The following is a 56,891-nucleotide window of genomic DNA, read 5'->3' as shown; positions in this document are numbered from 1 at the left end:
TTCCGCCGGGTCGATATCGACCATGATCTTGACCGCATTCGGCGCGAAGTTTTCCCAGTTATAGGAAATCTGCCTGATGTTCAGCCGGCAGCCGAGGATCAGTACGACATCCGCATTCTGCACGGCGAAATTCCCGGCGCGATCACCCACCGTGCCCGGACGACCGACATAAGCCGGATGATCATCCGGCAGCACATCATGCGCATTGAATGCGGTGGCAACAGGAAATCCCGTGCGCTCGACCAGCTTCAGGAAATCCGCGTACGCGCCTGAGATGCGCACGCCGGTTCCCGGCATGATCACCGGGCGCTTGGCGTTGCGCAGGATCGCCGTGACTTCGCTCACATCCGGCACCGCCGCTTCCGGTTCAGGCGTAAAACCGTGCAGCATATCCGGGTCGATCTGCGCGCCCTGGATATCCATCGGCACATCGATCCACACCGGCCCCGGACGGCCCGTTTGCGCGAGATGCAGCGCCTTCTCAACGACGTATCGGACGTCTTCCTTCTTGCGCAACACCACGGCGTATTTGGTGATGCCCTTGACCATGGCGACGATATCCGCCTCCTGGTCGCCAAGCTGGCGCAACGGCAGATCGTAGCTCGTCGCCATCGTCTCCTGCTTCACCTGCCCGGAGATGACGAGCATGCCGATCGAATCCGTCCACGCCCCGTGCACGCCATTGAGCGCGTTGATGCCGCCCGGCCCGGTGGTGACATTCAGCAGCGCCAAGCGCCCCGAGAGGCGGCAATACGCCTCCGCCGCCATCGCGCAGGCTTGCTCGTGGTGCAGGCACACGCCGTGCAGATCCTTGTTGCGGGAGAACGCATCGTTGAGATGCATCGCCCCGCCGCCCGTCACGGTGAAGAAATGTTTTACGCCATGCGCCGCCACCAGCGCGGCAATGTAATCCGCAACGCGCAAGGCTTCAGCCCAGCCGCGTGACGTTATTCGCCGCCGCCTCGGGCTGCGGGTCGATACCGCGCTGCTCGATCATCTTCGCCAGCGTGGAATTGGCACCATAGGGACTGTCGATATTCTTGAAGTTCAATGCAGCATCTTTCGTTACCGCGCCGATCAGTACCTCGCCCTTCATCATCTCACGGCACGAGATCTGCCCCTTCTGCAGTGGAATGGCGAGATAGACATCGTCATCGGAGAGGATATGCCCGGCGGGCAGATCGCGCTTGGCGTACACACCGCGCACCAACCCGTCGAGATAGCGCACTTCCTTCTCCGGCGGCACGCGCTTGGTGGCGGCAGACCCGCCGCACAGTTCCTCGGCCTTGTGGAAGGCCTTGAACCACGTATCAACCTGCTCCGGCAGCGAGCAATAGGGCGAGACGGGAATACCATCGGCATCGATATCGATATGCCGCTCGAAGGTCCGCGCGCCCTTCGCATATGCAACCAGCATGGAATTATGCCAATCGTGATATTCATGCGAGGAGAAGCCGACCACGTTATCCGGGTAACGCGCCTTGAGGAAGTCAATCTGGTTCATCTCCAATTCGTGATCCTCGGACGGATAGATCGACACGCAATGATTGATCGCCAGCGGGATGTTCCGCTTGGCAAAGAACGAGACCAGATCATCAAGATCACGAAGGGACGAACCGCCGGTGGAGATGATAACCGGCTTCTTGGTGGTGGCGATCTTCTCGATCAGGAACCAATCCTTGATGTCGGAACTGGCGATCTTGATGATCTGGATGCCAAGCTCCACGCATTTATCAACTGACGCCTCATCAAACGGCGTCGCCATCGAAATCATGCTCGAATTGCGCACGGCGCTGACCATTTTCTGGTAATCCGCCCAGGAGAGCTGCGTATCCAGCGTCTTCTTGATATAGCGGATATCGGTGCGGCTCCTGAAATCCTTGTGGATGAAGCTGTCAACGTCACGGAACTGAAACTTCATCGCGGCGCGCACATTGTTGTAGCGCACCACCTTGGCGTAATCCGCGATAATCTTCAGGCCACGATTCACATCGCCCCAGTGATTATTCGCCATCTCCAGCACAAAGAGATTGTCGAAAATCGAAGCACGCATTTTTCAGATTCCCCGGGGGCTTAAACAATTGTTTATTTATGGGATTCAGGCCAAACCGTCAATTTTTGACGCGGAACAAGCGTGGTGCCTGACGGGCAACGAAGGCAAATGACAAAGCCGTGAATTCCAACGCCACCCACCACCAAAGCCCCTCCCGCAGCAGCCAGAACCAGACCGCCGGCCCCGCTGGGAGATAAGGCTGCACCAGCCCCGAGATAAGGGCCCGGGGCACAGCCTCCCAAAGCAACAGCAGGATCGTCGCCAGCAACCGGCGCCGCCCCAGCAGCCACAATCCCGGCAAGGTGAGCAGCAGATACACCGCGCGGTACTCGATATTCTGCGCCGCCAAGAAGCAGAACAGCGTGACCACCGCGCCTGTGACGAGATAAAGCCGCCTCCCCTCGTCCAGCGCCGCCAGCGCCCGCGCCCAGCCCTTACGCAACGTCCAGCCGCCGCCCAGCATGCCTGCCGCCATTGCCCAGGAGACCGCCCCCGGCGGGAAATGCAGCAGATGCAGCATCGCCAACCCGCGCGGCAAATCGATACGCCCGAAGCTGGCGCGGAACGGCGTGCCGGAAGGGATGATCGCCAGCGCCGCCGCTACGCCATGCCCGTAGCGCCACGCCACGAAGGCCAGCCCCGCCAGCCCGGCACCAGCCAGGGCCAGCACCACGCGGCGCTTCTCACGCAAAGCCAAGACAAAGCAGGAAACGGGGTAGAACTTCGCCGCCGCGCCCAGGGCGAAGATTCCATAGGCGGCCAGCCTCAGCTTTGGCACCCGCCAGAGCAGCCAAACAGCCAAGGCAACGGCGGCAAACAGCCCGGCATCCAGATTGCCCTGCTCCAGCGCATAATAGCTGGCGGGCGAGAGGCTGGCAGCCAGACGCAGCCGGAACTCCCCGCCGCGCGCTGGCGCAGGCAGCAGCGCCAGCGCCGCGAGGAACGCCAGGCAGAGCAGCAGCCCCACCGCCAAAGTGTCATGCGGGCCGAGCCCCAGCAGCCCGATCCGCAGCAGCACGGGCGAGTAGTTGAACACCCCGCCATCCAGGCAGGCGCTGGGATGGTACACATCCACCCCAGCCCGCCAGCAGCCCCCGGCTTGCAGCACCGCCAGCGTGTCCACAAACGGATGCGCCTTGGCCACGCCGTCCTGCACGCGGGTAAAAAACTCGTAGAACCGCAGAGCAAGCGCATGCAGCGCGGCGAACACCGCCAGTGCCGCCAGCCCAATGGCGCTGATCCGGTAGCGATACGCCATGGCGCTAGAAGCCTATGCGTTCTTTCTCGATCACATAGGGGCGCTTCTGCACCTGGGTGTGGATCGCCCCTACATACTCACCAATGATCCCAAGTGAGACCAGCTGCACCGAGCCCAGGAAGAACAGCCCGATAACCAGCGGCGCCATGCCGACGGTGAAGCTCGACCAAAAGATGAGCTTGTAGAGCAAATACAGCAGCCCGGAGATGAAAGAGATACAGGCACAGAGGAACCCAAACGCCGTGACCAGCCGCAGCGGCACCTTGGAGAGGTTGGTGATGCCGAGCATCCCGATATCGTAAAGCGTGTAGAAATTATTCTTGGTGATGCCGCGCCGCCGCACGGGCTGATCGTAGGGGAGCTTGCAGATATTCAGGCCGATCTCGGCGATCATGCCGCGAAAGAACGGGTATGGATCGTCAAAGCCGCGCACCGCCTCCACCACCTTGCGGTCGTACAGCCCAAAGCCGGTGAAGTTCTGGATCGTCTCGATCGAGGCCATGCGCTCCACCATCGCGTAATAGGCCCGGCGCAGGAAGAACATGGCCGGCGTCTCCTCGGAGGAGCGCTTGATGCATAGCACGGTATCAAACCCCTCGCGCCATTTCTCCACCAGGGTGGGGATCATCTCCGGCGGGTCCTGCAAATCGGCGACGATGCTGATCACCGCCTCTCCCTTGGCCTGCATCAGCGCGTGCATCGGCGAGCGGATATGCCCGAAATTGCGCGCATTCACGATGACCTTCACCCGCGTATCCTTGGCGGCAATCTCCCTCAGCAGCGCCACGGTACGGTCGGTGGAGGCATTGTCGATGAAGATATGCTCGTAGGTGCAGTCCGCCAGCGTGGCCATGGCTGCCGCCACCCGCGCATGCAGCTCCACCACATTGGCTTCCTCGTTGTAACAGGGGGTGATGACGCTCAGGAACGACATGGTTGGGCTTTCATGAAACGGGGCGCCGCGACCTGGCGCCAAGCGAGCCAAGCATAGGCGGGACAGAGGACGAACAGGGCGGTTAGTGGCGTTGCGGCCAGCAGCCCGGCGGCGCCAAAAGCGGCGGCGAGGGCAGGTTTGAGCGCCAATGCCAGCGCCGTGGCGACGGCTTGGGCAATGAACTGCCCTTTATATCGCACGGTAGCGTTAAGCAGCAGCGCGGCCACGCGCGGCAATATGAGAACGACAATCCACCCCGCCATGGCGAGAAACAGTGTCAACGGCAAATGCAAATCCTGATGCAGCCAGAACACCAGCAGCTTATTGCCTGCGAGCACGATCAGCCCCGACCCGGCACAGGCCAACCCCACCACCGTTAGCGTGCCACGCAACAGCGTGCGCCCCACCCAGCGATGATCGTTCAGCGCCACGGCCTCGACAAAAGCAGGCCAAAGCGCCTGCGTCGCTACCGCCAGCAACCCGGTCACGGTGATGCACATACGCAGCACCACCGCCATTTGCGCCGCCACGACTGGGCCAAGCCAGTGCAGCGCCAGCACATTATCGAACACGTAGGCGCAAGCGCCAGCAATGGTGATAAGAGCCAGAAAACCTCCGCTCCGCAAAGCGTGGGCAAGCACTGTAGGCTTCGGCCGCAGGCTGGGACGCAAGCTAGGCTGGGTGAGCAGCACATGGGTCAAGCTCCCGGCATTAGCCACAACTCCAGCGCCGAACACACCCAGCGTCAGCACCGTTACCCCAGCCCCCGCCCAAGCTCCAACCATGACAAAGCCCAGCATCAGGGCTGTCTGCGCCATGTCCCACAGCCCGGAGACATGACCTTTCTGCAGTCCAAACCATAGCGAGGAGGCTAGCCCCAGCGGGATATTCAGAGCCAAACACAGCCCCGCCACTAAAAAGGGCGGCGAGGGCGTCAGGCGCGGACAAACCAACGCCAAGGCCCCACCACCCAACAGCAGCAGCAAACCGAACGCCACCGCCACACACAAACAGGCCGTCACGTAATCGCGCGGATCCTCGCCGCGGTGCCTTGCGGCAGGCAGCAACGTCACCAGCGCACCGCCGAGACCAAGATCGAGCATCCCCCCCGCCCAGCTCAGCGAGGTCGCCGCCCCCCATACGCCGAACCCGGCCACGCCCAGGCAATGCAGCGCCAGCGGCAGAATGATCAAGCTCGCCGCCAGCTGCGCCATACGCTGCAGCACGCCAGCCGCGCCACTGAGCAGGACGCGCCGGTTGCGCGGGGTTATAAAACGGAACATGCGCCCATGATGCCGGGTGCCAGGCAGCGCGCCAAGGGCAGGAGCCCGGGCAACCCCATCACAGCCTAGTGTTCAGGCCGCGCGGGCTTCCGCCATCAGCCGCTTCATCTCCGCGATTGCGGCGGGCAGCCCCATCAGCAGCGCCTCGCCGATCAGGAAATGCCCGATATTCAGTTCGCGGAGTTCCGGCAGCTTCGCTACCGGCTGCACATTGGCAAAGGTCAGCCCATGCCCAGCATGGCATTCCAGCCCAACCTCGGCCGTCAGCACCGCCGCCTGACGCAGCCGCTCCAGCTCACCCGGCTTGCCGTGGGCGTAAGCGCCGGTATGCAGTTCCACCACCTGGGCGCCGATCTCGGCGGAGGCCCGCACCTGATCCGGCTCCGGGTCGATGAACAGGGACACGACGATCCCCGCATCCTGCAACCGCTTGATCACCGGCTTCAGCGCAGCGCGCTGCTGCACCACGTTCAGCCCGCCTTCGGTCGTCACCTCGGCCCGGCGCTCGGGCACGATGCAGGCACCGTGCGGCTTCAGCCGGCTGGCGATGGCGGTCATCTCCTCGGTGGCCGCCATCTCGAAATTCACTGGCCGCGCCGCCCAGCGGCAGATCACCTCGGCATCCGCATCACGGATATGCCGCCTGTCCTCGCGCAGGTGGATGGTGATGCCATCCGCCCCCGCTTCGACACAGGCCTTCGCCACCGTGAAGGGGTCCGGGTGGCCGCCGCCGCGCGCGTTGCGCAGCGTGGCCACATGGTCGATATTGACGCCGAGGCGGATATAGTCAGCCATTTAGATGTGGAGCGCCCGTCCATCAGCGGCGAGAGCGGCTTCCTTCACCACTTCGCTCAGGGTCGGGTGCGCGTGGCAGACGCGCGCCACATCCTCTGCCGACGCGCCGAATTCCAGCGCCGTGGTCAACTCGGCGATCAGCGTGCCCGCATCCGCCCCGATGATATGCGCGCCAAGCAGCTTGTCGGTCCCCTTCTCGGAGAGGATCTTAGCGAAGCCCTCGGTCGCCCCCAAGGCGCGCGCGCGACCATTGGCCATGAACGGGAACTTGCCGACGACATACTGCACGCCCGCGGCCTTCAGCTCCTCCTCGGTGGCGCCCACCGAGGCCACTTCCGGCGAGGTGTACACAACGCTCGGGATCGCGCCGTAATTCACATGGCCAGCCTGGCCCGCGAGACGCTCGGCCAGGGCCACGCCCTCTTCCTCGGCCTTGTGCGCCAGCATCGGGCCGGCGATCACGTCGCCAATGGCATAGATGCCCGGCACGTTGGTGGCGTAGTGGCCGTCGGTCTTCACGCGGCCGCGCTCGTCGGTCTCAACGCCCGCTGCGGCGAGGTTCAGCCCCTCGGTATAGGCGTAGCGGCCAATGGCCAGCAGCACGATGTCGGCCTTGATCTGCTCGGCCGCGCCACCCTTGGCGGGCTCGATGGTCAGTGTCACTTGCTCGCCCTCGGTCTTGGCGCTGGTCACCTTGTGACCGAGCTTGAACTGGAAGCCCTGCTTGGTCAGCACCTGCTGGAAGGTCTTGGAGATCTCGCCATCCAGGCCCGGGGTGATGCGGTCGAGGAACTCGACGACGGTGACTTCAGCGCCCAGGCGGCGCCACACGCTGCCCAGCTCCAGCCCGATCACGCCGCCGCCGATAACCACGAGATGCCCCGGCACCTTGTCCAGCTCCAGCGCGCCAGTGGAAGTGACGATGCGCTTCTCATCGACCTCGACTCCCTTGAGCGGCACGGAGCCCGAACCGGTGGCGATGACGATATGCTTGGCGGTGTAGCCCTTCCCGGCAACCTCGACGGCGCCCGGCGCGGTGAACTTGGCCTCGCCCTTGAGCCAGGTGATCTTGTTCTTCTTGAACAGGAACTCGATGCCCTTGGTGTTGGCGCCCACGACCTCGGCCTTACGCGCCTGCATGCGAGCGATGTCGATCTTCACCTCGCCCACGGAGATGCCATGGTCCTGCAGGCCGTGCTTGGCGTGGTCGAAATCCTCGGAGGAAACCAGCAGAGCCTTGGAGGGGATGCAGCCAACGTTCAGGCAGGTGCCGCCCAGCGTCTCACGCTTCTCGGCGACGGCCACCTTGAGGCCGAGCTGCGCCGCGCGGATCGCGCAGACGTAACCGCCCGGACCAGCCCCGATCACGATGACGTCGAAATTTTCAGCCATGCTACGCTCCCCATGCGGACTGTTAAAAAACTGACGCGCCGGTCATAACCCCACCTCCCGCGCCTAGCAATCTGCCCAGGGCAGTGCAGCCCCGCCAAGCTTGCTTGCCCAAAACGAACCGCAGGCCTTAAACCCAAGGACATGACAAAATTCGCAGCACGGGTCGAACGAACCGAATTGGCGGCCACCATGGCCATGGCGGCGCGCGCGCGCGCTCTGCGCGCCGAGGGGCATGACGTGATCTCCCTCTCCCTGGGCGAGCCAGATTTCCCCACGCCCGAGCGTGTGGTTCAGGCGGCGCACGAGGCCGCCTTGCGTGGCGAGACCAAATACCCCCCGCTCGGCGGCACCGAGGCATTACGCAGCGCGGTGGCGGAAAAATTCCACCGCGAGCATGGCATGAAAATCCGCCCGGCGGATGTGCTGGTCACCAATGGCGGCAAGCAGGCCATCTTCAACGTGCTGATGTCGCTGACCGAGCGCGGCGACGAGGTCATCATCCCCGCTCCCGCCTGGGCTGGCTATGAACAGACAGTGAATTTCGCCGGGGCCAAACCGGTCTTCGTCCCCTGCCCGCAGGAGGACGGCTTCATGCTCCAGCCGCAGGCACTGGAGCGGGCCATCACCTCGCGCACCAAGCTGCTGCTGCTCAACTACCCCAACAACCCCTCGGGCGCAGCCTGCACCGAGGCGCAGCTCAAGGCCATCGCCGAGGTGCTGCGCGTGTATCCGCATGTCTGGGTGCTGTCCGACGATATCTACGAGCATCTGCTGTTCGACGGCCGCAAGCACGCCACCCTGCTCGCCGCCGCGCCGGACCTCGCGGATCGCATCGTCACCGTCTCCGGCGTCTCCAAAACCTATGCCATGACCGGCTGGCGCGTGGGCTGGTGCTTCGGCCCCGCCGAGATCATCAAGCCCTGCACCGTGGTGCAGGCCACGGCCACGTCCGGCGTGTCCTCGGTGGGCCAGGCCGCGGCGCTGGCGGCGCTCACCGGCCCACAGGATTTCCTGGCTGAGCGGGCAGCAGCCTATCAGACGCGGCGCGACATCGTCGTGGCGGCGCTGAACGCCGTGCCGGGCTTTGCTTGCCACCAGCCGGAAGGCGCGTTCTACGTGTTCCCCAGCATCAAGGGCTGCCTGGGCAAGACCACCCCGGGCGGGCGCAAGCTGGCAACGGATTCGGATTTCACCATGGCCCTGCTGGAGGAAACACATACCGGCGTGGTGCAGGGCTCGGCCTTTGCCATGCCCGGGCATATCCGCATCTCCACCGCCACCTCCGAGGCCGTGCTGGCCAAGGCCTGCGCCCGCATCGCGGAGTTCGCCGCCGCCTTGCGCTAAGCGCATCCAGCGCCACATCCTCCGGGTAACCAACCCGGAGGATCACCATGACTGACGTAAAATACACCGCCCATGGCCACGCGACTGGCGGCCGCGACGGCCAGGGCGCGAGCGATGATGGCCGCATCTCGGTTAAACTCTCCATCCCCACGGAACTGGGCGGCGATGGCGGCCCCGGCACCAACCCCGAACAGCTTTTCTCTGTTGGCTATTCGGCCTGTTTTCTCGGCGCGCTGAAATTCGTGGCGGGCAAGGAGCATGTGAAACTCTCGCCCGAGACCAAGGTGGCGGCGGATATCGGCATCGGCCCGCGTGAGGACGGCACCGGCTTCGGCATCACCGCCGCACTCACCATCACCTCCCCGGGGCTGGAGAAAGCCCAGCTCGAAGACCTGGTGCAGAAGGCCAACATCGTCTGCCCCTATTCCAACGCCATCCATAAAGTCGTGGACGTAAAGCTGACCGTAGCCTGAGCTACGCCAAAAACGCCTCGGCGCGCGCAAGCGCGCTGCGGCAGAGGCGTTGTTTAATGCTTGAATTTTTTAGGGAAAGTACGGTGGTGGAGCTAAGCGGAATCGAACCGCTGACCTTCTGCATGCCATGCAGACGCTCTACCAATTGAGCTATAGCCCCGTACCATGCCGGTGGACGGGCGTATAAATAACTCGGCGAAGGAGATCAAGTGGGGGGATGGAACTAAATGCAGATTATGTTAAGCCACCCTCCGTGCCGGGTTAGCACAGTGGTAGTGCAGCGGTTTTGTAAACCGAAGGCCGGGGGTTCAAATCCCTCACCCGGCACCAGTATGCTCCCTTCATGATCATCTCAGCTCCCCGCCTGTTCCTGGGCGACAACTTCACCCCTCCCGGCGCCGTGGAGGTGCACGATGGGCGCATCACCCGCATCATCCTCGGCAATGTCGATGCAGACATTCACCTGACGCATGGCTTCCTCGCCCCTGGGCTGATCGATCTGCACAATAACGGCGCCTTCGGGGTGGATTGCGCGACCGCCACGCCGGAGGAGTGGGATATCTTCGTCTCGGGCCTCATGACCTGTGGCGTCACCTCCGTGCTGCCCACCGCCATCACCGCCCCACTGGGCGATCTCGCCGCAGCCGCCCAGCGCACCGCAGCCGCCCAGGCGCGGCACGGCGCGATTCTGGGCCTGCATCTTGAAGGCCCGTTCCTCGCCCCCTCCAAACGTGGCGCGCATCTCGCCGAATTTCTGCACCTGCCGGACGACGTGGCCATCGCCGAGGTTCTGGCCATGGGCAAGGTGATCCGCCTCGTCACCTTGGCACCAGAACTGCCCGGCGCGCTGGCGGCCATCGCCCGGCTGCGCGAAGCCGGGATCACGGTCGCGCTCGGCCACACCGCTGCCGACGCCACCACCATGCGCAACGCCGCCGCGGCGGGAGCCACGCTGGTGACCCATGTCTTCAACGCACAATCGCCGCTGCACCACCGCGCGCCCGGCGCGCCGGGCGTGGCCCTCACCGATTCCCGCCTCTCCCCCTGCCTCATCGCCGATGGCGTGCATGTCGCGCCTGAGCTTCTGGCAATCTCCTTCGCCGCCTGCCCGCGCGCCATCGCGGTTACCGATTCCATCCTCATCGCCGGGCTGGAGCCGGGCACGGTGCGGGAGTTCGGCGGCGCGCCCGTTACGCTTGGACATCAGGGCGTGGGGCTTCGGGCGGACGGCACCATCGCCGGGGCTGGCATCACGCTGGACGAGGGCGTGCGCCGCCTCATCGCCGCCGGTGTAGCCCCCGAAACGGCCCTGGCCGCCACCACATCCCGCCCGGCCCACGCCCTGAACCTCGCCGACCGCGGCGCGCTCACCCCTGGCGCGCGGGCCGATCTCGTCTGGTTCAGCGACGATTTCCACCCACAGCGCGTCTGGACGGCTGGGACAGCACAAGCCCCCGCCCCCGCCAAGCAGCGCGGCACCGAAACCGCGCAGGCCGAGCTGATGGACCTCGACGAGCGGGACACGCTGGACATCGTGACCACCTTCCTCACCCAAGAACAAGCGGCCCAACGCGCCCTCACCGCCGCCGCCCCATCCCTGGCCCGGCTGGCCGATGCCGTCGCCGCCAAGCTGCAAGCGGGCGGGCGGCTCTTCTACGCCGGGGCGGGCACGTCCGGCCGGCTTGGCTTTCTCGACGCCGTGGAATGCGGCCCCACCTTCGGCATTGAGGACGGGCTGATCATCCCCCTGCTCGCCGGCGGTCCATCCGCCTTCATCAAGGCCGCCGAGGGCGCGGAGGACGATACCCAAGCCGCCATCACCGCACTCACCGCCCGCCACTTCACCTCCGCCGACGCACTGGTCGGCATCGCCGCCTCGGGCAGCACGCCCTTCACCCTCGCCGCCATCCGCCATGCCCGCGCGCTTGGCGGGCTTACCGGCGCCATCGTCAACAATGCCGCCTCCCCCATGGCCGAGGCCGCCGAAATTCCGGTGCAAATCGCCACAGGAGCGGAGGTGATCGCCGGGTCCACGAGGCTCTCCGCCGGGTCCAGCCAGAAGATCGCGCTCAACACCCTCTCCTCCACGGTGATGATCCGCCTCGGCAAAACCTATGGCCCCTACATGGTGGACATGCGCGCAACGAATGCCAAGCTCCGCCGCCGCGCCTTGGCAATGGTCCAGCAAATCACGGGCGCAAATGAACGTGACGCCACCCTTGCACTCACCGCCTGCGGGATGCATGTTAAGTGTGCGGCGTTAATGATTTTGCGCCGGTTGACCGCCGAGCAGGCACAAACCAGGCTGGCGGCGGCCTCCGGCTCATTACGGCGCGCGTTGCAAAACCACGTGGGACATACAGGACCAGCATAAGGTGGCGGAGAGGATCATCAGTTTCGCGCGATGCGTGGATGATTTCATCATCGACCGGCTCATGCAGCCAGCCGTCAATCTCGCCTGCTGGTATCTTGGTCTGCCGCTCTACACCCTGGCCCGCGCCTGCATCGTGCTGGGGGCAGGCATCGGGGCCATCTGGATCCACCGTTACGACACCATCCCCAGCGCCGATTTCTTGGAGGATATACTCTGCCTGCTGGTAATGGCGGGTACAGCCTTCATGCAAATCCGCACACATGAGCGCAGCGCCCCACGCCGCCCGGCCCTGGCCCCGGCGGTGCGGCTCACCGGGCTGATCTGGCGTACGCTCTGGCTGCTGGACCTCGCCCTCTTCCCCTCGCAATGGCCGGTGTTGAGCCACGCGGCACTGTTCGGCAGCTTCGCCTGGACGCTGTTGCTCGTGCTGCCCTACTGGCTCATCTGCTGCCGCCAGCCGCCTCCGCCCGAGCCGCTGGCACGCGGCGAATTCCGCCCGGCCACCATTCCGGTGCGATGAAAGACGCCGCCTTTTTTGCAAAAAAGGCGGCACCCAAAAAATTTTTGCAACTTATTCAGCGAGTTATTTTCAAACGTGAACCTGCGCGACAAACTCTCCTGGCTCAACGACCAGATCGCCATCCGTGCCAACGCGATTTTCGCGACAATGGGCTTCTTCTGGTTCTGCCTGGTTCTGACCCTGCTGCCGCTGAAATGGCCCGCGACCATGCCCTTCGTGCAATATGCCAGCTCGGGCGTATTGCAGCTGGTGGCGCTGCCCCTGCTGGGCGTCGGCACCATCCTCGCCGCCCGCTCCTCCGACCAGTTGGCCAAGGAACAGCACGACGCGGTGATGGAGACGGTGAACGATGTCCGCCAGATGCTGACCGAACTGCACCAGCTGCATCTGGAGCTTAACATCAGGGTGAACGAGGTTCTGGAAACGCCGCCCCTCGAGGAACCGCCCCCGGCGCCATAAAAAACCGGGGAGGCTGCCCTCCCCGGTCCTTATCCTCAGGCGGCCGCCTTGGCCTCGCGGCGGCGGCGGGTCAGCACGAACTCGGTATAGCCGTTCGCCTGATCGCGCCCCTCGAACACCAGTTCGCACGCGCCCTTGAAGGCCGGGCCATCAAAGCCGGGGGCCATCGGCTTATAGGCCGCATCGCCCGCATTCTGGCGGTCCACCACCACGGCCATGCGCTTCAGCGTCTCCAGCACCTGCTCCTTGGTGACAACGCCATGGTGCAGCCAGTTGGCCAGATGCTGCGAGGAAATACGCAGCGTCGCGCGGTCCTCCATCAGGCCGACATCGTGGATGTCCGGCACCTTGGAGCAGCCCACGCCCTGGTCCACCCAGCGCACCACGTAGCCCAGCAGGCCCTGGCAGTTATTGTCCAGCTCCTGCTGGATCTCCTCCGGGCTCCAGTTGATGCCGCCAGCCAGCGGGATGGTCAGCAGGTCGGAGAGCTTGGCCGGGGCGCGGCTCTTCAGCTCGTTCTGGCGGGCGAGCACGTCCACCTGATGGTAGTGCAGCGCGTGCAGCGTGGCGGCGGTGGGGGACGGCACCCAGGCCGTGTTGGCGCCGGCGCGCGGATGCGCGATCTTCTGCTCCAGCATCCCGGCCATCAAATCGGGTGCGGCCCACATGCCCTTGCCGATCTGCGCCTTGCCCTGCAACCCGCATTCCAGCCCGAAATCCACGTTCCGGTCCTCGTAGGACTTGATCCAGGGCTGGTTCTTGATGTCGTTCTTGCGGATGAACGCACCCGCCTCGAAGGAGGTGTGGATCTCATCGCCGGTACGGTCGAGGAAGCCGGTGTTGATGAACACCACGCGGGACTTCGCCGCCTGGATGCAGGCTTTCAGGTTGACGGAGGTGCGGCGCTCCTCGTCCATGATGCCCATCTTCAGCGTGTTGGCGGGCAGGCCGAGCAGTTCCTCCACCGCGCCGAACAGCGCGTTGGCGTTGGCCACCTCTTCCGGCCCATGCAGCTTGGGCTTCACGATATAGACCGAACCGGCACGCGAGTTGCGCTTGGCCTTGAGGTCGTTGATCGCAATCAGCGAGGTGATCACGGCGTCCATCACCGTCTCCGGTACTTCGGCACCGTCCAGGGTGATCGCGTCGGTGAGCATGTGGTGGCCGACATTGCGCACCAGCAGCAGCGAGCGGCCATGCAGGGTCAGGGTAGAGCCATCCGGCGCGGTATAGACGCGGTCCGGGTGCATATCGCGCAGGAAGGTCTTGCCCCCCTTCTCCACCGGCGCGGTCAGGGTGCCCTGCATCAGGCCCAGCCAGTTGCGGTACACGGCCACCTTGTCCTCGGCATCCACGGCGGCCACCGAGTCCTCGCAATCCATGATCGTGCTGATCGCGGATTCCAGAATGATGTCGGCGACATGCGCGGTGTCGTTCTTGCCGATCGGGTGCGTGGCGTCGATCAGAATATCGGCATGCAGGTTGTGGTTCTTCAGCAGCACGCTCTTGGGGCTGGCGGCCTCGCCGGTATAACCCGCGAACTGGGCGGCGTCGCGCAGCCCCACCTCGCCGGAATGCAGCACCACGGCCAGATGGCCATCGCGCACCTTATAGCCCAGCGCATCGGCATGGCTGCCGTCGGCCAGGGGGAAATGCGCGTCGAGAAAGGCGCGGCCACGGGCCACCACGGCGCTGGCGCGGGCGAGGTTGAAGCCCTTGCCGCGGGCGATCTCGCCCTCATCCGGCAGCGCGTCCGTGCCGTAGAGCGCATCGTACAGGCTGCCCCAGCGGGCATTGGCGGCGTTCAGCGCGTAGCGGGCGTTGGAGACGGGCACCACGAGCTGCGGCCCGGCGATGGTCGCGATCTCGGGATCGACATTCGCGGTGTCGATGGTGAATTCCGCCGGCTCGGGCAGCAGATAGCCGATCTCGCGCAGGAACGCCTCATAGGCGGGCTCGTCGATGGGCTTGCCCTTATGGGCGAGGTGCCAGGCGTCGATCTTGGCCTGGATGGCGTCGCGCTTGGCCAGCAGCTCGGCATTGGTGGCGGAGAAGCGCTTGAGGAGCGCCGTGAAGCCCGGCCAGAACTTGCCCTGCTCCACACCGGTGCCGGGCAGCGCCTCGTTATTGACGAAATCATACAGAACGGCGGCGATGTTCAGGCCGTCGATGGAAACCCGTGCTTCGGTCATGTTTCAAACTCCTCGTCGTTTTGCCTGCGTGATGCAGCATAGCATCGGCGCTGCACAAGCGCCCCAGGCCGCACAAGAGTTTTTCACGGTGGGGCTAAATGCCCCACCACCTCACACCAGCGCGGCGTGGCAGTCATACCATGTCGGCTTACCCTGCGCCTTGGCTGCGCGCCAGGCGGTACGGAACATCTCGAAATCCAGCCAGTCCGGCGGCAGCTCCGCGCCGAATGGCCCGGAGGTATGGTTCACATCCACCCCCTCCGCCTTACGCCCCTCGCGCGCCGGATCGGGCCAGGCATAGCCACCGGGCGGGTTCTGGTCGGAGAGCTGGAAACGCCGGTAGCCGAGCTTGTGCAACGCCTCGGCGGGGCCGAGATCATGGCATTCCACCGAGATATAAGCAGGCAGCGCCGCCCCTTCCGCGCCCGCCAGGAACGCCACCTCGGCGCCCTCGATGTCGATCTTGGCGTAATGCGGCACGCCATATTGGGCCACCAGCTCCGCCCAGCCGATGGTGACGACATGGTAGCTGGTATAGCCGCTGGCGAATTCCGGCCGGCCAGCGGAAAAGCCGGAAAGGCGCGGATGCTTGTCGTTATGGAAGAATTCTAGGATCTGCCCGGTCTCGCGCCCGGCGGCATAGTTCAGCACGGTCAGCCGCCCAGCCTTGATCTCGGCGACAAAGCGCTCGCACAGCCCGTAATAGGTCTTGGCCGAGGGCTCCAGCCCCACCACACGGAACCCCTTCGCCAGATACAGTGCCGTGTCATCGCCCTCGGCCATCCCAATGTCGAAGATCAGCCTGTTCTCCGGCGGCACGGCGTTGGGCACGAACCGCGGCGCGCGCAGCGCCTCGATCCCAGCGAGCAGCGGCCCCGCCAGCGCCTGGGGTGCGGTATCCTCCTCGTCGCGCACGTCATAGGCGGCCCAAAGGTTCGGCACCTCCTGGAATTGCGGTCGCTTCTTCAGCCGCTCGATGAAATGCTCCATGCTGCGGCATTGGTAGTGCATGATTTTGGCTACGGACCAGTCTGGCGTCCCGGCGACGATTCCCGGCGTCTCGCTCCATACCACAGGCTCGCCACTAGCTTGCACGGCGCTTTCCGGTGCAACGTCGAAGCAATGCACCGTCAGCCAATTAGGCCCACCTTACCGGGGCGAACAAAGCATTTCACATGCTTATTCACCTCCATCCGAGCGCCGCCATGCCATGTATAGGCCAACGGCGGCGGGGCTTTCGGCTTCAGCATATGGCCAGAACTACCATAATTACACCAGTTCACCGCCACCTCATTGGCATTGGGAAAGCGGGCCAAAAACGCCCCCACGCTCTTATCCTGGCGCAGTTGCAGGAACTCGTCCGCATCGAAGAAGGCGAGCCAAGCAAACTCGTTCTTGTAGGTAGAGAGAGCCTGGCAGTAGGAAGCCTGTTGCCGCTCCTGGTAGCAGATATTTCTATCCCCTATTGTACGGCTGAGGCGGATATCCCAATGCTGCGCCGCCTCCTGCACTAGCTCCCAAGTGCCATCGGTGGAATCGTCATCATAGACGATGGCGGCATCGAACCCGAGCAGCCGGTACCAAGCGAGCCATGCCAGGATGTCGCTCGCCTCATCCTTGACCACCAACACCACGGCCACGGTCTTACTCGGCGCAACCCAGCCCCCCTGGAATGCCTCCAACATCCGTTTAATCTCGGGGGCATGCCGCGCCGCGGCATCGTCAAGAACTTCGTTGCGATCATAGTCGCGGAATTCCTGCTCCGTCCGCTTTGCGCCGAAAGTTCCGCGTTCCGCCCTGGCCTGCCAGTGCGCCCAGGAGCGGGTGAAGTAATGGTGCAGTTTCACACCATCGTAATCCCGCCCCTCAGCTAGAACGCCGGGCAGCTGAAACGCCAGAGGCCTTCCCTTAAAATCCACACATTCACCTTCGATTTCAAAGGCATGCGGATTGAATGCCCGCTTCACCGCCCGGGGGCGGACAATACTCTTGATATGCGCATTCGGCGCAAAGGAGGCTGGAGCACGGCGGGTGAAAGCCTCGACAACCAGTTCCTTCGGGTATTCCAGATGGCCGGACGAGCCGAACAATGCCCATTGAATACCAATGGCGGCTTCCTGCCGCTGCCGTAGAATAGCCTTGAGATTGAGCCCCTCATCCAAAACCAGGAATTCATCGGCATCGAAAAAGGCCAGCCATTCAAATTCGTCCCGCAGCAGTTCAACCGCGCGCATGTACGCCCGCTCCTGCGTCCCCCCCTCCTGGGTGGGCCAATCCAGCACCCGCACGTCGTAGCGGGGCGCGAACCCCTCGGCGATGGCCTTGGTCTGGTCCGTGGACTCGTTATTAAAGAGGAAAACACAATCAAACCCGACGAGGAACTGCCAGGCGAGCCATTCCGCGATATGGCGTTCCTCATTCTTTACAATGGCGACGCAGCCGATCTTACTCACAAGCGCTCCGGTCCGGTTTAGCCTGGCCATGTTGCTGATAAACCTCCGGCTGAACAACCCCCTTGCGGGACAAGGGGTTTTCGGTCATCTACAATGACAGGCTTCCGGGCCTGGGTGGAGACTGGCCTTACGCGGCCGGTTCCGCGCTCCGGAGGCTTCGACAAAAAAATACCCATGGCCGTGGCGCACCGCCCCGGCGAGTTCAAGGACCGATGACCGCTCTGCCTACCGAAGTTTCTATTTTCTGCTCGGAAAAGGCGCGGTTCTGGTCTGCATCCCCATTTCTACCCTCATATCGCGCCCTGTCGGCTCTGAGCCTTTCTGCTCGGGCCGGCGATTGCCGCGCGCACCGGAGCTTCTATGACGAAAAGAATGTTAATCGACGCCAGCCACGCGGAAGAAACCCGCGTGGTGGTTCTGGACGGTAACCGGCTTGAAGATTTCGACGTCGAGACCGTCGGCCGCAAGCAGATAAAAGGCAATATCTACCTCGCCAAGGTGATCCGGGTCGAACCCAGCCTGCAGGCTGCCTTTGTTGAATATGGCGGCAACCGCCATGGCTTCCTCGCCTTTGGCGAGATCCACCCGGATTATTACCAGATCCCCATCGCCGACCGCGAGAAGCTGCTCGCCATGCAGGCCGAGGAAGAAGCCGCCCGCGTCGCCGAGGAAGAGGCCGAGGAAGCGGCGCCCGCCGCCACCCTGCCCGCCGAAACCGCCCAGGCGCTTGAAATCAAGCCGATCGAGATCGTCGCCGCCCCGCCGCCCGAGGACGCCGAGCCGCATGGCGAGTTGCTGGAGGAGCCCACCGGCATCGCCGAGGCGCTGAACGAACCCGCCACGGCGGAAGACATCGCCCCGGACGCGGAAGCCCCAGCCAGCGTGGAAACCCTGCCGGAGGAAAACACCCCGATCGAGGCAGCCCCCACCGAGGCCGCGCAGACCGAGGCCGAGTACGCGGAAGCCGCCGAGGGCGGTGCGCCGGAGGCCGTTGTGGAGACGGTCGAGACCACTGACACCGTGGAGACCATCGAGACCGAAACTGGCGCCGAGGCCTCCACCCCCGAGCAGATCGGCGGTGACGGCGACGACGCGGCGGAAGCCCGCGAGCGCCGCATGCGCCAGCGCTTCCTGCGCAACTACAAGATCCAGGACGTGATCCACCGCCGCCAGATCATGCTGGTGCAGGTGGTCAAGGAGGAGCGCGGCAATAAGGGTGCTGCCCTCACCACCTATCTCTCGCTCGCCGGGCGCTTCTCGGTGCTGATGCCCAACTCCCCCACGGGTGGCGGCGTCTCGCGCAAGATTACCTCGCAGGCCGACCGCCGCCGCCTGAAGGAGGCGATGTCCGAACTGGACGTGCCGCAGGGCATGGGGCTTATCGTGCGCACGGCAGGCGCCAACCGCCCGAAGCCCGAAATCAAGCGCGACTGCGAATACCTGCTGCGCCTGTGGGATGACATCCGCGACAAGACGATGGAATCCACCGCCCCGGCGCTGATCTACGAGGAAGCGAACCTCATCAAGCGCGCCATCCGCGACGTTTACACCCGCGATGTCGAGGACATCCTGGTGGACGGCGAGGAAGGCTTCCGCGCGGCGCGCGACTTCATGCGCATGCTGATGCCGAGCCACGCCCGCAAGGTGCAGCTCTGGACGGAAGGCCAGCCGCTCTTCGCCAAGTCCCAGGTCGAGGCGCAGCTGGATGCCATGCTGAACCCGATCGTGCAGCTCCGCTCGGGCGGCTACATCGTCATCAACCAGACGGAAGCGCTGGTCGCCATCGACGTGAACTCCGGTCGCTCCACGCGCGAACGCAGCATCGAGGACACAGCCCTGCGCACCAACCTGGAGGCCGCCGAGGAGGTGGCCAAGCAGCTGCGCATGCGCGACCTCGCCGGGCTGATCGTGATCGACTTCATCGACATGGAGTCCCGCAAGAATAATTCGGCCGTCGAGCGCAAGCTCAAGGACGCGCTGAAGCACGACCGCGCGCGCATCCAGGTGGGCAGCATCAGCCATTTCGGCCTGATGGAAATGTCCCGCCAGCGCCTGCGCCCCTCGCTCACCGAGGCCTCGCTGGTCACCTGCCCGCATTGCGCCGGCATGGGCCATGTGCGCAGCCCCGAGAGTGCGGCACTGCATATCCTGCGCGCCATCGAGGATGAGGGCGCCAAGTTCCGCGCCGCCGAAATCTCCGTTACCCTGCCGCCGGAGATCGCCTTCTACCTCTTCAACCACAAGCGCGAGCGCCTCACGGTCATCGAGGAACGCTACTCGATGCGCGTGATCTTCACGCCGGATTCCACTCTGACCGGCTCGAATTTCCGCATCGACCGGCTGAAGCCGCAGACGGCCCAGCCCCCCGCCCCGGCCCCGGTGCGCCCCGAGCGCCAAATCGCCGCCCCGGTGGAGGAGATCGCCGAGGAGGAAGAGACCGAAGCCGAGACCGAGGCCGACGAGACCAAGTCCGCCGAGAAGGGCGAGAACGGCGACCGCAAGCGCCGCCGCCGCCGCCGCGGCAAGCGCCGCGAGGACCGTGGCACGCTGGAAGAAGCTGGCGCCGAGGAGGAAGCCGCAGCCCCGGTGACCGAGGCTGCGCCGGAAGCAGCGCCGGTGGCCGAGGACCAGCCCACGGAACTGGATCTGGTGCTGGAAGCCGCCCTTGGCGCGCCGCAGGAGGAGCCTGAAGCCCCCGTCCTGGTGACCGAGGAAGCCCCCGCGACCGAGGAAGAGCCCGCGCCCAAGCGCCGCCGCAGCCGAGGCGGCCGCCGCCGCCGCACCGGCGAGGGTGAGGCCACGATCGAGGAAGCCGCTCCCGCGCCGGTCTATGCCGACATCGCGGACATCTTCGAGGCCGCCGAACGCGCCGAGGCGGAAGCCCGCCGTGCCGCCCGCGAGGCCGCCGAAGCCACGCAGCCGCTGCTGACCGAAGAACCGGCCGTGGTGACAGCCGTGGAAGAGGCGCCGAGCCCCGTGGCTGAGGACGCGCAGCGTACGGCGGAACCGGTGGTTGAAGCCCCCGCGCCCGTCCTGGCCGAACCCGCTGAAGCTGAAACTGCCCCGGAACCGGCGGTGAAGCCTATCATCGTGGGCAGCGAGGCCGCGCCGGCGGCGAAGAAAACCGGCTGGTGGCGCCGCTAAGCTTACCATTTGTAACGGGATTGGCGGCAGGAATGCCGCCAATTCACTTGAAAACCAGACGAAACGGAAGAAGTATGACCTTGAGGCCGCAAGGCCCATTCAAGGAGCGATTTCTTCCATGGCATTGAACCCCAATAATTCCTACCGCACGGCGCAGACCGGCTTTTCCGCCTATGGCAGCGCGGCGCTCGATGCCGGCCTGCGCGCCTATATGCTGCGCGTATATAACTGGATGGCTTCCGGCCTGGTGCTGACTGGCCTGGTTGCCTACGCCATCTTCGCCATCCCCGCCCTGCACGCGCTGTTCTACACCACGGCGCAAAACGCCCAGGGCTACACGGTCGAGGTGCCGACCATCCTCTCCTGGATCGCCGTCTTCGCCCCGCTTGCCTTCGTCATGGTGCTCAGCTTCGGGGTGAACAAGCTCTCCACCCAAGCGGCGCAGGCGCTGTTCTGGGTGTTCTGCGGCACCATGGGCGCCAGCCTGAACACCATTTTCATGGTCTATACCTCGACCTCCATTGCCGAGGTCTTCTTCATCACCGCTGGTACCTTCGCCGCCATGAGCCTGTACGGCTACACCACCGGCAAGGATCTCACGAGCTGGGGCAGCTTTTTCATGATGGGCCTGTTCGGCATCATCATCGCCTCCATCGTGAACATCTTCCTGCACTCGGCGGCGATGGCGTTTGTCATCTCGGTCATCGGCGTGCTCGTGTTCGTCGGCCTCATCGCCTACGACACCCAGCGCATCAAGGCCGACTACATCCAGTACGGCAGCGCCTATGGCGTGGAGATGGCCGGCAAGCGCAGCGTGTACGACGCGCTGACCCTGTACCTGAACTTCATCAACCTGTTCCTGTTCCTGCTGCAGCTCTTCGGCCAGCAGCGGGATAACCGCTAACCCCCAGCCCAGACCGGCGCGGAGAACGAGACCATGACCACATCACTCGTACTGACCTTCATCGGTTCCGACCGCCCCGGCTTGGTGAATGCCATTTCCGAGAGGATCGCGGCGGGCGGCGGCAGCTGGCTGGAGAGCCGGCTGGCGCAGCTCGCCGGGCAGTTCGCGGGCATCGTGCTGGTGCGCGTGCCCGCCAATGCCGCCTCCGGCCTCATCGCCGCGCTTTCAGAGCTACAGGCCGACGGGCTGAGCGTCACCGTCACCGAGGGCAGCGAAGCAGCCCCACCCCAGGATTACGAGGCGCTGACGCTGGAAGTGCTGGGGCATGACCGCCCCGGCATCGTCCGCGACGTCACCCAGACCCTGCGCAAGCTCGGCGTAAATATCGAGGAGCTGAGCAGTTCGATCGAAAGCGCGCCCTTCACCGGCGAGGAGATGTTCCGCGCCGTGATCAAGGTGAGTGTGCCCGCGCATGTCGCGGTAGAGGAAGTCCGCCGCAGCCTGGAACGACTGGCGGACGAAATTATGGTGGACCTGAAAGAGGCCGCCTGAGGTTTACTCCCGCCCCAGCGAGGACATGAACTCCGTCCATTCGCGCTTGGACAGGCCCGACGCCTCCTGCGTCACCGCCTCGCCGGTCAGCATCCGCTTCACCAGCTCCAGCATCTTGGCCGAGAAGGTCACCGCTCCCAACCGATAGTCGCGGAACGCGGCGAAGGAGAGCGGCACCCAGGCCTCCACGATCTTCAGCATCTCTTCCGCATAGACGCGGATCTCGTACTGGGCGTGGCTATCCGCGCGCAGGCGCAGGAAGTGGAAGAGATTGTGCAGATCCGTCTTCCAGTACCACTGCGTGTAGGTGTTGAGCGTCAGGTTCATGCGCGCCAGCTCGCGGGCCAGCCCCACATCGTCGCCCAGCATCTCCTCATAATGGCCGTAGGTCGCCTCCGCGTCCTCGCGCAGCAAGTTTAGCACGCGCTCGGCGGTGGCGGGGGCCAGCACCTCGCCCCGCCCCTGCCGGTTATCGGTGGACTGCTTGGCCAGCTTCTCCTGCGCGGGGAGGTAGAAATCCTTGTCCAGAATGGAATAGCGCGCCGAATACTCGTTCACATTGGCAGTGCGGTGGCGGATCCACTGGCGGGCCACGAAGATCGGCAGCTTCACATGGAACTTGATCTCGCACATCTCGAACGGGGTCGAGTGGTAATGGCGCATCAGGTAGCGGATCAGCCCGGCATCCTCCAGCGCCTTGCGCGTGCCGCGCCCGTAGGAGACACGCGCCGCCTGCACCACGGCGGAATCGTCGCCCATATAGTCCACCACGCGGATAAAACCGTGGTCGAGCACGGGAAAAGCGGTGAACAGCAATTCCTCCAACGCCGGTACGGTGGGGCGCAGCGTGCTGTGCGTCTGGGCGCGGGCGGTGGCGATTTCGGCGGTCTGCTCAGGTGTCAGTGTCATATCCGCTCAATAACACCGCCCCCCTTTCGCAGCCAGCGTCCCTCGCCTATATTAGCTCCGTCAGCTTGCTGACTATGGTGATAAACGGTGCGTGGAATAAGCGTTATGGACCCGGGGGCAGTACCCGGCGCCTCCACCATTCATGGGGGCGAAACAGACTCGACATGCGTGGTAAAGACCCATCTTTTGCCCGGCATTGTACCGCCGTCATCGGGCTAATTTTTAAATGCGAACGATAACAACGTTGCATTCGCCGTCGCTGCCTAAAAACAGCTAAGCGCGGTTCGGGGGGTACCGGGCAACAGAAACCCCCCACTTCATTCTCCTTGCACCGGTCAGAATCCACCGGATAGGCTCCCCCCGCCAATAAACCAAAAGGGGAGTTCCTGATGTCATCCACCGCCATTAGCGTCTTCGCCACGCTCACCGCAGCCCCCGGCAAGACCGACGCCCTGCGCGCCGTGCTCACTGCGCTGGTCGCGCCCAGCCGCGCCGAACCCGGCACGCTACAGTACACGCTGCACGAGGCCCTGGAGACTCCAGGCGTGTTCCATGTCTACGAAACCTATAAGGATCAAGCGGCGGTGGACGCGCACATGGCCTCCCCGCATCTGCAAAAGGCCCTGAGCGAGGCCGGACCGCTGCTCGGCGCAGCCCCTTCCATCACCACCGCCAAGCAAATCGCTTGAAAACAAAAAAAAAGGCGGTGCTATAAAGCACCGCCAAGTTTAGGGAGGAAACGTCCAAGAAAAAATAGGAGAGGTAACTCATCCTATGGCCGAGTATATACTTTAGGCCCGCTCACCTGAGGCAGATATGATCACGCAGTGCAGCAATGCCGTTTTGCAGGGCTCGTGTACTTTCGTTCACTAACCATTTCGGCACCGCTTTCAGCCATGCACGATGTTTCAGGGCACCAGCACAATCACGGCGGCCTGCGCCGCGATGCCCTCGCCACGCCCGGTAAAGCCCAGCTTCTCCGTTGTGGTCGCCTTCACCGAGATCAGCCCGACATCCACCCCCAGCAGCTCCGCGAGGCGCGCGCGCATGGCGGGGGCATGCGGGGTGATCTTGGGGCGTTCGCAGATGATGGTGATGTCGGCATTGGCCAACTGGCCGCCGCGCGCGGCGATGCGCTCGGCCGCATGGCGCAGGAACCGGGCGGAATCCGCGTCTTTCCAGTTCTCCTCGGAGGGCGGGAAGTGCCGGCCGATATCGCCTTCCGCCAGCGCGCCGTAAATCGCGTCGCACAGCGCATGGATACCGACATCGGCATCCGAGTGCCCGGCCAAGCCCTTCTCATGTGGCACTTCGATACCGCAAATGATCATCTTGCGGCCCTCCGCCATGGCGTGAACGTCGAAACCGGTGCCGATGCGGGGAATCATGCTGTACTGCTCCATGTTTTACCGGGCCGAGATGTACGGTCTGGCGCCGAACCGTCAACCTTTGTGCGACGTGGTCATTGCAAGTGGCAGCGCCGGACGGTAATTTGCACAAATCATGAGCATTTCCACGCAACCCCTGATCCAGCCGGTCACGCTCGGCACCGGGCCCCGGCAGGTCACGCTGCAACACCCGGTCATCCTGGCGCCGCTCTCCGGCGTTACGGACCTGCCCTTCCGCGCCCTGGTGAAAGAGATGGGTGCCGGGCTGGTGGTTTCGGAAATGATCGCCTCCTGGGCCATGGTACGGGAAAACCGCAATACATTACGCATGGCCGAGGTTGTGGCGGGCGGCGGCCCGTCCTCGGTGCAACTCGCGGGCTGCGAGCCAGAGGCCATGGCCGAAGCGGCGAAGATCGCCGTTGGGCTGGGAGCGGATCTCGTGGACATCAATTTCGGTTGCCCGGTGAAAAAAGTGGCGATCGGCCAGTCGGCCGGCTCCGCCCTGATGCGCGACGAGGTTCTCGCCGGCCGCATCCTGGAGGCCACCGCCCGCGCCGTGGACGTGCCGGTGACCCTGAAGATGCGCATGGGCTGGGACCATAACAGCCTGAACGCCCCCACTCTGGCGCGCATTGCCGAAGAATCCGGCATCACCCTCATCACCGTGCATGGCCGTACCCGCCAGCAATTCTACGAGGGCGTGGCCAACTGGGATTTCGTGCGCTCCGTGAAGGAGGCGGTGAAGCTGCCCGTCATCGTCAATGGCGACATCACCACCGAGGCCAAGGCCGAGGAGGCGCTGCGCCGCTCCGGGGCCGACGGCGTGATGATCGGGCGCGGCTCCTATGGCCGCCCCTGGTTCCTGCAACAGGTCATCGACTATCTCACCACCGGCCAGCTCACCGCCCCGCCGGACCTCGCCACGCAGAAGCAGATCCTGCTGCGCCACTACCGTTCCATCCGCGAGCATTTCGGTGAGAAGGGCGGCGTGCGCCTCGCGCGCAAGCATGTCGCCTGGTACAGCCACGGGCTGCGCGGCTCCGCCGCCTTCCGCGCCGCCATGAACCGGCTGGATAACGGCCCCGCCGTGGAAGCGCTGATCGACGAGTTCTACGACCCGCTGATCGAGCAGGGCTTCGTCCGCCAGGATGAAACCGCCCCCTCTGGCGAGGAAACAGCCGCCTACGCCCAGGCCTGCGCCGCATGAGCGGCCTGCGCAAGGCCTTTGGTCTGGGCAAGCGCGGCGCACAGCCCCGCCCGCCGCTGGACCCCTCGCAGATCCTGGAGACCCTGCCCATCGCCGTGGCGGTGCTGGACGAGCACGACATGTTCGCCGCCCTGAACTACGCGGCGGAGGAGTTCTTCGGCGCCTCCAAGGCCCTGCTGCTGCATACCCCGCTATCCGACATCCTGCCCGCCGACCATCCCATCTTCCTGATGCTGGAGCGCACGCGCGGGGCCGGGGTCAGCATCGCCGAGCATAACCTCACCATCGAGGGCCCGCGCCTCACCCGGCGCGGCTGCTCGGTCCACGCCGCGCCGATGCTCGAAAAGCCCGGCTATGTCGCCCTTACCCTGCAGGACGAATCCGCCGCCCTGGCGCTGGACCAGCAGATGTCCGCCCGCAACGCAGCCCGCAGCATCACAGGCATGGCGGCGATTCTGGCGCATGAGGTGAAGAACCCGCTTTCGGGCATCCGTGGCGCCGCCCAGCTGCTGGAAATGAGCGCCCCGCCGAGCGACCGCGAGCTCGCCGTGCTGATCCGCGACGAGGCCGACCGCATCCGCGCCATGGTGGAGCGCATGGAGACTTTCGGCGAGAAGAAGCTGGAACGCCAGAGCGTGAACATCCACCGCGTGCTGGAGCATGTGCGCAAACTCTCCGGCAGCGGCTTCGCCACACGGATCAAGTTCATCGAGAGCTACGACCCCTCTCTGCCGCATGTGCTGGGCAACCGCGACCAGCTCATTCAGGTCCTGCTCAACCTCATCAAGAACGCCGCCGAGGCCATTGCCGGCGCCGACCGCCAGGATGGCGAGATCCATCTCACCACCGGCTTCCAGCATGGCGTGCGTCTCTCGGCCTCCGCCGGGCGCTCGCGCCCCAACCTACCCATCTTCGTCTCCGTGCGCGATAACGGCCCCGGCATCCCCGAGGATATCCGCCGCCACCTGTTCGAGCCCTTCGTCTCCACCAAGGCGGCGGGGTCAGGCCTTGGCTTGGCGCTGGTCGCCAAGATCGTCGCTGACCATGGCGGGCTGATCGACGTGGATAGCCGCCCGGGCCGCACGGAATTCCGCATCCATCTGCCGGTGTACGAAGACCCGAACGAAAGCACCTGAATAAATCATGACCACTTTGCCGACCATCCTCGTCGCAGACGACGACCGTTCGATCCGCACCGTGCTGACCCAGGCGCTGGGCCGCGCGGGCTATCAGGTGCGCGCCACCTCCTCCGCCGCCACGCTCTGGCGCTGGGTGGAGGATGGCGAAGGCGATGTCGTCATCACCGATGTCATCATGCCCGACGAGAACGGGCTGGACCTGATCCCGCGCATCCGCCGCATCCGCCCGGAGTTGCCGGTAATCGTGATGAGCGCGCAGAGCACGCTCACCACCGCCGTGCAGGCCACACAGCGCGGCGCGTTCGAGTATCTGCCCAAGCCGTTCGACCTCGCCGACCTGCTCGCCGTGGTGGATCGCGCGATGAAGCAGCCCATTTCCCTGGCCGCCCAGGCCAAGGCGGTGGAACCGAGCGAGGAGGAGACGCTGCCGCTGATCGGCCGCTCGCCCGCCATGCAGGAAATCTACCGCATCATCGCCCGACTCACGACCACCGACCTCACCGTGATGATCAACGGCGAATCCGGCGCGGGCAAGGAGCTGGTGGCGCGCGCCCTGCACGATTACGGCCGCCGCCGCCAAGGGCCGTTCGTGGCCATCAACATGGCCGCCATCCCGCGCGAGCTGATCGAGTCCGAGCTGTTCGGGCATGAGCGCGGGGCCTTCACCGGGGCCACCAACCGCCATGTCGGGCGCTTTGAGCAGGCCGCCGGGGGTACGCTGTTCCTGGATGAAATCGGCGACATGCCGCCCGAGGCCCAGACCCGCCTGCTGCGCGTGCTGCAGGAGGGCGAATACACCACCGTGGGCGGCCGCCAGCCGATCCGCGCCAATGCCCGCATCATCGCCGCCACCCACCGCGACCTGCGCGCGCTGATCCGCTCCGGCCAGTTCCGCGAGGATCTGTTCTACCGCCTCAACGTCGTGCCCATCCGCCTGCCGCCCTTGCGCGAGCGGCCGGACGACATCCCCGTCCTGGCCCAGCATTTCCTCAACAAGGCGCAGGCCGAGGGGCTGCCCACCAAGACCATCGACCCCGCCGCCATGGCGCTGCTCTCGGCCTATCGCTGGCCGGGCAATGTGCGCGAGCTGGAGAATCTGATCCGCCGCCTCGCCGCCCTGGTGCCGCAGCCGGTGATCACCGAGGAGATCGTGGCGCAGGAGCTGGCCGATTACAGCGTGGCCGAGGAACCCGCCTCCATTCCCGCCTCCGACGATGCGGACAGCATGACCACCGTGGTCGAACGCCATATCGCCCGGCTGCTGGCAGCCATCCGCGAATCCGGCGAGGAGGGCGTGCTGTACGAGCGCGCCCTGGCCGAGCTGGAACGCCCACTCATCCGCATGACGCTGGCCGAAACCCGCGGCAACCAGATCCGCGCCGCCGCCCTGCTCGGGTTGAACCGCAATACGTTGCGCAAAAAAATCCGCGAGCACGGCATCGGCGTGCAGCGCCGGGTGGGGTGAGCCGCCTTGGCCGCAGCTGAGCCCGAGGCCCCGGGCGGCGACGACATTCCGCCCCGTTCCGGCTGGGCCTATGTAGTGGATCTGATGCTCGGGCGCGTCTCCACGCTCTTGGTTGCATCCACGGCGCTGCTGCTTGGGCTGGCCTCGTTCGGCATATTGGCCGGACGGGTGAAGCTCTCGGTACATTCCGGCGTGGCGGTGGGCATGATCATCGCCGATTTCGCCGCGCTGCTGATGCTCATCGTGGTGCTGGCCGGGCGCGTCACGCGCATCCTGCTGGAGCACCGGCGCGGGGCTGCGGGGGGCGCGGCTGCATGTGCGTCTTGCCCTCCTATTCGGCGGCGTGGCGGCGGTGCCGGCCATCGTGGTGGCGGTGTTCGCCATCGTATTCTTCAATTTCGGCATCCAGGCCTGGTTCAACCAGCGTGTGCAAACGGCACTGGACGAGAGTAATCAGGTCGCCCAGGGCTATCTCGAAGAGCACAACAACGACATCCGGCTCGACGCTTTGGCAATGGCCAACGACCTCTCGCAGGGCGGCTCGGTGTTCTTCGGCAACCCCAATGAGTTCGCCTCCTACCTCGTTACCCAGGCCACGGTGCGGGGGCTGACCCAGGCGGTGATCTTCGAACCGCTGAACGGCGAGATCGTGGCCTCCGCCGGGTTGTTCGCCGGCATGGCGGCCACGGTGCCGGACAACCGCACCATCGCCCAGGCCAGCACCGGGCAGGTGCCGGTGATCAGCCCGCCGGGCACCACGGTGGAGCAGGCGGTCATCAAGCTCGACATGACGCCGCCGATGATGCTGATGATCGAGAAGCCGGTAGACCCCGCGATCCTCGACCATGTGAACAAGACGCAAGAAGCGGTGGCGGAGTATCAGCGCCTGGCCAAGAACCGCGCCAGCCTGGAAGTCTCCTTCGCGCTCATCATCGCGGTGCTGGCGCTGCTGGTGCTCTCGGCTCTCATCGGCTTCGGCCTCGTTATCGCCAACCAGATCGCCAAGCCGATTGGCCATCTCATCCGCGCCGCCGAGAAGGTGCGCGATGGCGACCTCGCCGTGCGCGTGCCTGAAACCGCCACCGGCGACGAAGTGGCCGGGCTCTCCCGCGCCTTCAACCGCATGACCGCCCAGCTCGCCGCCCAGCGCAGCGAGCTGCTGGACGTGAACAACCAGTTGGACGAACGTCGCCGCTTCACCGCCACGGTGCTGGACGGTGTTTCGGCGGGCGTGATCGGGCTGGACAAGAAAGGCCGCGTGGAACTGCCCAACCGTGCCGCTTCTGAATTGCTTCGACTCGACCTCGTACCCCAAATTGGCCGGAATCTGGCCGAGGTTGTGCCCGAATTCGCCCCCCTCATCGCCGCGGTGATGGCCCAGCCCGAACGCCCCGCCACGGCGCAGGTCGAGCATGGCCTCGCCATGCAGAAACGTGTGTTGCTGGTGCGCATCGGCGCGGAGATGAATTCAGGGGTGCCGGATGGGTTTATCGTGACCTTCGACGACGTGACGGAATTGATGGCGGCACAGCGCAAGGCGGCCTGGGCGGATGTCGCCCGGCGCATCGCGCACGAGATCAAGAACCCCCTCACCCCCATCCAGCTCTCGGCTGAGCGGCTCAAGCGCCGCTTCGCCAAGGAGATCACCTCCGACCCCGAGAGCTTCACCCAATGCGCCGAGACCATCGTGCGCCATGTCGGGGATATCGGGCGCATGGTGGACGAGTTCTCCTCCTTCGCCCGCATGCCCGCCCCGGTGATGCACCCCGAATCCCTGGAGCGCATCGCCCGCGAGGCCATGGTGCTGCAACGCGTCGCCCATCCGCAGATCGAGTGGGAGGTCATCATCGAGGAGCCCCTGCGAGCGGTGTGCGACCGGCGTTTGCTTGGCCAGGCGTTGACCAATTTGCTGCAAAACGCGGCGGACGCCGTGGGGATGCGCGAGGGGGCGAAACACGTCTCGCTGCGCCTGCGCGCCGAGGGCCGCATGGCGGTGTTCAGCGTGACAGATGACGGCGTCGGCCTGCCGGATACGGACCACGCCCGGCTGGCTGAACCCTATGTAACCCACAAGCCCAAGGGCACCGGACTCGGCCTTGCCATTGTCGCCAAGATCATGGAGGACCATGGTGGGCGGCTGGAGCTGAAACCTGCCCCTGGCGGGGTTGGGGCGGAAGTGTCGTTGAGCCTGCCAAAGCTAGCCGAAACTGCGGCGATGGATGATGTGAGGGAGTTGCCGGCGGAATGACCGAAATACTGATCGTGGATGACGAGCCGGATATCCGGATGCTGGTCGAAGCGATTCTGCGCGACGAGGGCTACGAAGCCCGCAGCGCCGGAAATTCCGACGATGCCCTGGCCGCCTACCGCGCGCGCCGGCCAAATCTGGTGATCCTCGACGTCTGGCTGCAAGGCTCGAAGCTGGATGGCATCGGCATTCTGGAGGCATTCCACCAAGAGGAGCCGCGCGTGCCGGTGGTGATGATATCGGGGCACGGGACCATCGAAACCGCTGTCGCGGCGATCCAGCGCGGCGCCTACGACTTCATCGAGAAACCCTTCAACTCCGACCGGCTGCTGCTGGTGGTCAAGCGCGCGCTGGAGGCGGCGAAGCTGACCCAGGAGAACGAGGAGCTGAAGCGCCTGCGCTTTGGCGGCGAAAACAACCTGATCGGCGAGGGCAACGGCATTGCGGGCCTGCGCGCGGCCATCGAGAAAGTGGCCCCCACGGGCTCGCGCGTGCTCATCTCCGGCCCGCCAGGTGCGGGCAAGGAGACAGTGGCGCGCATGATCCACGCCAAGTCCCGCCGCGCGGAGGGGCCGTTCGTGGCGCTGAACTGCGCCATCCTGGCGCCTGAGCGGTTCGAGAGCGAGCTGTTCGGCGTGGAGCCGGGTGCTGAAGGCCCCGGCACCCCGCGCAAGCTCGGCGTGCTGGAGCGCGCCCATGGCGGCACGCTGCTGCTGGACGAGGTCTCCGAGCTGCCGCTGGAAACCCAGGGCAAGATCGCCCGCGTGCTGCAGGACCAGAGCTTCGAGCGCGTGGGCGGCACCTCGCGGGTGAAGGTGGATATCCGCGTGCTGGCCACCTCGGCGCGGGATTTGCAGACGAAAATCACCGCCGGGGACTTCCGCGAGGATCTGTATTACCGCCTCGCCGTGGTGCCGCTACGCGTGCCCGCCTTGCGCGAGCGGCGCGAGGACATCCCTACTTTGGCCGAGAGCTTCCTGCGCCACGCGGCCGAGATCTCCGGCCTGCCGCCGCGCTCCTTGGCGTCGGACGCCGTGGCCGCGCTGCAAGCCCATGACTGGCCAGGCAATGTCCGCCAGCTGCACAACATCATGGACTGGCTGATGATCATGCGCTCGAACGAGCCGGGCGAGTACTTCCATGCCGAGCATCTGCCGACGGAGCTTTCCTCCCACGCGCCGCAGGCCCTGGCCATCGACCTGGCGGCGGACGTGCTTTCCCTGCCGCTGCGCGAGGCGCGGGACGTGTTCGAGACCCAGTACCTCCAGGCCCAACTCCTGCGTTTTGGCGGCAATATCTCGCGCACGGCCAATTTCGTCGGCATGGAACGCAGCGCCCTGCACCGCAAGCTCAAGCAGCTTGGCATTGGCGCGGAGGACAAGGTCGGGGTGTGAGCCGCCTGCCGCCTCGCTGCCCATAATTTGCTTGCAAAGAAAACTTATTGCACTAAAAGAAAAATAAATGACGCCGGAGCCGTAACGTGCCGGTGATGTTCAGGGGTTACTTTGCCGGTCCTCGGTGGTTTTTCGCCAGCCACGGGGATTTTTTATGTCTGAGCTACGCAAGGATAGTCTGTCGTTCATAGAGGCACTCGGCCAGTCGGTGGCCAATGTCTCGCCCACGCTCACACCGGCCTTGTCGGTCGCGGTCGTTGCCAGCACGGCGGGCAACGCCTCTTGGTTCGTGTTCATGCTATGCACGGTGGCGCTGTTCATCGTGGCGCTCAACATCTCCAAGCTGGCCGGGCGCATCCCCGCCGCGGGGTCGTTCTTCATCTATGTCTCGCGCAGCCTGGGTCCCGTCTGGGGCGTGCTCTCCGGCTGGGCGATGCTGGCGGCCTATCTCTTCACCGCCATGGCGCTCACCATCGCCACCTCCATCTTCGTGAAGACTTTCTTCAGCTCGCTCGGCATCACCCTCGCCATCCCCAACCTCCTGATGTACCTCATCATCTCGGTGCTGGTCTGGGTATTCGCCACGCGTGACGTGCGCATTTCCTCGCGCATAGGCCTCACGCTGGAGGGGATCTCGATGACCATCATCCTCGGCGTGATCGTCGTCACCCTGGCGCACGCGCATTTCGCCCCGGACACCACGCAGCTCACCCTGAAGGGTGCCAGCTTCGGCGGCATCACCCAGGCCATCGTGTTCGGCATCTTCTCCTTCGTCGGCTTCGAGAGCGCGGCCTCGCTCGGCAAGGAGACCAAGAACCCGGGTGTCACCATTCCCAAGGCGATCATCTGGACGGCCGTTTCCTCCGGCACATTCTTCATCATCTGCGCCTATGCCATCACCCAGGGTTTCGGCGACGATGCCGCCGCGCTGGGCAGCTCCTCCGCCCCCATCGGCGACCTCGCCAGCAAGTCCGGCAAATGGGTCACCGCCGCGGTGTATTTCGGCGCCACCGTGTCCTCCTTCGCCTGCGCGCTGGCCTCCATCAACGCGTTCGGGCGCATGCTGTTCTCGCTCGGGCGCTACCAGTTCGTGCACAACTCCATGGGCTTGGTGCACAAGACACACAAAACCCCGCTGCTGGCGCTCACCGTGGGCGTGGTGCTGAACTTCGCGGTCTGCGCCGTCTTCTCCGGCCAGACTGAGACCAACACCTATGGCTGGTACGGCACGCTGGCCTCCTACGGCTTCATCATCGTGTATCTGCTCTGCTCCATCGCGGCGCCTGTGTTCCTCAAGCGCACCGGCGAGCTGAAGGCCGGCGATCTGGTGGTGGCCGGGCTGGGCGTGGTGTTCATGCTCTTCGCCCTGGGCGGCAGCGTGTATCCGGTGCCGGCAGCCCCGTATAACTACTTCCCCTACGCCTTCGCCGCCTATCTGCTGATCGGCTTCGGCTGGTTCAGCTTCGTCAAGGCCCGCTCGCCGCAAGTGCTGGACGGGATCGAGCGCGACTTGGAAGTGGCTGCCACGGTGATCGAGGCGTAAAACCCCGCTACACGCCACACAAACCGACGGCGCCGGGCAATCGGCGCCGTTTTTTTTATGTCTCGGAAAGCTGCGCCGGAATGGAGAACACGGCGCGCAGGCCGGGGCCGTTATCCTCAAGCTCCAGCGTGCCATTATGCAGCTGCGCCACTGCCGCCACCAGCGCCAGCCCCAACCCCGAGCCCTCGGTATGGCGGGCGATTTCAGCGCGGAAGAAGCGCTCGGTGGCGCGGTTACGGTCGGCTTCGGCAATGCCCGGCCCGCGATCGGCCACCACGATCTCCACCATCGCGCCATTGAGTACGGCGGAGAGGCGGATCACCTCCCCTGGCGGCGAGAACTTCAGCGCGTTGTCGAGCAAATTGGCCACGGCCTGCTGCACCAGGTCGCGGTCGCCGAACACCGGCAGCGGGGCGATGATCCCGGTCTCCAAGTGCAGCCCGCGCTCCTCGGCCACGGCGCGGTAGAGTTCGTCCATGTCCCGCAGCATGGGCGAGAGGTCCACCGTGAGGAACGCGGCGCGGCGTGCCCCGGCATCGATTTCGGCGATACGCAGCAGCGCCTCGAACACCCGCACGATGCCGTCCAGGTCCTGGGTCGCGCGTTCGATGGCATTTTGCATCGCCTCGGGCGAGCTGGCATGGGCGGCGGCGTCTTCCAGCCGGGCGCGGGCACGGGTGATCGGCGTGCGCAGATCATGCGCGATGGCGTTGGAGACCTGCCGCACGCCGTCCATCAGCCGGGTGATGCGGTCGAGCATGTGGTTGATCAGCCCGGCCAGCTCGTCGAACTCGTCCCCCTTGCCGGAGCGCGGCACGCGGCGGGAGAGATCGCCCTGGGCAATGGCGCGGGTGGTGGCGGAGATGTCGCGGATGACCCCGCGGAAGAGGGCGCGGATGAGCAATATGCTGAGCAGCCCAAGCACGAGGATGAGGCTTGCCGCACCGATCATGGCGTCGCGCAGCGTGTCGTGCAGCCCGATCAGGGCGCGGACATCACGCCCCACCAGCAGTTTCTCGCCTGTGGGCAGTTGCAGGGCGCGCAGCAGCGCCATGGATGAGTCGCCACCACGGCGCACGGGGAGCTGGTACCAGCTATCCATCTTCGTCAGCCCGGCGGGCCATTGGTCGAGATTTCCGGCCAGCCGGTTACCGTTGGCGTCCACGAGCAGATAGATCGCATCCGCGTTCTGGCTATTGGCCAGCCGATCTTGCAGGGCCGCCACCACGGACGCCCCGCCGCCGACCTGATCATGCTCGGTCAGCAGGGTGATGTCGTCATGGATGGCGTTCTGCACCTGCCGTTGCAGCAGATCCGCCGTGGAATGCCACAGCGAGAACGCCAGCACGAACGCCGCCAGAGCAAAGACAACGCCATAGCTGAGCGCGAAGCGTATACCCGCCGAGCGGATCAGCGGCTGCGAGCGCTGCCCTTGCCCATTCTCCGTCCGGGGCGTTTCCGGTGTCCGCCTGGCATCCATTGGCAAGGGCTGGCTGGCATCCATGCGGCATTCGGCGCCTGGGCGCTAAGCCTCCTCGGCGCGCAGCATGTAGCCGGCGTTGCGCACCGTGTGCAGCAGCGGCTGCTCGAAGGGCTTGTCTATCTTCTGCCGCAGGCGGGAGATATGCACGTCGATCACGTTGGTCTGCGGGTCGAAATGGTAGTCCCACACGCCTTCCAGCAGCATGGTGCGGGTCACCACCTGCCCGGCATGGCGCATCAGATACTCCAGCAAGCGGAACTCGCGCGGCTGCAGGTCGATCTTCTGTGTACCCCGGCGCACGCTGCGCGAGAGCAGATCCATCTCCAGATCGCTGACCGCAAGCCGTGTGGCCGGGCCATCACCCTTTCCACGCCGGGCCAGCGCCTCAACGCGGGCCAGCAGCTCGGCGAAGGCGAAGGGCTTGGTCAGGTAATCGTCGCCGCCCGCCTTCAGGCCGCGCACGCGGTCATCCACCTGGGTGAGCGCCGAAAGGAACACCACCGGCGTGGTATTGTCCTGCGCGCGCAGGGTTTCCAGCAGGCGCAGCCCGTCTATGCCGCCGGGCAGCATGCGGTCGAGGATGATGGCGTCGAAATTCTCCGACGCGGCAAGGAACAGACCGTCGCGCCCGTTATCGGCGTATTCGACCGCGTGCCCAGCCTCGCGCAGGCCCTTGACCACGAAACCGGCGACGTCCTTGTCGTCTTCAACGACGAGTATGCGCATCTTTACTCCCCGAGCTGAGCCGGGCGGCGGCCAACCACCGCCTGCAAATGGGATATGTGACCATTATTGTTTACTCCAAGCACTACCTTACCGCCCGGTGGCATGGAGGCAATGGCACGTGTCAAAGCCGATGAATCTGAAATGAATTCGTTGTTAACTGAAACCACCACCTCGCCTGGCTCCAGCCCGGCAGTATCGGCGGGGCTGCCGGGCTCCATGGCGGTGATCAGCGCACCCGCCCCGCCATTGGGGGCATCGGCCACCGAAATCCCCAGCCAGCCGCGTACCACCTGGCCGTGGGCGATCAGCGTGGCCACGATGGGAGCCGCCGAATTGCTGGGAATGGCGAAGGCCACCCCGACAGATCCACCCGAAGGCGAAACAATTGCGGAGTTTATGCCGATCACCTCACCCGCCATATCAAAAGCCGGACCGCCGGAATTGCCGGGGTTGATCGGTGCGTCGAGCTGCAAAAAATGTGTGAACGGGCCGTCGCCCACATCCCGGCCTTCAGCGGAGATGATACCCAGCGTGAAAGAATTACCGAGCGCGAAGGGGTTGCCCGCGGCCAGCACCCAGTCCCCCACCCGCACCTTGCCTGAATCCCCCCAGCGGGCGGGATGCAACGGAGAAGATGACGAGATTTTAATGACAGCGATATCCGTCAGGTCATCCGCGCCGACCAACCGGGCGGTGTAATGCGTGCCGTCATCCAGCGTGACGGTAATGTGCGCCGCGCCGGCGATGACATGGTCGTTGGTGACGATCATCCCGTCCGGGCTGATGATGAAGCCCGAACCCGCCGCCTCGGAAAGCTGCGGCTGATGCGCCCCGCTGGCGCTGGAGGGCGGTTTCGCCGTCTGGGCCGTGGCTTCCGTCACCGCGATGCCGACGACACTCGGCGCCACCGCCGCCACCAGCGGGGCCAGCGAATCCGGCATGCCGGAAAAGAACGAGGCCATGGCGGGCATGGGGAAGCCCCCCGCCAGCACCACCACACCCCCGCAAAGCTTCATCCATTGTTGCATGCAAGACCACCCGCGATCAGATAAGCTGATGATAGCGGAATGATGGCGAAATGCTTATAGTGTCCCCATACGCCACTCTTGCCGTAGGAGGCTGGACCATGAGCGCACCCCAGGACAAGCCGAATCACATCGATATCGAGTACCTGAAACAGCAGTTCGAGCATCTCCGGGCCGAAATGGCCGGTGCCCGCGAGCGGCTGAGCGACAATGCCCATGCCGCGCTGGACCGCATCTCCGCCTATCTGGAAAGCTCGGGAATGTCCCCGCGCGTCGAGGAACTTGAGGAGACGCTGAAGGGCAAGGGCAAGGAGGCCATGACCAAGCTGGAGGAGCAGGTCACGCACCGGCCGATCGCCAGCGTGGCGGTGGCCTTTGGCATCGGGCTGCTGGCCGCGCGGCTGCTGCGCCGCTGAATATGCCCATCGCCCGCTACGCCGGCCGGATGGCCAAATCCGCCGCCCTTTGGGGCGCCCTCGCCACCACCACGCTCTGCCTTGTGCTGGCGGGGCTGGGCTTCCTCGCGGCCGGGGGGTTCATCTGGCTTGCTGAACATCTCGGCGCCGCCGCCGCCGCCGCCGCAACCGGCGCGGCGCTGCTGCTTGCCGCCCTCATCATCACCCTGGCGGGCGGGCTGCTGCTGGGGGCACGGCGCAAGCCGCCCGAGCCGAACCCGATGGCGGAGATCGCCGTCGGCTTGGCCGCCGTGGCGCTGGAGGCTTTCGCCAACCGGCGCAAGGCGGCCAAACCCTAGCAGGTTTAGCGGGCGGCGAAGGCCTCGGCCTGACGCAGCAGGCGCAGGAAATTCCCGCCCCAGATCTTTTGCAGTTCCTCTTTCCCATAGCCGCGCCGCGCCAGCTCGGCGGTAAGCACCGGAGCCTGCGAGGCGTTGCGGAAGTCGCGCACCTCGCCGCCGCCATCGAAATCTGTGCCGATGCCGACATGATCGACGCCGATGCGTTTGACCACGTAATCCACATGGTCGGCGATGTCGGCCACCGTCACATCCCCTGTCCGCGCCTTGGCCTTCAGGAAGGAGGAGACGATGGTGATCTGCACCAGCCCGCCGGTCGCGCCCAGCGCGTCGAGCTGCTCGTCGTCCAGGTTGCGCTTATGGTCGCACAAAGCGCGCACCGAGGAATGCGAGGCGAACACCGGCACGCGCGAGCGCTCCAGCGCCTGGAGCATGGTGGTCTTGGAAGTGTGGGAGATGTCCACGAGAATGCCCAGCTCGTTCATCCGGTCCACCACCGACTGCCCGAAATCCGACAGCCCGCCGTAGAGCGTCTGCGGGTCGTCCAAGCTAGGCAGCGGAATGGCGGCATCCGCAATGGCGTTATGGCCGTTATGGGTAAGCGTGATGTAGCGCACCCCGCGCCGGGCGAAATCGTCGAGATTGGCGAGATCCGTGCCCACGGCGTAGCCGTTCTCAATGACCGGGACGATGCCTGGCTTACCGGCGGCATAAGCGGCCTCGATGGCGTCTGCCGTAATCGCCAGCACCCCGCCCGAGCCATCGGCCGGGGCCATCGCGGCGATATCGTCCAGCATGGCGCGGGCGCGGACGGTGGCGGCCTCATGGCCCTCGGCGTCGCGTTTGCCCTGCGGCACATAGGCCACGAAGCAGGTGGCGGCGATCCGGCCCTTGCGCATCTTAGGCAGGTCCACGCAGCGCGGACCGTCCTCGAACACCGAAGGGCCGGGCGGCCAGGGGATGTCTACATGCGTGTCGATGGCCAGGATGCCATCATGCGGATCGTTTATCATTGCTCTCAAGGTTGAGCGCCCGGCGGCCCGCGTCAAGCGCCTTGCGCATCACGCTTGGTAACTGGGCGGTGTCGGCGGGGGCTGAGAGCGCACCCGCGGGCAGGCGCGCCCGCCGCGCGGCCAGCACACTCAGCGTCAGGGTGAAATGCGTGAACACATGCTCCACCGCCCCGGCCTCGCGCCAATCGGCCTTTGCGGGCGGCTCCTCGGGCAGCGCCAGCATGCCGCCCAGCAGCCCCTTAGGCGGACGGCGGAGCAGAAACACGTTGTTTTCGGCGTCCAACAGCACATAGGCGGTGCCGGTGCGGCGCGGGCGCTCGGGCTTTTTGGCGCGGGCCGGCAGGCTGGCGGCAACCCCCTGGGCATGGGCGCGGCAATGCGCCTTCCAGGGGCAGCGCGGGCAGTCGGGCGATTTCGGGGTGCAGATTGTCGCGCCCAAATCGAACAGCGCCTGGGCGAAATCGCCAGGGGCTTTCCGCGCGGCCTTGTCGGCGATGAAGGCCTGCGCCGCCGCCGCAATCTCCGGCTTGCCCACGGGCATCGGCGCGGGGATGGCAAAGATCCGCGCCGCCACGCGCTCCACATTGCCATCCACCGGCAGCACCGGCAGCCCGAAGGCGATGGCCCCCACCGCATTGGCCGTATAGGGGCCGATTCCCGGCAGCGCCCGCAACCCCTCTATGGTTCGCGGAAACCCGCCCAAAGCCGCCACCTCCTGCGCGCATTTGTGCAGGTTACGGGCACGGGCGTAATAGCCCAGCCCCGCCCAATGGCCACACACCTCCTCCACGCTCGCGGCGGCCAAATCCTCGATGCGCGGATACGCCGCCAGAAATTTGGCGTAATAGGGGCGCACCGTGGCCACCACGGTCTGTTGCAGCATAATCTCGGAGAGCCAGACATGGTAAGGGTCTGCCGCCTCGCCCGGGGCGGCGCGCCAGGGTAGATGGCGGCGGTGTTGCGCGTACCACGAGAGGAGTTGCCGTGCCGGCGGAGAAGCAGACGCAGACGAGGAAGAAAAATGTCGCACGGCTTCCGGTTTTGCCGCCGCCCGAGGCGCCGCGCAACTTCGCCCCGCGCGGCATTGCCGCGCTCATCGCCCCCATCACCCGCCCGATCTTCCGCCGCCGCGCCCCCGCCGCCGCGCAATTGCTGGCCGACTGGCCGCAGCTAGCGGGGCCGGAGCTCGCCAACCGCGCCGTGCCGGTGAAATTCGCGGGCGGCACACTCACGCTGGGCTGCACCGGCCCCGTGGCGATGGAGCTGCAAATGCTCGAGTCGCAGATCATCGCCCGGCTGAACCTCGGCCTGGGCCATGCGTCCGTGGAGCGGCTGCGCTTCGTGCAGCAATCGCCGCGCCTGCCCACGCCGCCGCCCGCCCGCCGCGCCCCGCCCGCCAACATCCCGCCGCCGCCCGGCCTGCCAGAGGGCGAGCTTGGCGAGGCCCTGGCTAAACTGTACCGGGGCCTAAAAAGCCGTGGATAACTCGGGATCGCCGTTAGACTCCGCCGCCTAAACCGGACTACACCATATATAGGAGAAAACATGCAGATTACGCGCCGTTCAGCACTAGCCCTAGTGGGAACCTCGGTCCTCGCCGCCCCCTCTCTTGCCCGCGCCCAGAATTCTTCGGCGCCGCAAACCGTCGCGCCGCCCTACACGCAGCGCTCGCTCGGCTCGCCCAAGGCGCCGGTCACGGTGCAGGAGTATTTCTCCCTCACCTGCACCCATTGCGCCCAATTCGCCACGGTGACGATGCCTCAGGTGAAAAAAAACCTCATCGACACCGGCAAGGTACAGTTCATCTATCACGACTTCCCGCTCGACCAAGTGGCGCTGAAGGCCGCGCAGGTCTCGCGCTATTTGCCTGAAAAGCAGTATTACCCGTTCATCGAGGCCCTGTTCGCCAGCCAGGATGACTGGGCCTTCAAGCCGAACGAGGATTACCATGCCTCGATCTTCAAATACGCGGCGCTGGCGGGCATGGACCAGGCCACCTTCGAAACCGCCTGGAACGACGACAAGCTGGCCCAGTTCATCCTGACCGGGCAGCAAGAGGCGGAGAAGATGTACAACATCAGCGCCACCCCTACCTTCATCATCAACGGCAAGCCCTATCCCGGCGCGATGGAGTATAACGACTTCGCCGCCGCCGTGGCTTCCGCCGCCAAGGGCTGAGCGTAACCATGCCCGCCCGTTTCGCCCGCCTGCGCATCGCCGGGTTCAAGAGTTTTGCCGACCCGACGGTGGTGGAGATCCTGCCCGGTCTTACCGGCGTGGTCGGGCCGAACGGATGTGGCAAGTCCAATGTCATCGAGGCGCTGCGCTGGGCCATGGGCGAGGCCAATGCCCGCAACATGCGCGGCGCCGAGATGGAGGACGTGATCTTCGCCGGGACCACCGGGCGCTCGGCGCGTAATCTCGCCGAGGTGACGCTGTCGCTGGAGGAGACGCAAGGCCTCGCCCCACCGCCCTTCCACGAGGCGCCGGACCTGGAAATCTCCCGCAAGATCGAGCGCGGCACCGGCAGCTCCTACCGCGTGAACGGCAAGGAAGCCCGCGCGCGCGACGTGCAGACCTTGTTCGCCGACCTCGCCTCCGGCGCGCGCGCCTCGGCCATGGTCAGCCAGGGGCGCGTGGGCGCGCTGGTGAGCGCCCGCCCCGAGGAACGCCGCGCCCTGCTGGAGGAAGCCGCGGGCATCACCGGCCTGCACGCCCGCCGGCACGAGGCCGAACTGAAGCTGAAAGCCGCCGAGCAGAACCTGCTGCGCGCCGATGACCTCAAGGGCCAGGTGGAATCGCGCCTCGCCGAGCTGAAGAAGCAGGCCCGCCAAGCCACGCGCTACAAGAATCTCTCCGGCAACATCCGCGCCGCCGAGGCCGAGCTGCTGTCCATCCAGAGCGCGCTGGCCGTGCAGGCACGCGAGGCCGCACAAGCCGCCTTTACCGCCGCCGAAGCTCAGGTAACCACCGCCACCGCCGAGGCTGACGCCGCCGAAATCCGCGCCCGCGAGGCGGAAGCCGCCCTGCCGCCGCTGCGCGACGCCGAGGCCGAAGCCCGCACCGGGTTGGAACGCGCGCGCATCGCCGCCGAGCAGATGGGCGAGGCCGAATCCCGCGCCCGCGCCGCCCTGGCCGAAGCCCGGACTAGGCTGGAGGCGCTGAAGCGCGACCACACCCATGCCGACAAGCTGGCGGGCGACGCCCAGGCCGCCATCGCGCGGCTGGAGGACGAGCAGCGCCGCCTGAGCGCGGAAAGCACCGCCGCCCCCGCCGAACTGGAAACCGCCGCCGAGGCCGAAATTGTGGCTCAGGACGCGCTGCGTGCCGCCGAGGCCGAGGCCCAGCGCGCCACCGAGGACGCCGCGCGCATCGCCGCCGAGGCCGAAGCCGCCCGCCGCGCCCTGAGCGAAGCCGAATCCCGCGCCAAGCGCCTCGCCCAGCGCGCCGCCGAGACCGAGGCCGAGTACCAGAAGATCGCCGTCACGCTGATCCCCGTGGAGCGCGTCCAGGCCGCCGAAGCCGAGCGCGCCCAAGCCGAAGCCGCCCTGACCGCCGCGCGCGAGGCCGTGACCGCCGCCGAGGCCACCCGCGCCCAGGCCGAGGAAGAAGCCGCCGCCGCCCGCGCCCAGGCCGAGGCCTCGCTGGCCGCAGCACGGGCCAAGACCATCGCCGCTGAAGCCGCCGCGACCAAGATCAACACCGAATACGACGCCCTTGCCGCCCTGCTGGCGCAGAAATTCGGGCGCGAGAGCGCGCCGATCCTCGACCAGCTCACCGTGCCGCCAGGGCTGGAAGCCGCCCTGGGTGCCGCGCTGCGCGAGGAGCTTTCCGCCTCCGCCGACGCCCAGGCCCCGCGCCATTGGCGTACTCTCCCCGTGCTTGCCGCGCAGGAGACGACGCTGCCCAGCTTCGACACTCTGGTGCAAGGGCCGGAGCAGCTCACCCGCGCGCTCTCACATATCCTGCTGCTGCCCGAGAGCGCGGATGGCCAGCAGCATCAGGCCAGCCTCACCCCGGGGCAGATCCTCGTCTCGCGTGAGGGTGCGGTGTGGCGCTGGGATGGCTACACAATGCGCGCCGGTGCGGCGTCGGAGGCCGCTGTCCGCCTGAAACAGCGCAACCGCCTGGCCGAGCTGAAGCGCGAGCGCAGCGCCACCAGCGAGGCCGCTAATGCCGCGCGCGAGCTGCGCGTGGCCGCCGAGACCGCCGAGCGCGAGGCCCGCACCAACGAGGCGCAGACGCGGGAAGCCAAGCGCGCCGCCGAGACCGCCGCGCGCGAGGCCCGCCGCCAAGCCGAGCAGCGGTTCGACAAGGCACGCAACGAGGCCATTCGCCTGACCGCCGAGCATGAGCGCGGCGCCCAGCGTGCCGCCGCCGCCAAGGCCCAGCGCGACCAAGCCGCCATCGAATCCGCCGAGGCAACCACCGCCCTCTCCACCGCACAGCAGAGTGCCGCCAATCTGCCGGATGTCGCCGCCGCCCGCGCCACTGTGGAGAAGGCCCGCGCCGCCGTCGCCCAAGCAAGGCAGGCGGAATCCGCCGCACGCGCCAAGCTCGCGGCGCTAAAGGCCGCCGAGGCCCAGCGCAGCCTGCGCCTGACCACGCTGGAGCGCGAAATGGCCGATTGGGCCGAGCGCGGGCGCGACGCCAAGGACCGCCTCACCGACCTCGCCGCCCGGCTGGAGGAAGCGCAAGGCGGCATTACCGCCCTGGCCGCAGCGCCCGAGGAAGCCGCCACCGCCAAGCGCGAGGCGCAGGAAAGCCTGACCGCCGCCGAAGCCGAACACAAACGCGCCGCCGCTGCCCTGGCTGCCGCCCAAAGCGCCGCCGAGACCGCCACCCGCGCCGCCCGCACGGCTGAATCGGCCGTCTCCACCGCGCGCGAAGCCAGGGCGCGCGAGGAAGGCAACATCACCGCCGCCAACCATGCCTGGGGCACAGTGGCGGAGCGGATTCTGGAGCGTCTGGGCGCCAACCCGGAGCTGCCGGAACCGCCCGAGGAGTTGAACGCCGAGGTGGAGGACAAGGCCCGCAAGCGCTGGGAGAAACTGGCGCGCGAGCGCGAGGAAATGGGGCCGGTAAACCTGCGCGCCGAGATCGAGGTGGGCGAGGCGGAAGAGTCCATCGCCACCATCGAGCGCGAGCGCGCCGAAATCACCTCCGCCATCGCCAAGCTGCGCGGCTCCATCGGCCATATCAACCGCGAGGGGCGCGAGCGCCTCACCTCCGTGTTCGATCAGGTGAACGAGCATTTCCAGGCGCTGTTCAGCCGCATGTTCAGCGGCGGCAAGGCGCATCTGGCGCTGGTCGGCTCGGATGATCCGCTGGAAGCGGGGCTCGAGATTTACGCCCAGCCGCCGGGCAAGAAGCTCTCCACCCTCTCGCTGCTCTCGGGCGGCGAGCAGGCGCTCACCGCGCTCTCGCTCATCTTCGCGGTGTTCAAGTGCAACCCGGCCCCGATCTCGGTGCTGGACGAGGTGGACGCCCCGCTGGACGACGCCAATGTGGACCGCTTCTGCTCGCTGCTGGAGGATATGGTGCGCGACACCGGAACACGCTTCCTGGTCGTCACCCACCACCACCTGACCATGGCGCGCATGGACCGGCTCTACGGCGTGACTATGCAGGAGCGCGGTGTCTCCCGCCTGCTCTCGGTGGATTTCAACCGCGCCGTCGAGATGGTGGACCCCACCCCCAGCCAAACGCTGGCGGCGGAGTAACCGCTAGGTGCGCTGCTCGGCGATCAGCGCCTGGAAATCCGCCTGCTCCAGCAGCCAGGAGACAACCACACCCGCGATCAGCCCCCAGAACGCCGCGCCAATATTCAGCAGGCTGATGTCAGACACGGTGACGAGGAAGGTGACCAGCGCGCCAAGCGGGAACCGCGCCTTGAACGCGGCGACAAAGGCGTTCTGCAACACGCGCAGCATGGCCAGCCCCGCCAGCGTGGCGATGAAGCTCTTGGGCGCGGCCAGCATGAACTTGGTGAAGCCTGGCGCCAGCAGCCCGAAGCAGATGGAAAGCAGCCCGGTGGTGATGCCCGCGGTGTAATGCCGGCGATGCTCTCCAGCCGAGACGAGAATGGCGTTGGTCGGCCCGGCAAGGCAGGTGCTCACCGCCCCCACCGCCGCACTCAGCAGCGCGCCTACGCCGCAAGCCAAAGTCACGGCATCCACCGGCGCCTCATGCCCCGCCGCCTTCAGCACGGCAAAGCCCTGGCCATTCTGCACCACCAGCACGGTGATGATGAGCGGCACGACGAGTTCCACCATCGCGGGCCAGGACCAGACCGGGGCCTGCACCACCGGATGCGCCAAGGCAAAGCCGGAGACGCCCGCAAGATCGAACCGCCCGAGCGCGATGGCCGCGACGCCACCGATAACCAGCGCACCGATGATCGGCGGGATATACTCGCCAATGCGCTTGAACGCGGTAAGGGCGATCCATGCCGCGACCATCGGCCCCGCAAGCAGGACGTCCGTCCGCACGGCATGCACGAGGTCCAGCCCGAAACGCAGGAACACCCCCGCCACCATGCCCATCACGATGGGCAGCGGCACGGCCTGCATCAGCCGCTTCACCCAGCCCGTGGCCCCGAGCAAGATGGTGAGCAGCCCCGTGACATAAAACGCGCCAATAACCTCGGGAAAGCTGAGATGCCCCAGCGCCGGGCCAACCAGCACCGTGCCGGGAATGGTCCAGAAAAACGCCAGCGGACGGGCATAGATCCAGGAAAACAAAGCGGTGATCAGCCCGTTGACGAAGAACACGCCAAAGATCCAGGAGGACAGCTCGGCCTCGCTCAAGCCCCCATGCAGCCCGACGGTGAGAATGATCGCCACTGGGCCGGTGGCCGCGAACAGCCAGCCGATGAACCCATGCGCGACATAAGTCGCCCCTAAATCGGCCCGCATCTGGGCAAGGCTGGGCGGCGGCGCGGCGGGGCGCTCGATGCGCGATAAAAACATAACTCCCCCTTTGATTTTTTGCGTTGCAATTGGGGAGAAGATCGCAACCGCCGGGCGCATGGGCAAGCCAAAAGCCCATACATATTCAGTATACTTGCATACCCGTCAGGTCTGATCCGGGCCAAAAAAGGGCCGCGCAAGGCGGCCCTTTTCCAGATTACCTCGCGTAGCCAACAACGCCCTTGATCTCGAGGAACTCCTCAAGCCCCCAGACGCCCCATTCGCGCCCGTTGCCGGACTGCTTGTACCCACCGAACGGCGCGTTCAGGTCGCCCTTGGGGTTGTTGATATACACATTGCCCGCACGCAGGCGGCGCGAGAGCTTCTGCGCCCGCTCATGGCTGCCGGACTGGATATAGGCGGCGAGGCCGTACACCGTGTCGTTGGCCATGCGCACCGCGTCTTCCTCGGTGTCATAGAACAGGATGGACAGCACCGGCCCGAAGATTTCCTCGCGGGCGACGCGCATATCCGGTGTCACATCCGCGAACACGGTGGGGCGCACGTAATAGCCCACGTTCAGCCCGGCGGGGCGGCCGGTGCCGCCGGCCACCACGGTCGCGCCCTCGTCGATACCCGCCTGGATCAGCGCCTGGATCTTGTTGAACTGCAACTCGCTGATCACCGGGCCCATATAGGTCTCCGGGCTCTCGGGGTTGCCGACCACGATGCCATCGGCGGCGGTCTTGGCGGCGGCGAGGGCGGTGTCGCGGAACTTGCGCGGCACGAACATGCGCGTCGGCGCGTTGCAGGACTGGCCGGTGTTCTGCATCACGTCCACAATGCCCGAGGCGACGGACGCGGCGATATTCGCGTCGTCGAGCAGGATGTTCGGCGACTTGCCGCCCAGCTCCAGATGCACCTTCTTCACCGTCTCGGACGCCGCCTTGGAGATCAGCACGCCAGCGCGGGTGGAGCCGGTGAAGGAGATCATGTCGATATCCGGGTGCGCGGAGATTGCCGACCCCACATCGGCGCCCAGGCCCTGCACCATGTTGAACACGCCCGCCGGAACCCCGGCCTCATGCATGATCTCGGAGAACACCACGGCGTCGATCGGCGCGATCTCGGAGGGCTTGAGCACCATGGTGCAGCCCGCCGCGATGGCCGGGCAGACCTTGCAGGTGATCTGGTTCATCGGCCAGTTCCACGGGGTGATCATGCCGATCACGCCGAAGGCCTCGCGGGTGATGAGGGTGTTGCCCTGCATTTCGTCGAACTCGAATTCCTCGAGCACCTTGATGATCTGGCCGATATGCCCGGCACCGATGGCGGCCTGGGATTTGGTGGCCAGCGTCACCGGCGCGCCCATCTCCAGGCGGATGGCCTCGGCCACGTCGTCATAGCGCTTCAGGTACACCTCCTGGATGCGCTTGAGCAAAGCGAGGCGCTCCTCGCGCGTGGTCTGGCTGAAGCTCTCGAAGGCGCGGCGGGCGGCGGTCACGGCGCGGTCCACATCCGCCGCGGTGCCGATGGAGATCTGGGTGAAAGGCTGCTCGGTGGCCGGGTTGATCACGTCGATCACGCGCGGCTCGATCGGGTCGACCCAAGCGCCGTCGATATAGAATTGCAGATTATGGGACATGTTTCTCTCCTGGGGTTATGCGGTCAGGCGCGGGCGGCGCGGTAGGCGCGCGCGGCCTCGCCGAAGCTTTGGAACAAGGCGCGGTTCGGGTCGTGCAAATCCGGGCGGTATTCGGGGTGCCACTGCACGCCCACGGCGAAGGGCTGGCCCTCCACCGTCACGATCTCGGGGATGCCATCAGGTGCTGTGCCCTGCACGGAAAGCCCTTCGCCGATCTTGGCCAGGGCTTGGTAGTGCAGTGAGTTCACAGAGAAGGTCTCCGCCCCGAACACCCGCACCAGCGGCGAGCCGGGGCGCAGATGCACCTCGTGCAGCGGGGCGTAGCGGTCCTCATAGGGCGCATCCTCGGGTGAATGGTGCAGGTCGCCATTCTCCAGCTCGACATGCAGCGTGCCGCCATGCGCCACGTTCAGCTCCTGCAAGCCGCGGCAGATGCTCAGGATGGGCATTTTGGCCGCCAGCGCGGCACGGATCAGCGGGAGCGATAACTCGTCGCGCGCATCGTCGAACGGGCCGACGCCCTCGCCCGCCTGACCGTAGCGCCAGGGGCGGATGTTGGAGGGGCTGCCGGTGAAGAGAAAGCCATCGAAGGTTTCCACCAGCTCACCGATATGGTTGCCCGCGCGCTCGCTGAGGATGGCGAGCGGCAAGGCTTGCGCGAACTCCGACACAGCCTGGGCGTATTTGTCGCCCAACACCTGGAAGGGCATGCCGCCCAAATCCCGCATGTCGGTAATCAGCCCGATCACGGGCCGGCGCGTCTTGTTCATGAACCAAACTCCCACTGGCTCGGCGCCTTTCGCTTCGCGCCGGCGGCATCTTCCGGTTAAAAAAAATAAACGTCAATGCTGACGAAACCACCCATATGCCACCGCACAAGCCAGCGCTTGGCAATGGATCCGTCACAGTTGATTAAAATATTCATAGGGCGGATTAAAGCCGCCTACGCGCCGAACTTGCGCAGCACCTCCGCCAGCGTGGCGAAGGCCGGGGCGATGGCCTCCTCCTTCACGCAGGCATAGCCCAGAAGCAACCCGCTCTGGGCGGCGCCGGGGCTGTGGTAATAGCCGCTGAGCGGGCGGGTCGCGATGCCCGCCTCCACCGAAGCCTGGGCGATGGCTTTATCCTCCAGCCCCGGCAGGCCGAGGATGAGATGCAGCCCGGCATTGTCGCCCATCACCGGCAGGGTCTCGCCGAATTCGGCGCGGATGGCCTCCAGCAGCGCCTGACGGCGGCGGCTGTAGAGCCCGCGCATGCGGCGGATATGCGCGGCGAAATGCCCCTCGGCGATAAAATCCGCCAGCATGGCCTGCTGCTGCAACTGCCCCTCGCGGTACAGCTCGGCCACGCCCTCGGCAAAGGCGGAGGCAAGGCCCGGCGGGGCGACGATGTAGCCAAGCCTCAGGCCGGGGAACAACGTCTTGCTCAAACTGCCAACGTAGATCACCAGCCCATCGCGGTCCAACCCCTGCAGGCTGGTGATGGGGCGGGTGCCGTAGCGGAACTCGCTGTCGTAATCATCCTCGACGATCCAGCTCCCATGCGTACGCGCCTGCTCCAGCAGGGCTTGGCGGCGTGGCAGGGTCATCACCATGCCCAGCGGATACTGGTGCGAGGGGGTGGCGACGATGAAGCGCGGCGCCGGGCCGCGCGTGCCGGACCAGTTCAGCCCCTCGGCGTCCACCAGCACCGGGCGCAGCTTCAGCCCCAGCGACTGCACGCTATGCCGCAGCCCCCAATAGCACGGGTCTTCCAGCCAGACGGTATCGCCGGGATCGGTCAGCAACCGGGCCGTGAGGTCGATGGATTGGTGGATGCCGGTGGTGATGACGATCTGCCCCGGCTCGCAGCGCACGCCGCGCGCGGTGCGCAGATGCTCGGCCAAAGCCACGCGCAGGGCTGGCAACCCGCCCGCCGGGGCGTAGCTCAGGCGCTCGGGCGCGGCGCGGTTCCAGTGCCGGTTATGCAGCCTTGCCCAGATGCGCGTGGGGAATTCCGTGACATCCGGCACACCGGGCATGAACGCGCCCCATTGCCGAGGGAACACCCGCGCGCCTTTCACCACGGCCTCGCCACGCGCGGAGAGTTTGGGCGCCGGGGGCGCGGCCTCGGGGGCCGACGGGCTGGGCGGGGCGAGGCGCTCGGCGGAGAGATCCGCCACATAGGTGCCGCTGCCATGGCGCGTCTCCAGGCAGCCCTGGGCGGCCAGGGTCTCGTACACGTCGATCACCGTATTGCGCGCCACCCCCAGCTCGCGCGCCAGCAACCGGCTGGAGGGCAGCTTGCGCCCGGCGGGCAGCTCGCCCTCCAGCACCGCGGCCAGCAGCGCCTCGTGCAGCTGCCGGTGCAGGGGGGCACCGTCTTCGCGGCTGATACGGGCGAGGAGCCAGTCGGAGAGGGCGATGGTTGTCACAGGGCGCGATCCATTTGCTGTGAAGCGGCGGCGCTTCACAGCAAATGGTGAATCGCCCCCTAAAATATTGACGAGGGCCTGAGTAATCAGGTCCGAGTGGCTCCCTAAAATAGCGCAAACTGGACCTTCCGCCAGAGCCACATCGGACTAATGTTGCAGCATCATGCAGTGGGGGCATCCCCATGCCTGCCCCCATCCCTTCGTCCAAGGAGTGTACCCATGCCGAATGCCGACCTCCCCCCCACCCAGACCGCCGGCACCAACGCGGGCTGGGAAGCCCGCCGTCAGGCCATCACGCCGCGTGGCGTTGGCGTGCTGGAGAGCTTCTACGCTGCCCGCGCCCAGAACGCCGAAATCTGGGACATTGAAGGCAACCGCTACATCGACTTCGCCGGTGGCATCGGCGTGCTGAACCTGGGCCATGCCAACCCGCGCATCGTCGCCGCCGTGCAGGAGCAGGCCGCCAAGTTCACCCACACCTGCTATCAGGTCGTGCCGTATTCCGGTTATGTCGAGCTGGCCGAGAAGGTCGCCGCCCGCGCCCCGGGCAACTTCCCCAAGAAGACCCTGTTCGTGACCACCGGCGCCGAAGCCGTTGAGAACGCCGTGAAGATCGCCCGCGCCGCCACCGGCCGCTCCGGCATCATCGCGTTCGACGCCGCCTTCCACGGCCGCACCTTCCTCGGCATGGCGCTCACCGGCAAGGTTGCGCCGTACAAGCTGAACTTCGGCCCGATGCCGGGCGATGTCTATCACGCCCCGTTCCCCAACTCGCTGCATGGCATCTCGGTTGAGGACGCGCTGGCCGGCATTCAGCGCCTGTTCAAGTGCGACATCGACCCCAAGCGCGTCGCCGCCTTCATTCTCGAGCCCGTGCAGGGCGAGGGCGGGTTCTATCAGGCCCCGGCCGAGTTCGTGCACGCCCTGCGCAAGCTGGCCGATGAGCATGGCATCCTGCTGATCGCCGACGAAGTGCAGGCCGGCGCCGCCCGTACCGGCAAGTTCTTCGCCTCCGAGCATTATCATGGCGTCGAGTTCGACCTGTTCACCTTCGCCAAGTCCATCGGCGCTGGTCTGCCGATCGCCGGTGTCACCGGCCGCGCCAACCTGATGGACGCCCCCGCCCCGGGCGGCCTGGGCGGCACCTATGCAGGTAACCCGCTGGCCGTGGCCGCGGCGCTGGAAGTGCTGAAGATCATCGACGAGGACAAGCTGATCGACCGCTCCAACAAGCTGGGCGACACGCTGAAGGCCCGCCTGAACGAGCTGCGGAGCAAGGCCCCCTCCATCGTGGACGTGCGCGGCCCGGGCAGCATGGTCGCCGTTGAGTTCTTCAAGGACGGCAAGCCCTCCGCCGAGACCGCCAAGGCCGTGCAGACCTTCGCCCAGGAGCACGGGCTGATCCTGCTCACCTGCGGCGCCTATGGCAACATCATCCGCTTCCTCTACCCGCTGACGATTCAGGACGAGGTCTTCGCCGAGGCCCTGGACATTCTGGAAAAGGCCATCCTCGCCGCCTGATCCCGACATAAACGACCCCCGGGGCGGCCAACGCCCCGGGGTTTTTCATCCCGGGCACAGAAACCGGGACGAGCAAAGCAAGACGACCGTACACGGAGTATTCGCCATGGCTGATATCGGCCAACCTATTTCCCCCTCCTCCCCCACGTTTCCTGGCCTGTCCTATGTCCACCCCTCGCCCACCAGCCCGTGGGGCACATATCTGGCGCAGGTGGACCGCGTTCTGCCCTATATCGGCGCTCAGGCCCGCTGGGCGGAAACACTGCGCCGCCCCAAGCGCGCCCTCATCGTCGACGTGCCCATCGAGCTGGATAACGGCGAGATCGCGCATTTCGAGGGCTACCGCGTGCAGCACAATCTCTCGCGCGGGCCGGGCAAGGGCGGTGTGCGCTACCACCCCCATGTCACGCTCGAAGAGGTGATGGCCCTCTCCGCCTGGATGACGGTGAAGAACGCCGCCGTGAACCTGCCTTATGGCGGCGCGAAAGGCGGCATCCGAGTCGATCCCAAGAAATTGTCGTTCAAGGAGCTGGAGCGTGTCACCCGCCGCTATACCAGTGAGATCGGCATCATCATCGGTCCGCATCGGGACATTCCCGCACCGGATGTGAACACCAACGCCCAGGTAATGGCCTGGATGATGGATACCTACTCCATGAACACCGGCGCCACAGCGACCGGCGTGGTCACCGGCAAGCCGATCAACCTCGGCGGCTCGCTGGGCCGCGTGAAGGCCACCGGGCATGGCGTGTTCGTGACCGGGCGCGAGGCGATGCGCCGCCTGAAGATAAAGCTGGAAGGCGCGCGCATCGCCATCCAGGGCTTCGGCAATGTCGGCGCGCCCGCGGCGGAACTTTTCGCCGCTTCTGGCGCCAAGATCGTCGCCGTGCAGGACCATGGTGGCACGATCTACAATCCGGGCGGGATGGATGTGGCGGCGCTGACCGCCCATGTGCAGCAATTCGGCAGTGTGGCCGGGTTCATGGGGGCCGAGGTCATCGGCGCGGAGGATTTCTGGAACGTGCAGATGGACGTGCTGATCCCCGCCGCGCTGGAAGGGCAAATCACCGCCGCCCGCGCCGAGCGCCTAACCGCTAAGGTGGTGCTGGAAGCCGCCAACGGCCCCACCGTACCCGAGGCCGACGACATCCTGGCCCAGCGCGGCGTGGCCGTGCTGCCGGACGTGATCTGCAACGCGGGCGGCGTGATCGTCTCCTACTTCGAATGGGTGCAGGATTTTTCGTCGTTCTTCTGGAGCGAGGACGAGATCAACATGCGTCTCGACAAGATCATCACCGGCGCGCTCGGGCATATCTGGGATACGGCGGAGCGCCTCAAGATCAGCCTGCGTACCGGTGCCTTCGTCGTGGCCTGCGGGCGCATCCTCACCGCCCGCGAGGAGCGCGGCCTTTACCCATAACCCTCCCGGTTTCGGACAATAAAAAACCCCGGCATTTTTGCCGGGGTTTTCTTTTGGGCGCTGAGGAGCGTTACTTGAGAACGATCTCGACGCGGCGGTTCTGCGGCTCACGCACGCCCGGGCCGGTCGGCACCAGCAGATGCGTCTCGCCATAGGCATGGATCTCGATCTCGGAGGCAGGCACGCCATCCTGCACCAGCTGCGCGGCGACAGCCTTGGCGCGGCGCTCGGACAGGCCCTGGTTGTACTGCGCGGTGCCCGAGGTATCGGTATAGCCGGAAACGTCCAGGGTGGTGACGTTCTGCGTCTTCGAGTCGGACGCTGCCTGGGCGATGATCTGCGTCGCGCGCGGGGTCAGGTTGTACTTGTCCCAGTCGAAGAACACCAAGTAGGTCTTGGCCGGAGCCGGGGCCGGGGCCGCCATCGGGGCCGGAGCGGGCGCCGGAGCCGGGGCAGGAGCCGGAGCGTTGAACAGCTGGTAGCGCAGGCCCAGCAGGAAGGTATGGCTGGATTCATCGCCGATCTTCACCTGGCTCGAGCCGAGTTCGATGGCGTGAGCAGCGTAGTTGCGGCTCTGGGTCAGCTGCATGAAGCGGTATTCGGCGGTGGCGGAGAGGCCCGGAACCCACGGCAACGGATAGGACAGACCGGCGATCACGTCATAGGCGAAGCTGCCCTCGGTGCCGCCGATGCGGGTGACACCATTGCCAATGTCGTTGTTGAACTTGACCCACTGATAGCCAGCGCCGGCGCCGACATACGGGATCACGGGCAGGCCGACATTGATATCATACAACACGTTCAACATCGGGCCGTACTTGTTCTCACCACCGAACAGACGGAAGTGATTGCCATTCTCACTGGCCGAATGCAGCGTGTTGCGGTCGTAATCGAAGCTGACCTCAACACGGAAGCCGTTGCCGAAGCCGTAACCGGCATCAACCAGACCAGCATAGGACGGGTGCCAATGGAACTTTCCGGTCTCGCCAGTCTGATGGAACAGGTAGTTGGTCGGGTTGAGAAGGCTGGTGCCAGCGCCGAGGCCGATATACGGGCCTGTGACATACTGGGCATGGGCCGCGAGCGGCAGAGCCATGCAGGTGGCGGCGGCAAGCGCGAGACGAAGTTTCATGTCAGAACTCTCCTCAAGGTTTTGCAACAAGCTACTGTCCTAACGATGTTTTCGCCAGGATACACTTGGTTTTCCGCCACTTTTCCCCAAATGTGTTGCATATTTGCTACGAACTTCACGGCACAAAAAAACCCCGGCGGTTTCCCGCCGGGGTTCTTCGTTGCGCGTAACAGCGTTACTGGAGAACGATCTCGACGCGGCGGTTCTGCGGCTCACGCACGTCCGGACCGGTCGACACCAGCAGATGCGTCTCGCCGTAAGCGTGGATCTCGATCTCGGAAGCCGGCACACCATCGCGCACCAGCTGCGCGGCGACAGCTTTCGCACGCCGCTCTGACAGGCCCTGATTGTACTGCGGCGTGCCCGAGGTGTCGGTATAGCCGGAGACGTTGAGGGTGGTGACGTTCTGCGTCTTGGAGTCGGACGCCGCTTGGGAGATGATCTGCGTCGCGCGCGGGTTCAGGCTGGCCTTGTTCCAGTCGAAAAACACAAGATAGGTCTTGGCCGGCGCCGGAGCGGGCGCGGCCTCGGGGGCCGCCGCTGCCGCGGGAACGGGCGCCAGTGGCGGCGGGCTGAACAGCTGGTAGCGCAGGCCCAGGAACAGGTTATGGCTGGAGGCGCTGCGGAACTTGATGTTGTCTGAAACGCCGTCAACGGTGCCATGCATGGTGGTGTCGCTGAACAGCTGCATGTAGCGGTATTCGGCGGTGGCGGAGAGCCCGCGCACCCAGGGCACCGGATAGGACAGGCCGACGATGACGTCGAAGGCCGGGCTGCCCTCGGTGCCACCATAGGCGAAGTTGGGATCGCGTGAGGACAGGTGCGTCCACTGATAGCCCATGCCCGCGCCGATATAGGGGAAGACCGGCAGGCTGGCGTTGAAATCGTACAGCGCGTTGACCATCGGGCCGAAGCTGCTGCGCGTGCCGTTGGAACTGACATGGCCATAGGCGCTGTTCTGCGTCTCGGCGAGGGTGGAGTGCAGATCGTCGACCTCGAGCTGCACGCGCCAGCCATTGCCGAAGCCGTAACCCGCATAGGCATCGCCCGCGTAGGACTCGCGGTACAGCGTTTTGCCGAAGCTCCCGCCCAGGGATTCGTTATACTTTACCGGCTGCTGGAACGAGGTGCCGGCCTCGAGGCCGATATACGGGCCGCTGACCGGCTGCGCATGGACTGCCAGCGGCAGGGAAAAGCAGGTCGCGGCGGCAAGGACAAGGCGCAGGTTCATGGAGAAACTCCAAGTGATGACAGATGGGCCGAGTGCTATTTAGCGGCCACGGCGGGGGTAAAACAGAGGCCATCGGCGGACAGCGGCAACATTATGAAGCTGTTGTATTTTCGGCACAACCCATGAACGGGCGGCCTAGCTGCAGCTGATGACCCGGAAGCTCTCAGCCGCGTTGCCCACAACGGCGGCGCCGGGGGCGGAGCGCAGCATCCAGCCGCGATAAAGCGGGGCGGCGCCACCGCCATCGGCAGGCTGCACGGTCAGGAACACGGCGGTGTCCGGCAGATCCTGCGGCGGGCGCGTGGCGCAGGCCTGCACGCTCACCAGCACGTCGCCCGCCTTGGCGGGCTGGCCGCCAACGGGCACCGAAACCTGGGAGGTGCTGCCATCGACCTCGTTGAGCACGCCAAGCGTGGCGGTATGGCCGGGGGTCCAGTCATTCGCCGGGATGGGGGCGATATCCGGCGGGGCCGGCTGCGTGCTAGCAGCCTGTGCGGGAGGCGTGCCGGGCTGCGCGGGAACGGCGGCGGGAGGCGGTGTTGTGGCCGCGCTCGGCACCGGCGGCACGGCGGGCAAGGTCTGCGACTGCACGGGTGGTACGGCGGGCAGCGTCTGGGATGCCACGGGCGCGGCAGGCGCCACCGGCGCGGGCGCGGCGGAGGACGGCGCGGCGACAACCGGCGGGGCGGGCGGGATGACGATCATGCTCTGATCGTTCTGCGCCCAGGCCACGCCTGGACCCATAAGCAACAACAGAGCCGCGGCGGAAATACGCATGGCGGTTACGGCGCCGCCTGCGGCGTGGCGGAGGGCGGCGCGGGGGATTTGCTGGAGGAACCGCCCATCGAGAAGATGAACTTGCCGATCAGGTCCTGCACGTTGATGGCGGATTGCGTTACCGGAAACGCGGAGCCGGGGGCGAGCATGGTGTTGGAGCCGCCGGGCGACACCGCGACATAAACGCCGCCGAGCAGCCCGTCAGAGGTGATGGAGGCGCTGCTGTCGTCGGGGATCTTGATACCGTTGTTGATATTGAGGCGCACGATGGCGGCGTAGGTCACCGGGTCGAGCGTCTCGTTGGCCACATGGCCGACAATCACGCCGCCGATCTTCACGTCCGACCCCACGGTAAGGCCGCCCACGCTGCCGAACCGGGCTGTCAGCGCGTAACCGCCCGTGCTCACCTCGCCCGTGCTGAGCAGCGCGTAGGCGAGAAACACGGCCGCGGCCGCGATGACCGCGAACCCGGTGAGAAGCTCAGGAAGCCTGCGGCTCATTTATGCTTGGTCCGGCGCCCAGGCTTCATAGTCGGCAGAGACCTTGGCGCGCTTGCCGCCCTGGTACTCGTGTCCGGGCGGACGGTAGCTTGCCGGGGTGCCAGTCGGGTTCGCGCGGTGCGGGCGCTGCCAGGAGCGGGCCGGGGTGGAGAGCGGTGCATCGGTGAGATGATGCAGCCAGGCATGCCACTCGGGCGGTACCTTCGAGGCATCGGCCGAACCGGCATACACCACCCAGCGGCGAGTGCGCCCGCGCGTCCACGGACGCTCGAAATACTGGTTGCCCTGCGCATCCCGCCCGACGAACTTGCCGCGGAACAGCGTGAGGAGATACAACCCCGGATTGCGGAACAATCCGCACAGACCGAGGGAACGACCTTTGGTGACGGAAGCGTCGGCGCTGGATGTGCTCATGATTCCCCGTATAGGAGATGCCGCGCGCTTGGTCCATTGCGTCGGCGCATTTGGACCATTGCAGCAAACGCGGGAAAAGCTATCCACAGGATTTTGTGGTGAGCGCCGTTTTTGACCACAATATGCACTTTAACTGAGGCCCGGCTCGGCATAATGTCGGGTCATGGCACAGATCAAAGCGGAAAAACCCTGGCATGGCATCAAGCAGGCCGCGTTCGCGGCGGCCGCTGACCCTGACTCCCCGCAAGTGAGCGTGAAGCTGCCGGCCTCCTGGGGCCAGGCGGCGGCGGACGCGCTGGCGGCCATCTTGCCCGAGGCGCGGCGCATCGACATCGCCGAGGCCGCGCGGGGCTGGATCGCCCCGGTTGCGGCGCGCGCCATTGCGGCGGGCCTCTCCGAGACGATCGGCGACGAGCTGCACGCCCTGCTGGCAATGCGGCGCGGTGCGCCCAGCGCCGATATCTGGCGCAACCGCCCCAGCACCGCCCCCGGCTTTACCTTTA

At 65.8% G+C, this 56,891-nt stretch carries 49 protein-coding genes, 2 tRNA genes, 1 other RNA gene and 1 pseudogene (2 of these 53 running past the window's edge); 26 read left to right on the top strand and 27 right to left on the bottom strand.

Annotated elements, in window-relative coordinates:
* The 7 genes from HNP71_RS05965 to lpdA all read right to left on the bottom strand — a co-directional run.
* Window positions 1-924, bottom strand: partial view of a thiamine pyrophosphate-binding protein gene (locus HNP71_RS05965; RefSeq protein ID WP_183265960.1) — the 5' portion only. Its footprint begins 855 nt before the window's first position; only the first 924 of its 1,779 coding nucleotides appear in the window; the start codon lies at window positions 922-924; the stop codon falls past the left edge of the window.
* A 4-nt stretch (window positions 925-928) separates the two neighbouring features.
* Window positions 929-2,053 (bottom strand): N-acetylneuraminate synthase family protein, encoded by a 1,125-nt coding sequence (locus HNP71_RS05960; RefSeq protein WP_183265959.1) that lies wholly within the window; start codon window positions 2,051-2,053, stop codon window positions 929-931.
* 58 nt (window positions 2,054-2,111) lie between these two features.
* A complete protein-coding gene (locus tag HNP71_RS05955; RefSeq protein WP_183265958.1) occupies window positions 2,112-3,311 on the bottom strand; it encodes a hypothetical protein in 1,200 nt (399 codons plus the stop codon).
* Window positions 3,312-3,315: 4 nt separating this feature from the next.
* Window positions 3,316-4,245 (bottom strand): glycosyltransferase family 2 protein, encoded by a 930-nt coding sequence (locus HNP71_RS05950; protein WP_183265957.1) that lies wholly within the window; start codon window positions 4,243-4,245, stop codon window positions 3,316-3,318.
* Entirely contained in the window at window positions 4,233-5,528 is a 1,296-nt protein-coding gene (locus tag HNP71_RS05945) for a lipopolysaccharide biosynthesis protein (RefSeq protein WP_183265956.1), read from the bottom strand. Before HNP71_RS05945 ends, HNP71_RS05950 begins: the two co-directional genes overlap by 13 nt.
* 72 nt (window positions 5,529-5,600) lie before the next feature.
* On the bottom strand, window positions 5,601-6,323 hold the full coding sequence (locus tag HNP71_RS05940) for a pyridoxine 5'-phosphate synthase (protein ID WP_183265955.1): 723 nt from the start codon (window positions 6,321-6,323) through the stop codon (window positions 5,601-5,603).
* Window positions 6,324-7,715, bottom strand: a complete 1,392-nt coding sequence (gene lpdA / locus HNP71_RS05935) for a dihydrolipoyl dehydrogenase (RefSeq protein ID WP_183265954.1) — start codon at window positions 7,713-7,715, stop codon at window positions 6,324-6,326.
* 141 nt (window positions 7,716-7,856) lie between these two features.
* On the opposite strand from lpdA, the gene HNP71_RS05930 reads away from it, so the two are divergent.
* Both HNP71_RS05930 and HNP71_RS05925 read left to right on the top strand, forming a co-directional pair.
* Window positions 7,857-9,059, top strand: a complete 1,203-nt coding sequence (locus tag HNP71_RS05930; protein WP_183265953.1) for a pyridoxal phosphate-dependent aminotransferase — start codon at window positions 7,857-7,859, stop codon at window positions 9,057-9,059.
* A 47-nt stretch (window positions 9,060-9,106) separates the two neighbouring features.
* Window positions 9,107-9,532, top strand: a complete 426-nt coding sequence (locus HNP71_RS05925; protein ID WP_183265952.1) for an organic hydroperoxide resistance protein — start codon at window positions 9,107-9,109, stop codon at window positions 9,530-9,532.
* Window positions 9,533-9,616: 84 nt separating this feature from the next.
* Here the strand turns inward: HNP71_RS05925 and HNP71_RS05920 are convergent.
* A tRNA-Ala gene (locus HNP71_RS05920) sits at window positions 9,617-9,692 on the bottom strand.
* A gap of 95 nt (window positions 9,693-9,787) precedes the next feature.
* Here HNP71_RS05920 and HNP71_RS05915 point away from each other — a divergent pair.
* The 4 genes from HNP71_RS05915 to HNP71_RS05900 all read left to right on the top strand — a co-directional run bounded on the left by HNP71_RS05915 (window position 9,788) and on the right by HNP71_RS05900 (window position 12,885).
* Window positions 9,788-9,862 (top strand) — tRNA-Thr (locus HNP71_RS05915).
* A 13-nt stretch (window positions 9,863-9,875) separates the two neighbouring features.
* Window positions 9,876-11,906, top strand: coding sequence for an N-acetylglucosamine-6-phosphate deacetylase (gene nagA / locus HNP71_RS05910; protein ID WP_183265951.1), 2,031 nt, complete (start codon window positions 9,876-9,878; stop codon window positions 11,904-11,906).
* A 1-nt stretch (window position 11,907) separates the two neighbouring features.
* Complete coding sequence (locus HNP71_RS05905) at window positions 11,908-12,426, top strand: hypothetical protein (RefSeq protein WP_183265950.1); 519 nt, start codon at window positions 11,908-11,910, stop codon at window positions 12,424-12,426.
* Window positions 12,427-12,501: 75 nt separating this feature from the next.
* A complete protein-coding gene (locus HNP71_RS05900) occupies window positions 12,502-12,885 on the top strand; it encodes a hypothetical protein (RefSeq protein WP_183265949.1) in 384 nt (127 codons plus the stop codon).
* Window positions 12,886-12,920: 35 nt separating this feature from the next.
* Here the strand turns inward: HNP71_RS05900 and HNP71_RS05895 are convergent, their stop codons facing one another.
* From HNP71_RS05895 to HNP71_RS05885, 3 genes are all read right to left on the bottom strand, one after another.
* Window positions 12,921-15,077, bottom strand: coding sequence for a malate synthase G (locus HNP71_RS05895; protein ID WP_183265948.1), 2,157 nt, complete (start codon window positions 15,075-15,077; stop codon window positions 12,921-12,923).
* A 111-nt stretch (window positions 15,078-15,188) separates the two neighbouring features.
* A complete protein-coding gene (locus HNP71_RS05890) occupies window positions 15,189-16,172 on the bottom strand; it encodes an FkbM family methyltransferase (protein ID WP_183265947.1) in 984 nt (327 codons plus the stop codon).
* 35 nt (window positions 16,173-16,207) lie between these two features.
* On the bottom strand, window positions 16,208-17,530 hold the full coding sequence (locus tag HNP71_RS05885) for a glycosyltransferase family 2 protein (protein ID WP_221246642.1): 1,323 nt from the start codon (window positions 17,528-17,530) through the stop codon (window positions 16,208-16,210).
* 360 nt (window positions 17,531-17,890) lie between these two features.
* On the opposite strand from HNP71_RS05885, the gene HNP71_RS05880 reads away from it, so the two are divergent.
* The 3 genes from HNP71_RS05880 (at window position 17,891) to HNP71_RS05870 (ending at window position 22,130) form a co-directional block, all read left to right on the top strand.
* Window positions 17,891-20,674: an Rne/Rng family ribonuclease gene (locus HNP71_RS05880; protein ID WP_221246641.1), complete on the top strand. Its 2,784-nt coding sequence runs from the start codon at window positions 17,891-17,893 to the stop codon at window positions 20,672-20,674.
* 118 nt (window positions 20,675-20,792) lie between these two features.
* On the top strand, window positions 20,793-21,578 hold the full coding sequence (locus tag HNP71_RS05875) for a Bax inhibitor-1/YccA family protein (RefSeq protein ID WP_183265945.1): 786 nt from the start codon (window positions 20,793-20,795) through the stop codon (window positions 21,576-21,578).
* A 33-nt stretch (window positions 21,579-21,611) separates the two neighbouring features.
* The gene (locus HNP71_RS05870) at window positions 21,612-22,130 is read left to right on the top strand and encodes a glycine cleavage system protein R (protein WP_183265944.1); all 519 of its coding nucleotides are present in this window, start codon (window positions 21,612-21,614) and stop codon (window positions 22,128-22,130) included.
* A 3-nt stretch (window positions 22,131-22,133) separates the two neighbouring features.
* On the opposite strand, the gene thyX is transcribed toward HNP71_RS05870, so the two are convergent.
* Window positions 22,134-23,039 carry an FAD-dependent thymidylate synthase gene (gene thyX / locus HNP71_RS05865; RefSeq protein ID WP_183265943.1) on the bottom strand — a complete coding sequence of 302 codons (906 nt, stop codon included), beginning with the start codon at window positions 23,037-23,039 and terminating at the stop codon, window positions 22,134-22,136.
* Between the two features lie 20 nt (window positions 23,040-23,059).
* Between thyX and ssrA the strand changes: the two genes are divergently transcribed.
* Both ssrA and HNP71_RS05855 read left to right on the top strand, forming a co-directional pair.
* Window positions 23,060-23,356, top strand: a transfer-messenger RNA (tmRNA) gene (gene ssrA, locus HNP71_RS05860).
* A 72-nt stretch (window positions 23,357-23,428) separates the two neighbouring features.
* The gene (locus HNP71_RS05855; protein WP_183265942.1) at window positions 23,429-23,728 is read left to right on the top strand and encodes a putative quinol monooxygenase; all 300 of its coding nucleotides are present in this window, start codon (window positions 23,429-23,431) and stop codon (window positions 23,726-23,728) included.
* A 219-nt stretch (window positions 23,729-23,947) separates the two neighbouring features.
* On the opposite strand, the pseudogene ispF reads toward HNP71_RS05855, so the two are convergent.
* A pseudogene (gene ispF, locus HNP71_RS05850) lies at window positions 23,948-24,430 on the bottom strand (2-C-methyl-D-erythritol 2,4-cyclodiphosphate synthase); the annotation flags it as partial.
* Between the two features lie 112 nt (window positions 24,431-24,542).
* Here ispF and dusB point away from each other — a divergent pair.
* From dusB to HNP71_RS05820, 7 genes are all read left to right on the top strand, one after another.
* Window positions 24,543-25,634 carry a tRNA dihydrouridine synthase DusB gene (gene dusB / locus HNP71_RS05845; RefSeq protein ID WP_183265941.1) on the top strand — a complete coding sequence of 364 codons (1,092 nt, stop codon included), beginning with the start codon at window positions 24,543-24,545 and terminating at the stop codon, window positions 25,632-25,634.
* On the top strand, window positions 25,631-26,770 hold the full coding sequence (locus HNP71_RS05840; protein WP_183265940.1) for a two-component system sensor histidine kinase NtrB: 1,140 nt from the start codon (window positions 25,631-25,633) through the stop codon (window positions 26,768-26,770). The genes dusB and HNP71_RS05840 overlap by 4 nt, the downstream gene beginning before the upstream one ends.
* 7 nt (window positions 26,771-26,777) lie before the next feature.
* On the top strand, window positions 26,778-28,238 hold the full coding sequence (ntrC, locus tag HNP71_RS05835; RefSeq protein ID WP_183265939.1) for a nitrogen regulation protein NR(I): 1,461 nt from the start codon (window positions 26,778-26,780) through the stop codon (window positions 28,236-28,238).
* A gap of 6 nt (window positions 28,239-28,244) precedes the next feature.
* On the top strand, window positions 28,245-28,691 hold the full coding sequence (locus HNP71_RS14365) for a hypothetical protein (protein ID WP_343062228.1): 447 nt from the start codon (window positions 28,245-28,247) through the stop codon (window positions 28,689-28,691).
* A complete protein-coding gene (locus HNP71_RS05830) occupies window positions 28,582-30,486 on the top strand; it encodes a sensor histidine kinase NtrY-like (protein ID WP_343062267.1) in 1,905 nt (634 codons plus the stop codon). The genes HNP71_RS14365 and HNP71_RS05830 overlap by 110 nt, the downstream gene beginning before the upstream one ends.
* Complete coding sequence (gene ntrX, locus HNP71_RS05825) at window positions 30,483-31,880, top strand: nitrogen assimilation response regulator NtrX (RefSeq protein ID WP_183265938.1); 1,398 nt, start codon at window positions 30,483-30,485, stop codon at window positions 31,878-31,880. The genes HNP71_RS05830 and ntrX overlap by 4 nt, the downstream gene beginning before the upstream one ends.
* 154 nt (window positions 31,881-32,034) lie before the next feature.
* Window positions 32,035-33,423: an APC family permease gene (locus HNP71_RS05820; RefSeq protein WP_183265937.1), complete on the top strand. Its 1,389-nt coding sequence runs from the start codon at window positions 32,035-32,037 to the stop codon at window positions 33,421-33,423.
* Window positions 33,424-33,478: 55 nt separating this feature from the next.
* On the opposite strand, the gene HNP71_RS05815 is transcribed toward HNP71_RS05820, so the two are convergent.
* The 3 genes from HNP71_RS05815 to HNP71_RS05805 are packed head-to-tail and all read right to left on the bottom strand — an operon-like array spanning window position 33,479 to window position 36,648.
* Window positions 33,479-34,927 carry a sensor histidine kinase gene (locus tag HNP71_RS05815; protein WP_246344090.1) on the bottom strand — a complete coding sequence of 483 codons (1,449 nt, stop codon included), beginning with the start codon at window positions 34,925-34,927 and terminating at the stop codon, window positions 33,479-33,481.
* A gap of 21 nt (window positions 34,928-34,948) precedes the next feature.
* Complete coding sequence (locus tag HNP71_RS05810; protein ID WP_183265936.1) at window positions 34,949-35,632, bottom strand: winged helix-turn-helix domain-containing protein; 684 nt, start codon at window positions 35,630-35,632, stop codon at window positions 34,949-34,951.
* A 2-nt stretch (window positions 35,633-35,634) separates the two neighbouring features.
* Entirely contained in the window at window positions 35,635-36,648 is a 1,014-nt protein-coding gene (locus HNP71_RS05805) for a trypsin-like peptidase domain-containing protein (RefSeq protein WP_183266023.1), read from the bottom strand.
* Between the two features lie 110 nt (window positions 36,649-36,758).
* Between HNP71_RS05805 and HNP71_RS05800 the strand changes: the two genes are divergently transcribed.
* Window positions 36,759-37,073: a DUF883 family protein gene (locus tag HNP71_RS05800; RefSeq protein WP_183265935.1), complete on the top strand. Its 315-nt coding sequence runs from the start codon at window positions 36,759-36,761 to the stop codon at window positions 37,071-37,073.
* Window positions 37,074-37,075: 2 nt separating this feature from the next.
* Entirely contained in the window at window positions 37,076-37,411 is a 336-nt protein-coding gene (locus tag HNP71_RS05795; protein WP_183265934.1) for a hypothetical protein, read from the top strand.
* A 5-nt stretch (window positions 37,412-37,416) separates the two neighbouring features.
* Here HNP71_RS05795 and HNP71_RS05790 read toward each other — a convergent pair whose 3' ends face one another.
* Window positions 37,417-38,424 carry a dipeptidase gene (locus HNP71_RS05790; RefSeq protein WP_183266022.1) on the bottom strand — a complete coding sequence of 336 codons (1,008 nt, stop codon included), beginning with the start codon at window positions 38,422-38,424 and terminating at the stop codon, window positions 37,417-37,419.
* On the bottom strand, window positions 38,405-39,307 hold the full coding sequence (locus tag HNP71_RS05785; RefSeq protein WP_221246639.1) for an A/G-specific adenine glycosylase: 903 nt from the start codon (window positions 39,305-39,307) through the stop codon (window positions 38,405-38,407). The genes HNP71_RS05790 and HNP71_RS05785 overlap by 20 nt, the downstream gene beginning before the upstream one ends.
* Window positions 39,308-39,408: 101 nt before the next feature.
* Between HNP71_RS05785 and HNP71_RS05780 the strand changes: the two genes are divergently transcribed.
* The 3 genes from HNP71_RS05780 to smc are packed head-to-tail and all read left to right on the top strand — an operon-like array spanning window position 39,409 to window position 44,147.
* Complete coding sequence (locus HNP71_RS05780) at window positions 39,409-39,909, top strand: DUF721 domain-containing protein (protein WP_343062222.1); 501 nt, start codon at window positions 39,409-39,411, stop codon at window positions 39,907-39,909.
* 60 nt (window positions 39,910-39,969) lie between these two features.
* Window positions 39,970-40,602 (top strand): DsbA family protein, encoded by a 633-nt coding sequence (locus HNP71_RS05775; protein WP_183265932.1) that lies wholly within the window; start codon window positions 39,970-39,972, stop codon window positions 40,600-40,602.
* A gap of 8 nt (window positions 40,603-40,610) precedes the next feature.
* Window positions 40,611-44,147, top strand: coding sequence for a chromosome segregation protein SMC (gene smc, locus HNP71_RS05770; protein WP_183265931.1), 3,537 nt, complete (start codon window positions 40,611-40,613; stop codon window positions 44,145-44,147).
* Window positions 44,148-44,150: 3 nt separating this feature from the next.
* Here smc and HNP71_RS05765 read toward each other — a convergent pair whose 3' ends face one another.
* The 4 genes from HNP71_RS05765 to pdxR form a co-directional block, all read right to left on the bottom strand.
* A complete protein-coding gene (locus HNP71_RS05765; protein ID WP_183265930.1) occupies window positions 44,151-45,395 on the bottom strand; it encodes a benzoate/H(+) symporter BenE family transporter in 1,245 nt (414 codons plus the stop codon).
* Window positions 45,396-45,552: 157 nt separating this feature from the next.
* The gene (locus HNP71_RS05760) at window positions 45,553-46,980 is read right to left on the bottom strand and encodes an aldehyde dehydrogenase family protein (protein WP_183265929.1); all 1,428 of its coding nucleotides are present in this window, start codon (window positions 46,978-46,980) and stop codon (window positions 45,553-45,555) included.
* A 23-nt stretch (window positions 46,981-47,003) separates the two neighbouring features.
* Complete coding sequence (locus HNP71_RS05755) at window positions 47,004-47,750, bottom strand: gamma-glutamyl-gamma-aminobutyrate hydrolase family protein (protein ID WP_183265928.1); 747 nt, start codon at window positions 47,748-47,750, stop codon at window positions 47,004-47,006.
* 173 nt (window positions 47,751-47,923) lie between these two features.
* Window positions 47,924-49,393: a MocR-like pyridoxine biosynthesis transcription factor PdxR gene (pdxR, locus tag HNP71_RS05750; RefSeq protein WP_183265927.1), complete on the bottom strand. Its 1,470-nt coding sequence runs from the start codon at window positions 49,391-49,393 to the stop codon at window positions 47,924-47,926.
* A 219-nt stretch (window positions 49,394-49,612) separates the two neighbouring features.
* Between pdxR and gabT the strand changes: the two genes are divergently transcribed.
* Together gabT and HNP71_RS05740 are read left to right on the top strand one after the other, a co-directional pair.
* On the top strand, window positions 49,613-50,914 hold the full coding sequence (gene gabT / locus HNP71_RS05745; protein ID WP_183265926.1) for a 4-aminobutyrate--2-oxoglutarate transaminase: 1,302 nt from the start codon (window positions 49,613-49,615) through the stop codon (window positions 50,912-50,914).
* Between the two features lie 106 nt (window positions 50,915-51,020).
* Window positions 51,021-52,334: a Glu/Leu/Phe/Val family dehydrogenase gene (locus HNP71_RS05740; RefSeq protein ID WP_183265925.1), complete on the top strand. Its 1,314-nt coding sequence runs from the start codon at window positions 51,021-51,023 to the stop codon at window positions 52,332-52,334.
* Window positions 52,335-52,404: 70 nt separating this feature from the next.
* Here HNP71_RS05740 and HNP71_RS05735 read toward each other — a convergent pair whose 3' ends face one another.
* The 5 genes from HNP71_RS05735 to HNP71_RS05715 form a co-directional block, all read right to left on the bottom strand.
* On the bottom strand, window positions 52,405-53,466 hold the full coding sequence (locus HNP71_RS05735) for an OmpA family protein (RefSeq protein ID WP_183265924.1): 1,062 nt from the start codon (window positions 53,464-53,466) through the stop codon (window positions 52,405-52,407).
* A gap of 175 nt (window positions 53,467-53,641) precedes the next feature.
* Window positions 53,642-54,697, bottom strand: coding sequence for an OmpA family protein (locus HNP71_RS05730; protein WP_183265923.1), 1,056 nt, complete (start codon window positions 54,695-54,697; stop codon window positions 53,642-53,644).
* A 135-nt stretch (window positions 54,698-54,832) separates the two neighbouring features.
* Window positions 54,833-55,474: a DUF2155 domain-containing protein gene (locus tag HNP71_RS14315; protein ID WP_183265922.1), complete on the bottom strand. Its 642-nt coding sequence runs from the start codon at window positions 55,472-55,474 to the stop codon at window positions 54,833-54,835.
* A 5-nt stretch (window positions 55,475-55,479) separates the two neighbouring features.
* Window positions 55,480-55,974, bottom strand: coding sequence for an outer membrane lipid asymmetry maintenance protein MlaD (mlaD, locus tag HNP71_RS05720; protein ID WP_183265921.1), 495 nt, complete (start codon window positions 55,972-55,974; stop codon window positions 55,480-55,482).
* Window positions 55,975-56,388, bottom strand: coding sequence for an NADH:ubiquinone oxidoreductase subunit NDUFA12 (locus tag HNP71_RS05715; protein WP_183265920.1), 414 nt, complete (start codon window positions 56,386-56,388; stop codon window positions 55,975-55,977).
* A 163-nt stretch (window positions 56,389-56,551) separates the two neighbouring features.
* Between HNP71_RS05715 and HNP71_RS05710 the strand changes: the two genes are divergently transcribed.
* Window positions 56,552-56,891: the beginning of a TSCPD domain-containing protein gene (locus tag HNP71_RS05710; protein ID WP_183265919.1), read on the top strand. 1,163 nt of this gene lie beyond the right edge of the window; only the first 340 of its 1,503 coding nucleotides appear in the window; its start codon is at window positions 56,552-56,554; its stop codon lies beyond the right edge, outside the window.

Source organism: Acidocella aromatica, from assembly GCF_014201825.1.
GTDB classification, from domain to species: domain Bacteria; phylum Pseudomonadota; class Alphaproteobacteria; order Acetobacterales; family Acetobacteraceae; genus Acidocella; species Acidocella aromatica.
This window is presented reverse-complemented; position numbering and strand designations above follow the sequence as displayed.

Excerpts from the sequence above, each read along its gene's own strand:
- HNP71_RS05960 (WP_183265959.1), bottom strand. The coding sequence starts at position 2,053 with ATGCGTGCTTCGATTTTCGACAATCTCTTTGTGCTGGAGATGGCGAAT.
- HNP71_RS05955 (WP_183265958.1), bottom strand. The coding sequence starts at position 3,311 with ATGGCGTATCGCTACCGGATCAGCGCCATTGGGCTGGCGGCACTGGCG.
- HNP71_RS05950 (WP_183265957.1), bottom strand. The coding sequence starts at position 4,245 with ATGTCGTTCCTGAGCGTCATCACCCCCTGTTACAACGAGGAAGCCAAT.
- HNP71_RS05945 (WP_183265956.1), bottom strand. The coding sequence starts at position 5,528 with ATGTTCCGTTTTATAACCCCGCGCAACCGGCGCGTCCTGCTCAGTGGC.
- HNP71_RS05940 (WP_183265955.1), bottom strand. The coding sequence starts at position 6,323 with ATGGCTGACTATATCCGCCTCGGCGTCAATATCGACCATGTGGCCACG.
- lpdA (WP_183265954.1), bottom strand. The coding sequence starts at position 7,715 with ATGGCTGAAAATTTCGACGTCATCGTGATCGGGGCTGGTCCGGGCGGT.
- HNP71_RS05930 (WP_183265953.1), top strand. The coding sequence starts at position 7,857 with ATGACAAAATTCGCAGCACGGGTCGAACGAACCGAATTGGCGGCCACC.
- HNP71_RS05925 (WP_183265952.1), top strand. The coding sequence starts at position 9,107 with ATGACTGACGTAAAATACACCGCCCATGGCCACGCGACTGGCGGCCGC.
- nagA (WP_183265951.1), top strand. The coding sequence starts at position 9,876 with ATGATCATCTCAGCTCCCCGCCTGTTCCTGGGCGACAACTTCACCCCT.
- HNP71_RS05895 (WP_183265948.1), bottom strand. The coding sequence starts at position 15,077 with ATGACCGAAGCACGGGTTTCCATCGACGGCCTGAACATCGCCGCCGTT.
- HNP71_RS05880 (WP_221246641.1), top strand. The coding sequence starts at position 17,891 with ATGACGAAAAGAATGTTAATCGACGCCAGCCACGCGGAAGAAACCCGC.
- HNP71_RS05875 (WP_183265945.1), top strand. The coding sequence starts at position 20,793 with ATGGCATTGAACCCCAATAATTCCTACCGCACGGCGCAGACCGGCTTT.
- HNP71_RS05870 (WP_183265944.1), top strand. The coding sequence starts at position 21,612 with ATGACCACATCACTCGTACTGACCTTCATCGGTTCCGACCGCCCCGGC.
- thyX (WP_183265943.1), bottom strand. The coding sequence starts at position 23,039 with ATGACACTGACACCTGAGCAGACCGCCGAAATCGCCACCGCCCGCGCC.
- HNP71_RS05855 (WP_183265942.1), top strand. The coding sequence starts at position 23,429 with ATGTCATCCACCGCCATTAGCGTCTTCGCCACGCTCACCGCAGCCCCC.
- dusB (WP_183265941.1), top strand. The coding sequence starts at position 24,543 with ATGAGCATTTCCACGCAACCCCTGATCCAGCCGGTCACGCTCGGCACC.
- HNP71_RS05840 (WP_183265940.1), top strand. The coding sequence starts at position 25,631 with ATGAGCGGCCTGCGCAAGGCCTTTGGTCTGGGCAAGCGCGGCGCACAG.
- ntrC (WP_183265939.1), top strand. The coding sequence starts at position 26,778 with ATGACCACTTTGCCGACCATCCTCGTCGCAGACGACGACCGTTCGATC.
- ntrX (WP_183265938.1), top strand. The coding sequence starts at position 30,483 with ATGACCGAAATACTGATCGTGGATGACGAGCCGGATATCCGGATGCTG.
- HNP71_RS05820 (WP_183265937.1), top strand. The coding sequence starts at position 32,035 with ATGTCTGAGCTACGCAAGGATAGTCTGTCGTTCATAGAGGCACTCGGC.
- HNP71_RS05815 (WP_246344090.1), bottom strand. The coding sequence starts at position 34,927 with ATGGATGCCAGCCAGCCCTTGCCAATGGATGCCAGGCGGACACCGGAA.
- HNP71_RS05810 (WP_183265936.1), bottom strand. The coding sequence starts at position 35,632 with ATGCGCATACTCGTCGTTGAAGACGACAAGGACGTCGCCGGTTTCGTG.
- HNP71_RS05805 (WP_183266023.1), bottom strand. The coding sequence starts at position 36,648 with ATGAAGCTTTGCGGGGGTGTGGTGGTGCTGGCGGGGGGCTTCCCCATG.
- HNP71_RS05800 (WP_183265935.1), top strand. The coding sequence starts at position 36,759 with ATGAGCGCACCCCAGGACAAGCCGAATCACATCGATATCGAGTACCTG.
- HNP71_RS05795 (WP_183265934.1), top strand. The coding sequence starts at position 37,076 with ATGCCCATCGCCCGCTACGCCGGCCGGATGGCCAAATCCGCCGCCCTT.
- HNP71_RS05790 (WP_183266022.1), bottom strand. The coding sequence starts at position 38,424 with ATGATAAACGATCCGCATGATGGCATCCTGGCCATCGACACGCATGTA.
- HNP71_RS05785 (WP_221246639.1), bottom strand. The coding sequence starts at position 39,307 with ATGCTGCAACAGACCGTGGTGGCCACGGTGCGCCCCTATTACGCCAAA.
- HNP71_RS05775 (WP_183265932.1), top strand. The coding sequence starts at position 39,970 with ATGCAGATTACGCGCCGTTCAGCACTAGCCCTAGTGGGAACCTCGGTC.
- smc (WP_183265931.1), top strand. The coding sequence starts at position 40,611 with ATGCCCGCCCGTTTCGCCCGCCTGCGCATCGCCGGGTTCAAGAGTTTT.
- HNP71_RS05765 (WP_183265930.1), bottom strand. The coding sequence starts at position 45,395 with ATGTTTTTATCGCGCATCGAGCGCCCCGCCGCGCCGCCGCCCAGCCTT.
- HNP71_RS05760 (WP_183265929.1), bottom strand. The coding sequence starts at position 46,980 with ATGTCCCATAATCTGCAATTCTATATCGACGGCGCTTGGGTCGACCCG.
- HNP71_RS05755 (WP_183265928.1), bottom strand. The coding sequence starts at position 47,750 with ATGAACAAGACGCGCCGGCCCGTGATCGGGCTGATTACCGACATGCGG.
- gabT (WP_183265926.1), top strand. The coding sequence starts at position 49,613 with ATGCCGAATGCCGACCTCCCCCCCACCCAGACCGCCGGCACCAACGCG.
- HNP71_RS05740 (WP_183265925.1), top strand. The coding sequence starts at position 51,021 with ATGGCTGATATCGGCCAACCTATTTCCCCCTCCTCCCCCACGTTTCCT.
- HNP71_RS05735 (WP_183265924.1), bottom strand. The coding sequence starts at position 53,466 with ATGAAACTTCGTCTCGCGCTTGCCGCCGCCACCTGCATGGCTCTGCCG.
- HNP71_RS05730 (WP_183265923.1), bottom strand. The coding sequence starts at position 54,697 with ATGAACCTGCGCCTTGTCCTTGCCGCCGCGACCTGCTTTTCCCTGCCG.
- HNP71_RS14315 (WP_183265922.1), bottom strand. The coding sequence starts at position 55,474 with ATGCGTATTTCCGCCGCGGCTCTGTTGTTGCTTATGGGTCCAGGCGTG.
- mlaD (WP_183265921.1), bottom strand. The coding sequence starts at position 55,974 with ATGAGCCGCAGGCTTCCTGAGCTTCTCACCGGGTTCGCGGTCATCGCG.
- HNP71_RS05715 (WP_183265920.1), bottom strand. The coding sequence starts at position 56,388 with ATGAGCACATCCAGCGCCGACGCTTCCGTCACCAAAGGTCGTTCCCTC.